The 57671-nt window shown below is 62.5% G+C and carries 54 protein-coding genes and 1 pseudogene (2 of these 55 cut by a window edge); 27 read left to right on the plus strand and 28 right to left on the minus strand.

All coding sequences use genetic code 11. From position 1 onward, the window contains the following. Positions 1-2208 carry the 5' portion of a hypothetical protein gene (locus tag SB659_RS04030; RefSeq protein WP_410549568.1) on the minus strand. The gene continues 270 nt to the left of window position 1, outside the view, so the window shows 2208 of its 2478 coding nt (coding positions 1-2208); the start codon lies at positions 2206-2208; the stop codon falls past the left edge of the window. 1211 nt (positions 2209-3419) lie between these two features. Between SB659_RS04030 and SB659_RS04035 the strand changes: the two genes are divergently transcribed. From SB659_RS04035 to SB659_RS04065, 7 genes are all read left to right on the plus strand, one after another. Then, entirely contained in the window at positions 3420-3752 is a 333-nt protein-coding gene (locus SB659_RS04035; RefSeq protein ID WP_410549569.1) for an ArsR/SmtB family transcription factor, read from the plus strand. Then, entirely contained in the window at positions 3745-4152 is a 408-nt protein-coding gene (locus SB659_RS04040) for an SRPBCC family protein (protein WP_410549570.1), read from the plus strand. The genes SB659_RS04035 and SB659_RS04040 overlap by 8 nt, the downstream gene beginning before the upstream one ends. A gap of 284 nt (positions 4153-4436) precedes the next feature. After that, complete coding sequence (locus SB659_RS04045) at positions 4437-4823, plus strand: peptidase inhibitor family I36 protein (protein ID WP_410549571.1); 387 nt, start codon at positions 4437-4439, stop codon at positions 4821-4823. Between the two features lie 10 nt (positions 4824-4833). After that, positions 4834-5655 (plus strand): hypothetical protein, encoded by an 822-nt coding sequence (locus SB659_RS04050; RefSeq protein WP_410549572.1) that lies wholly within the window; start codon positions 4834-4836, stop codon positions 5653-5655. Positions 5656-5662: 7 nt separating this feature from the next. After that, a complete protein-coding gene (locus SB659_RS04055) occupies positions 5663-6856 on the plus strand; it encodes a peptidoglycan-binding domain-containing protein (RefSeq protein WP_410549573.1) in 1194 nt (397 codons plus the stop codon). Then, positions 6853-8790 carry an ATP-binding cassette domain-containing protein gene (locus SB659_RS04060; RefSeq protein ID WP_410549574.1) on the plus strand — a complete coding sequence of 646 codons (1938 nt, stop codon included), beginning with the start codon at positions 6853-6855 and terminating at the stop codon, positions 8788-8790. The genes SB659_RS04055 and SB659_RS04060 overlap by 4 nt, the downstream gene beginning before the upstream one ends. Before the next feature lie 104 nt (positions 8791-8894). After that, positions 8895-10082 carry a TerC/Alx family metal homeostasis membrane protein gene (locus SB659_RS04065; RefSeq protein WP_410549575.1) on the plus strand — a complete coding sequence of 396 codons (1188 nt, stop codon included), beginning with the start codon at positions 8895-8897 and terminating at the stop codon, positions 10080-10082. 468 nt (positions 10083-10550) lie between these two features. Here SB659_RS04065 and SB659_RS04070 read toward each other — a convergent pair whose 3' ends face one another. The 5 genes and pseudogenes from SB659_RS04070 to SB659_RS04090 all read right to left on the minus strand — a co-directional run bounded on the left by SB659_RS04070 (position 10551) and on the right by SB659_RS04090 (position 15532). Beyond that, complete coding sequence (locus tag SB659_RS04070) at positions 10551-11150, minus strand: TetR/AcrR family transcriptional regulator (RefSeq protein ID WP_284974258.1); 600 nt, start codon at positions 11148-11150, stop codon at positions 10551-10553. A gap of 54 nt (positions 11151-11204) precedes the next feature. Continuing rightward, positions 11205-12040 (minus strand): annotated as a pseudogene (locus tag SB659_RS04075) (alpha/beta fold hydrolase). A gap of 23 nt (positions 12041-12063) precedes the next feature. Continuing rightward, positions 12064-13059, minus strand: a complete 996-nt coding sequence (locus SB659_RS04080) for an NADP-dependent oxidoreductase (RefSeq protein WP_410549576.1) — start codon at positions 13057-13059, stop codon at positions 12064-12066. 171 nt (positions 13060-13230) lie between these two features. Then, positions 13231-14595 (minus strand): MFS transporter, encoded by a 1365-nt coding sequence (locus SB659_RS04085; RefSeq protein ID WP_410549577.1) that lies wholly within the window; start codon positions 14593-14595, stop codon positions 13231-13233. 199 nt (positions 14596-14794) lie between these two features. Beyond that, complete coding sequence (locus SB659_RS04090) at positions 14795-15532, minus strand: GAF and ANTAR domain-containing protein (protein WP_284977582.1); 738 nt, start codon at positions 15530-15532, stop codon at positions 14795-14797. A 262-nt stretch (positions 15533-15794) separates the two neighbouring features. Between SB659_RS04090 and SB659_RS04095 the strand changes: the two genes are divergently transcribed. After that, on the plus strand, positions 15795-16202 hold the full coding sequence (locus SB659_RS04095) for a hypothetical protein (RefSeq protein WP_410549578.1): 408 nt from the start codon (positions 15795-15797) through the stop codon (positions 16200-16202). Positions 16203-16244: 42 nt separating this feature from the next. Here SB659_RS04095 and SB659_RS04100 read toward each other — a convergent pair whose 3' ends face one another. Then, on the minus strand, positions 16245-16898 hold the full coding sequence (locus SB659_RS04100; RefSeq protein ID WP_410549579.1) for a hypothetical protein: 654 nt from the start codon (positions 16896-16898) through the stop codon (positions 16245-16247). Positions 16899-16976: 78 nt separating this feature from the next. Here SB659_RS04100 and SB659_RS04105 point away from each other — a divergent pair, with 78 nt between their 5' ends. Next, positions 16977-17477, plus strand: coding sequence for a DinB family protein (locus SB659_RS04105; RefSeq protein ID WP_410549580.1), 501 nt, complete (start codon positions 16977-16979; stop codon positions 17475-17477). Between the two features lie 86 nt (positions 17478-17563). Then, entirely contained in the window at positions 17564-18316 is a 753-nt protein-coding gene (locus SB659_RS04110; protein ID WP_410549581.1) for an ArsR/SmtB family transcription factor, read from the plus strand. On the opposite strand, the gene SB659_RS04115 is transcribed toward SB659_RS04110, so the two are convergent. Next, positions 18303-19280 (minus strand): nucleoside hydrolase, encoded by a 978-nt coding sequence (locus SB659_RS04115; RefSeq protein ID WP_284974249.1) that lies wholly within the window; start codon positions 19278-19280, stop codon positions 18303-18305. The two genes, SB659_RS04110 and SB659_RS04115, sit on opposite strands and share 14 nt — an antisense overlap. A gap of 68 nt (positions 19281-19348) precedes the next feature. Next, on the minus strand, positions 19349-20788 hold the full coding sequence (locus SB659_RS04120) for an MFS transporter (RefSeq protein WP_410549582.1): 1440 nt from the start codon (positions 20786-20788) through the stop codon (positions 19349-19351). A 135-nt stretch (positions 20789-20923) separates the two neighbouring features. Between SB659_RS04120 and SB659_RS04125 the strand changes: the two genes are divergently transcribed. The 4 genes from SB659_RS04125 to SB659_RS04140 are packed head-to-tail and all read left to right on the plus strand — an operon-like array spanning position 20924 to position 23347. Continuing rightward, positions 20924-21697, plus strand: a complete 774-nt coding sequence (locus tag SB659_RS04125) for a GntR family transcriptional regulator (RefSeq protein ID WP_410549583.1) — start codon at positions 20924-20926, stop codon at positions 21695-21697. Between the two features lie 35 nt (positions 21698-21732). Continuing rightward, positions 21733-22635: a ribokinase gene (locus tag SB659_RS04130; protein ID WP_410549584.1), complete on the plus strand. Its 903-nt coding sequence runs from the start codon at positions 21733-21735 to the stop codon at positions 22633-22635. 56 nt (positions 22636-22691) lie between these two features. After that, a complete protein-coding gene (locus SB659_RS04135) occupies positions 22692-22958 on the plus strand; it encodes a type II toxin-antitoxin system Phd/YefM family antitoxin (protein ID WP_410549585.1) in 267 nt (88 codons plus the stop codon). After that, entirely contained in the window at positions 22955-23347 is a 393-nt protein-coding gene (locus SB659_RS04140) for a type II toxin-antitoxin system VapC family toxin (RefSeq protein ID WP_410549586.1), read from the plus strand. Before SB659_RS04135 ends, SB659_RS04140 begins: the two co-directional genes overlap by 4 nt. 9 nt (positions 23348-23356) lie before the next feature. Here SB659_RS04140 and SB659_RS04145 read toward each other — a convergent pair whose 3' ends face one another. From SB659_RS04145 to SB659_RS04155, 3 genes are all read right to left on the minus strand, one after another. Beyond that, entirely contained in the window at positions 23357-23641 is a 285-nt protein-coding gene (locus SB659_RS04145) for an acylphosphatase (RefSeq protein ID WP_410549587.1), read from the minus strand. Positions 23642-23733: 92 nt separating this feature from the next. Continuing rightward, positions 23734-24630, minus strand: a complete 897-nt coding sequence (locus tag SB659_RS04150; RefSeq protein ID WP_410549588.1) for a glycosidase — start codon at positions 24628-24630, stop codon at positions 23734-23736. A 131-nt stretch (positions 24631-24761) separates the two neighbouring features. After that, positions 24762-25784: an adenosine deaminase gene (locus tag SB659_RS04155; RefSeq protein WP_410549589.1), complete on the minus strand. Its 1023-nt coding sequence runs from the start codon at positions 25782-25784 to the stop codon at positions 24762-24764. Positions 25785-25866: 82 nt separating this feature from the next. Here SB659_RS04155 and SB659_RS04160 point away from each other — a divergent pair, with 82 nt between their 5' ends. Further along, positions 25867-26778 carry an MSMEG_6728 family protein gene (locus tag SB659_RS04160; protein ID WP_410549590.1) on the plus strand — a complete coding sequence of 304 codons (912 nt, stop codon included), beginning with the start codon at positions 25867-25869 and terminating at the stop codon, positions 26776-26778. 27 nt (positions 26779-26805) lie between these two features. Here the strand turns inward: SB659_RS04160 and SB659_RS04165 are convergent, their stop codons facing one another. After that, entirely contained in the window at positions 26806-28266 is a 1461-nt protein-coding gene (locus SB659_RS04165; RefSeq protein WP_410549591.1) for a PucR family transcriptional regulator, read from the minus strand. Positions 28267-28387: 121 nt separating this feature from the next. On the opposite strand from SB659_RS04165, the gene pxpA reads away from it, so the two are divergent. From pxpA to SB659_RS04200, 7 genes are all read left to right on the plus strand, one after another. Continuing rightward, positions 28388-29152, plus strand: coding sequence for a 5-oxoprolinase subunit PxpA (gene pxpA / locus SB659_RS04170; RefSeq protein ID WP_410549592.1), 765 nt, complete (start codon positions 28388-28390; stop codon positions 29150-29152). Between the two features lie 55 nt (positions 29153-29207). Further along, the gene (locus SB659_RS04175; protein ID WP_090820234.1) at positions 29208-29447 is read left to right on the plus strand and encodes an acetyl-CoA carboxylase; all 240 of its coding nucleotides are present in this window, start codon (positions 29208-29210) and stop codon (positions 29445-29447) included. A gap of 6 nt (positions 29448-29453) precedes the next feature. Beyond that, on the plus strand, positions 29454-30809 hold the full coding sequence (locus SB659_RS04180) for an acetyl/propionyl/methylcrotonyl-CoA carboxylase subunit alpha (RefSeq protein ID WP_410549593.1): 1356 nt from the start codon (positions 29454-29456) through the stop codon (positions 30807-30809). Continuing rightward, entirely contained in the window at positions 30806-31729 is a 924-nt protein-coding gene (locus SB659_RS04185) for a 5-oxoprolinase subunit B family protein (RefSeq protein ID WP_410549594.1), read from the plus strand. Before SB659_RS04180 ends, SB659_RS04185 begins: the two co-directional genes overlap by 4 nt. Further along, on the plus strand, positions 31719-32699 hold the full coding sequence (locus SB659_RS04190; protein ID WP_410549595.1) for a biotin-dependent carboxyltransferase family protein: 981 nt from the start codon (positions 31719-31721) through the stop codon (positions 32697-32699). Before SB659_RS04185 ends, SB659_RS04190 begins: the two co-directional genes overlap by 11 nt. A gap of 181 nt (positions 32700-32880) precedes the next feature. Continuing rightward, a complete protein-coding gene (locus SB659_RS04195) occupies positions 32881-33282 on the plus strand; it encodes a DUF1622 domain-containing protein (protein WP_284977565.1) in 402 nt (133 codons plus the stop codon). 21 nt (positions 33283-33303) lie between these two features. Further along, a complete protein-coding gene (locus tag SB659_RS04200; protein WP_284977564.1) occupies positions 33304-34350 on the plus strand; it encodes an alpha/beta hydrolase in 1047 nt (348 codons plus the stop codon). 50 nt (positions 34351-34400) lie between these two features. Here SB659_RS04200 and SB659_RS04205 read toward each other — a convergent pair whose 3' ends face one another. Continuing rightward, the gene (locus SB659_RS04205) at positions 34401-36872 is read right to left on the minus strand and encodes a Tex family protein (RefSeq protein WP_410549596.1); all 2472 of its coding nucleotides are present in this window, start codon (positions 36870-36872) and stop codon (positions 34401-34403) included. Between the two features lie 388 nt (positions 36873-37260). On the opposite strand from SB659_RS04205, the gene SB659_RS04210 reads away from it, so the two are divergent. Further along, complete coding sequence (locus tag SB659_RS04210; protein ID WP_410549597.1) at positions 37261-40887, plus strand: TM0106 family RecB-like putative nuclease; 3627 nt, start codon at positions 37261-37263, stop codon at positions 40885-40887. Here the strand turns inward: SB659_RS04210 and SB659_RS04215 are convergent. The 12 genes from SB659_RS04215 to SB659_RS04270 all read right to left on the minus strand — a co-directional run bounded on the left by SB659_RS04215 (position 40884) and on the right by SB659_RS04270 (position 51763). Then, positions 40884-41660 carry a triose-phosphate isomerase family protein gene (locus SB659_RS04215; RefSeq protein WP_410549678.1) on the minus strand — a complete coding sequence of 259 codons (777 nt, stop codon included), beginning with the start codon at positions 41658-41660 and terminating at the stop codon, positions 40884-40886. The genes SB659_RS04210 and SB659_RS04215 overlap by 4 nt on opposite strands. A 21-nt stretch (positions 41661-41681) precedes the next feature. Then, entirely contained in the window at positions 41682-43031 is a 1350-nt protein-coding gene (locus SB659_RS04220) for an MFS transporter (protein ID WP_410549598.1), read from the minus strand. Between the two features lie 33 nt (positions 43032-43064). Further along, entirely contained in the window at positions 43065-43829 is a 765-nt protein-coding gene (locus SB659_RS04225) for an SDR family NAD(P)-dependent oxidoreductase (RefSeq protein WP_284974229.1), read from the minus strand. 19 nt (positions 43830-43848) lie between these two features. Beyond that, positions 43849-44838 (minus strand): 3-hydroxyacyl-CoA dehydrogenase family protein, encoded by a 990-nt coding sequence (locus SB659_RS04230; protein ID WP_410549599.1) that lies wholly within the window; start codon positions 44836-44838, stop codon positions 43849-43851. A gap of 2 nt (positions 44839-44840) precedes the next feature. Continuing rightward, complete coding sequence (locus tag SB659_RS04235) at positions 44841-45323, minus strand: ribose-5-phosphate isomerase (RefSeq protein WP_284974227.1); 483 nt, start codon at positions 45321-45323, stop codon at positions 44841-44843. Between the two features lie 2 nt (positions 45324-45325). After that, positions 45326-47098: a dihydroxyacetone kinase subunit DhaL gene (dhaL, locus tag SB659_RS04240; protein WP_410549600.1), complete on the minus strand. Its 1773-nt coding sequence runs from the start codon at positions 47096-47098 to the stop codon at positions 45326-45328. A 4-nt stretch (positions 47099-47102) separates the two neighbouring features. Further along, positions 47103-48104 (minus strand): sugar phosphate isomerase/epimerase family protein, encoded by a 1002-nt coding sequence (locus SB659_RS04245; protein ID WP_410549601.1) that lies wholly within the window; start codon positions 48102-48104, stop codon positions 47103-47105. Positions 48105-48266: 162 nt separating this feature from the next. Then, positions 48267-48959, minus strand: a complete 693-nt coding sequence (locus tag SB659_RS04250) for a GntR family transcriptional regulator (protein ID WP_284977555.1) — start codon at positions 48957-48959, stop codon at positions 48267-48269. A 62-nt stretch (positions 48960-49021) separates the two neighbouring features. Beyond that, complete coding sequence (locus tag SB659_RS04255; protein WP_410549602.1) at positions 49022-50092, minus strand: alkene reductase; 1071 nt, start codon at positions 50090-50092, stop codon at positions 49022-49024. Between the two features lie 90 nt (positions 50093-50182). Continuing rightward, positions 50183-50794 carry an SIS domain-containing protein gene (locus SB659_RS04260; protein WP_410549603.1) on the minus strand — a complete coding sequence of 204 codons (612 nt, stop codon included), beginning with the start codon at positions 50792-50794 and terminating at the stop codon, positions 50183-50185. Positions 50795-50824: 30 nt separating this feature from the next. After that, a complete protein-coding gene (locus tag SB659_RS04265) occupies positions 50825-51301 on the minus strand; it encodes a hypothetical protein (protein ID WP_410549604.1) in 477 nt (158 codons plus the stop codon). Positions 51302-51436: 135 nt separating this feature from the next. Beyond that, positions 51437-51763, minus strand: coding sequence for a hypothetical protein (locus tag SB659_RS04270; protein WP_284977551.1), 327 nt, complete (start codon positions 51761-51763; stop codon positions 51437-51439). Positions 51764-52048: 285 nt separating this feature from the next. Between SB659_RS04270 and SB659_RS04275 the strand changes: the two genes are divergently transcribed. The 3 genes from SB659_RS04275 to SB659_RS04285 all read left to right on the plus strand — a co-directional run bounded on the left by SB659_RS04275 (position 52049) and on the right by SB659_RS04285 (position 54428). Then, a complete protein-coding gene (locus SB659_RS04275) occupies positions 52049-53224 on the plus strand; it encodes a zinc-dependent alcohol dehydrogenase (protein WP_410549605.1) in 1176 nt (391 codons plus the stop codon). A gap of 5 nt (positions 53225-53229) precedes the next feature. Beyond that, on the plus strand, positions 53230-53709 hold the full coding sequence (locus SB659_RS04280; protein WP_410549606.1) for a very short patch repair endonuclease: 480 nt from the start codon (positions 53230-53232) through the stop codon (positions 53707-53709). A 338-nt stretch (positions 53710-54047) separates the two neighbouring features. Next, entirely contained in the window at positions 54048-54428 is a 381-nt protein-coding gene (locus SB659_RS04285; RefSeq protein WP_284977548.1) for an Hpt domain-containing protein, read from the plus strand. Between the two features lie 60 nt (positions 54429-54488). Here SB659_RS04285 and SB659_RS04290 read toward each other — a convergent pair whose 3' ends face one another. Further along, positions 54489-55235: a response regulator transcription factor gene (locus tag SB659_RS04290; RefSeq protein ID WP_284977547.1), complete on the minus strand. Its 747-nt coding sequence runs from the start codon at positions 55233-55235 to the stop codon at positions 54489-54491. Positions 55236-55334: 99 nt separating this feature from the next. Here SB659_RS04290 and SB659_RS04295 point away from each other — a divergent pair, with 99 nt between their 5' ends. Beyond that, entirely contained in the window at positions 55335-57005 is a 1671-nt protein-coding gene (locus SB659_RS04295; protein ID WP_410549607.1) for a sensor histidine kinase, read from the plus strand. Here the strand turns inward: SB659_RS04295 and SB659_RS04300 are convergent. Next, on the minus strand, positions 57002-57671 hold the 3' portion of the coding sequence (locus SB659_RS04300; protein WP_410549679.1) for a 5-methylcytosine restriction system specificity protein McrC. 542 nt of this gene lie beyond the right edge of the window; only the last 670 of its 1212 coding nucleotides appear in the window; its start codon lies beyond the right edge, outside the window — the gene reads right to left on this strand; its stop codon occupies positions 57002-57004. The two genes, SB659_RS04295 and SB659_RS04300, sit on opposite strands and share 4 nt — an antisense overlap.

Consider the following 57671-nt stretch of genomic DNA (forward strand, 5'->3'; position numbering starts at 1 on the left):
GTCCGTGGTGAGTTCTGGTTCTTTCACGCGGACAGCAAGCTTTGGCGTATTTACTCTGCCGGTGATTGGCTCGGTTCGGCTGTCAAAAAGAGGGAGAAGTGAAGACCCCGATTGTAGAGGATTTCTTTTTGGCCGGAGCAGGGTCCTCAAGGGTGACTTTAGATCATCGGGTAAATAAGGGGATTGACCCCAAGTCCTTATGAGCATGTCGATCTCACGTCGGAATGCACTAATACCATGGGACACTGCATAAAGTCGCGTGAGATAAACTCCATACCAACCGGTTACCTCGAGGCGCTTATCATCCTTCAGTTGCGGCTGTTGCACGAGCTTGCAGTATGCTGCATCTAAACGTCTGTCGAATTCTGTAACAATATGACGCAGAGAAATATCATTCGGCAATAAGTCCATGAGGCTCTGAAGGGGGGTTCCATCTGATACATGCACGCTAAAGGCATCAGAGACCGGCGTCGCCCAACCTTCATCTGTACTATCGGGATTCGAACCCGGAACCGCATCATTCACGGGATCGGCCCTAACAAGCAGCTTCAGCACTGGGTCGCGGACTGCCGCCTCGGAGGCGGAGGTTCGCTCTCCGGCACCAAATATGCTTTGGTTGAATCGCAGGCTGGACAACCGTCGCATCAGCTGGAAATCAAGCTCGGCGTCGTGTCCCGTTGGCTGATTAGCCACGATGAACTGACGAAGGGCCGTCCTATTCATGCTTGACGGTGCATCTCCAACAAGCGCCCTCGTCAAGAATCCCCAGAGCTCTCGATAGGTCATACGCGTTGCGGACATCAGTTCGGCACTCCGAGCAAGCGTCAACAAGCCAGATCTAATTATCGGCGAGCCAAGAGACTCCAGATTCGCGGCTACAGGATCCACGGCACCTACAAGGTCCGAGTTCTCGTCGGCGGCGCCATTCCCTGCGGCATGGAGAACCGCCAAAACATTCGTGAGCAAGTCCGCTGCGGGCGACAGCGAATCCCTGATGTCACCGCGGCTGGCCAAGGGAACGATTCGATAGTCCCCTGCGGACACTTTTGAGTCGGCACCAATACTCAAAGCCGGGCGCTCTTCAAAAAGGGAACACTCGTCAACGAACACTGCGATTACGTTGGCGACGTGCTGGCCCAGATGGCTGAGTTGGGCCGATTTTACGAAATCCCGTCCCCCTGGATTTGAAAGGCGCCAGCCTGACTCGTTGGGTTCTCCTCCCTGCGAGTCATATAGCCAGCGAACCAATACGTCGCCCGCTGTCCAATCAAGAGATCCGCGAAGTCTGGATTCTGCCATTTCCTCCACGAGAACGCCCCTGTTCACACAAGCCATCAAGTGAAGGGGCCGCGACGCCTCAAAAGATCGCCCCTGGGATACCGCCCCATTGATGTCGGAGATTAGGGGCGCAGTTTTTGAAGCTTCCAAACTAATAGTGGCGTCATTGACGACAATCAAGTCGGCGGCCGGTCCCCTATAGTCGTAGATCCTATGAGCAAGTCCGTCGTCGAGCTCGTTCGCCAAACGCAGTCCCTCCACGACATGTGCCGTTGCATGCGACTTCCCGGCTCCCGGGCCGCCAACTAGGAACAAAAACCGAGGCGGCAAGCCGCGGACGATACCATCTTTCAGCCAGCTGCCTGCTTCCTCGACTCCGGCTGGACGGAGCGCAGATGGCCAAACCGCATCGACTGGATGGTCGGGTCGCGCCGCAACGTCGGTTCCGCCCGTCGCGCGGTCCCACAGGTCTGAAAGGCGGCTCCATACGGATTCGTTTTGCTCGTCACGGGCAATCGGGGCAGACAACGGTCCTCTTTCCTTAAGGGCTGCAACCGGGTCTGCAGCATTACCTGGGGCCTTGGTCGACGACATTACTGAGGAGCTAGAAGAGGTATCTTTGAGCCGGTCCGTGGTTGGCTTCGCTCTGGCACTTAACTCGCGCTCGACTGCCAATCGCAGCGCTTCTTGCACATGGCTCCTCGGCTTGTAACCGATAATGAATGGATGGTCGAGCTCTGCTAAGACGTGGCTGACGTTGCAAAATTTGAACTCAATGGACCCCTTGCTGCGACCAGTGCCTTCCTGGACTCGGCGGTTATGGTCAACCTTTGAATAGGCTGATCCACGCATCTCACTGTCCAGCATGTCGAAATATGCCTTCAAGAGCACTGTCGTCTCGGCTTCAGTCCAAGGTATCGATTCCCCCACATTGCCAAGATACCTGACATAACCGCTTCTCACCTGTAAGACCCGGGGCTGCACCCCCGTGCTATCACAGTTGCGGAAAGCCGATGCTTCCTCTCAGAGGAATGGCTACCGGTACGAGCCCTACCAAGGGAAGTCGCGCCGTGACAGATGTTTCCGAAAAACCATGATGCAGCCACTAGCTTGAGCCGATGCCTGCGGGAAGTGGCGAAATATTGTGTTTGTCCAAACTGGACTACAGTATTGTGTTCGGTTTCTTCGTTACAAGAAGCCACAGCTGAATCAGCTTGCCACATTGGCCTTCCAGACTCCGCTTCCGCTGTTGCAGTTCCGTTGGAGAGGATCTTTTGCACCGCTCGGAGGGCAATTAAGAGCCCGTCCGCGACATTGAATCGTCCTCGCCGATACAGCTGCCTATGCGGCCGACCACTCGTATCGGCTTGCTCCCACCTATACCCCAGGACTCAGTACGGGCGAAAGCGCACTGCGTCGGCATCTGTTGGCACTTGGGGCCAGCAGCACCCAGCGGAAGTATTGAGTCATTAACCACCGCTCACCTATGAAGGCTTCGACCCGGATTCCGGTCTAAATAGAAGGAAAGCCACACCAATTGAACCAAAGATCTTGGAATTAGTAGCCCACTGGCAGCAACCCTGTATTAATGCCGTTGGGCAAAAGAACGTCAGTTGAATACCCTTGGGAATTCGCTGCGTCCCGCCGCCACGACTGGTTTGGAACTCGGGCCGGCATGGACGGTGGGCCGTCCCTGACTCCGTGCCAACCGCAATCGAATGGGATCCCACGCAGCTCACGGTTCCCCGCTGGCGTCCTGCCTCCTCTTACGTCACAACAAGTCCAGCCCATAAACCGCACTGGCCCTACTGACGGCGGAGCCTAGTCACGCAACCGGAATGGGGGGCTGCCGGGTCGTGAAATGACGGTGATACCGAAGAAGCAGCCAACCTGCAGACGGGATGGAAACTCTTTGATGTCGCTCCGACCAAAACGATTTGTCCTGCCCTCCGTCGTTTACCTCCGTCTAACCACCACCTAGTCCCGAGTTGGCGCCAATAGGTAAAGACTTCGACGCGAGTCCGCGTGGATGCAACAGAAAATGAGTGCTGCACTGCTGCAACTAGGGACCAAAGGGTTTACGAAGAGGCCATGCCACCCCAAACTTGTCATTTCGGCAATTCCCGACATATCATCAACACATGCCTCCCGACGTCTTCGGCGCCCTCGCGAACCCTTCGCGGCGCACCATCCTCGACAGCCTCCTCCAAGGGCCGCTGAGCGCTGGGGACCTCACGGGACGCCTCGAACTCAGCCGCTCCTCCGCCTCGGAGCACCTGACAGTCCTGAAAGAAGCTGGCCTGATCCGCGAGGAGCGGCAGGGGCGGCACAGGATCTACCACCTCCAGCCCGCGGGCCTGAAAGAGATAAGCGGCTGGCTCAAGCACTACGAGCAGTACTGGAACCAGCGCCTCGACGCCCTGGCCGATCTACTAGGCACCGACCCACAGAACAAGGAAAACCCCCATGACTGAAAACGCCATCCGCCTCGAACGCACTTTCCCGCACCCCAAAGAGTCAGTATGGGCGGCCCTGACGACGCCGGAACTCCTCGCCCGCTGGTGGACACCCGGAGACATCGCACCCGTCGTCGGGCACCGCTTCACCCTGGACATGGGCGGCTGGGGCGTTCAGCAATGCGAAGTCCTCACCGTGGAGCCCGGCACGTCCATCAGCTTCCTCTTCGCCGAAGGCGTCCTGGACACCAGCATCACGTGGACGCTTGAAACGGTCGACGGCGGCACCACACTTCACTTCGAACACGCCGGCTTCCGCTTGGATACCCCCATGGGACAGCAGGCCCTCCATGGCATGGGCAACGGCTGGCCCGGACTCATCGCCCGTATAGACCAAGTTCTGGTCAACGTCGGCTAACTCATCGACACCAGGGTGATCGTGGACACCGGGTTCCCCCACCACCTACGTGACCACTTTCGGCGTCGTGATTTCCGTTTCTTCCACCTAAATTTGGCTGAAACCGCCACCTAGATGAGTCATTTCACCACCTAAGCGCTGTTGCGCGCGGCAGCATAGGTGTCGGCACACCGCCTGGGCCGCCGATTTTTGTGGCAGCGCCTTGTTGGGCAGAGCTCTCGGGGTGTTTCGACAAGTGAACATTGTCTGGGCAGCTCGGAGCGGCCCTAATGAGGGGGAACTAAATGAACAAGAAATCCAGCATTCGCGGCGCCGCGGCCACTACAGCGACGTTGCTCTTGGCAGCTTCGGGTATCGCATTGACCAGCGCGCCCGCACACGCCGCCTACGACTGCCAATACGCACTATGCCTGTGGCAGGACACGAATTACAACGGCTTCAAGGTGAGCTATAGCGGTTCTGTTAATTACGTCGGTTCTGCCATGAATGATCAGGCGAGTTCCGTGGACAGCCGGTCGTCCAGGGTCTCCACTCTCTACGCCGACGCGAACTGGGCCGGCACCTGGCTGCAGCTGGCACCGGGCGAGGACGTCGGGTACCTCACCGACTACGGCGTGCCCGGCCACTGGCCCTACACCTACTCGGACATTATCTCGAGCTTGTCCATCTAGCTCAGAGAACATGCAGCGTCGCCACTTTCTCGCCGTAGCCGCCCTCGTGGCAACCTTGCTCACGGGGTGCGGCCTCGGTTCGGCCCAACCCGATGCCGCCATCACACCAACCAAGGCCAGCGCCCTTTTGCGGTCGGACATCGAATCCATCGAGTACCCGCTCGACAAATACTCAGTCTCCACGCAGGAGTTGAACTTGATCGAGCGGGCCGGAAGCATCAGGATCCAACAGTGCATGTCCCAGAACGGGCAGCCGGTCGATCTCATGGCCACTTTCAAGGACAGGACCTCAGCGGCTGAGCGCCCCTACGGAATCTGGCTGATGGCAAGTGCCGAGCAATTCGGGTACGGCCGCGCGGAAGAGAACCTTGGCGTCCCGGAGCTCGAAACCAAAACACCCGAGTTCAACCACCAGTGGGACTCCTGCCTGAGCAAAGCGTTTCCCTCAACAAGCTACGGAGCCGACCGCAACGCACTCACCGTCCAGCTCGCCGGGAAAGCGAAGGTCGCCGCGGGGAAGGATCCTCAGACCAAGGGGCTCATTGAGCAGTGGAAATCGTGCGTACAGGCACACGGTGGAACGTTCGACGGGAGCGATCCTTGGAGTCCGGTTGAGGCACACGGTGACAAGGAAACAGCCATTCGGGTGGCGGTCGCGGACGTGCAATGCAAAGTGGACTTGAACTTCGTCCAACAGATGGCTGACATCGAGGCCTCCTACCAAGAGACGCTGATCAAGGAAAACGAAGCCGGTTTGTTGGCCGAGCGGCAGAAAGTTGACCAAACGCTCAGCGAAGCCACCCAAACCGTCACTGCCTTCGACGGCGGTTAGGACCGCTTTGTCGACGCACTCCACAGATGCCCCGAGCCATGAAACCACAGAACTCCCCCTGCGAGCGCGGCGCATCCTGCATCCGCTGAGAATTTGGGCCTTCCTTCTCACTGGTTTGGTGCTCCTAGGGGCGGCTTTTTGGGCGGGAACACTCGTCAAAGCTCCCAATGACGTGGCCCTGGACAACGCCCAAAAGTCCGTCCCCGTCACTTTCCCGCTGTCGATGAAAGTCGTCGACAGGCAGCTGGCACTCAAGGGAACTGTTGTTCGCGGACAGACCACAGCTATCAGCCCACCGGTTACGCCCGGCGCTGCCAGGCAGGTGGTCACCAAGCCCGGTCCGGCGCCTGGAACGGAGGTCGCACCGGGGTCCTTCCTCGGCTCCGTTGGGGGACGACCTGTTTTCCTCCTCCCGGACGATGTCCCCGTCTACCGGGATCTCGACGTCGGTGATTCCGGGGATGACGTGGTCCAACTCCAAAAAGCTTTGCAGGGTATGGGCTTTAGCGCCGTCACGGTGACGGGGAAGTTTGACGCCGCTTCCCGCGACGCCGTCAAACGGATCTACAGCGGGGACGGCCTCACCGCTCCTGACAAGCCAATATTTCGCGCGCAGGAGTTTGCCCAGATCCCCGGAAATCGGGGCGTTGTGGCCAGTTCAGCCGGTCTTGCAACCTTGGTCACCGGCACAGTTCCGCTGTTAGTTATACAAACGACGCCGGATGTGGTGACAGCACGTGCCACCGTGGTTGACGCCGATAGCCTCACGGCAGGGGGCACAGTCCGGCTGTCAGTGGGCGATCAGTCGATAGAGAGCACCGTGTTGTCTGTCGGAGCTTTCACGGACAAGGCCGGAGCGTCAGGGGAAGGACCCGGAAAGGACGTCACTATCTCCGTTCCACCCGAGGGATCGGCCTGGCTGGTACCCGACAAATTGGTCAACGTGCAGGGCACCACAGACCCCCAGCCGAGGCTTGCAGTTCCGTTGATTGCGATCCAACACGATGGCGCGGGATCCTTCATCGACGTCGAACAGCCGGCATCGAGCACCGGCACCCGCTCTACATCAAGCCCCAGCACCCCCTCGCAGGCGCCAAGCTTCCAGCGGGTAGACGTCACAGTCACCACGCAGTCCTCCGGCTGGGCTGCTGTTGAATCGAGTATCCCGCTGTCGGTTGGGCAGCAGGTCCGCGTACCGTGACAGCGGTGGAGGCCGCCGTCGTCATGAGGGCCGAACGCTTGCAGCGCGTCTTCGGTGGCGCGGTTCCCACCGTGGCCCTGAAGGAGGCCAGCTTCACGGTGCGTGCCGGGGAGTTCATCGCCATTGTGGGACCCTCCGGTTCAGGTAAAAGCACTCTTCTCAACGTCTTGGGACTCTTGGACAAAGCCACGAGCGGCACTTTCGAGATAGCGGGCCGGTCAGTCGGGAGCTTGACCGAACGTGAAAGGAACGAGTTACGGTCAGGGACCATCGGCTTCGTTTTCCAGAACTCCTACGTGCTGCCGCATGAGCCTGCCGGGATGAACGCCGCCCTCGGACTACGGATCCAAGGCGTTCCTTTGGAGCAGCGATCTGCCACGGTGGATTCCGTGTTGAGGCAGTTTGGCCTTTCCGGCCGGGCGCATGTCCAAGCGAGCCTTCTCTCTGGTGGTGAACGTCAGAGGCTGGCTATTGCCCGGGCCATGGCACCCGGGCCCCGGATTTTGCTCGCCGACGAGCCCACCGGCAACCTGGATTCAATAAACACGTCGCTCGTCATCAATGACCTCCGCCAGATGGCCGCCCGCGGGGTCGCCGTCGTTGTCATCACCCATGACGACAAGGTCGCTGCTGCCGCCGACCGTCGTCTTACGCTGGCGGACGGGATACTCCGCGAAGAAGCCTCGCCGACGCCGGCAGCCGACTTACCGCCGCAAACCGACCCAGGCGTAAGGCCGGGTAAGCACGGGTCGGGCTTTTTGCGGACAGTTGAATCGATGGCTGATGGCCTCAATTCACTCTCTTCCCGACCGCTGCGGACTGCGTTGCTGTTGATGGCTTTTCTTCTGGGCGTGGGTGGGCTGGTGGCGGCGACCGGCCTCACCCAAACCACATCCAGCCAGGTAGCAGAACGCCTCGATCTCGCGGCGCTGGATGAGTTGAGGTTCACGGACAACCGGCTTCCGACCGGCAGAGTGCCTACCGATGCCGAGCAGGAAGCGACGTACAAGGCCGTGGGTGCACTGGCCGGCGTCGAGCGTGTTGGGCTGACCTCCATCATTGCGCCGGCCGATGCCCCCATAACCCGCGCATTTCCTTCCACGGCGTACTTCAACGGGCCCATCGAGCTTGCGGACGCGAACCGGCTGGCGATTCTCGACGGCGACATGACCCCTCACACGGCACTGAACAGTTTGGCGGCGTTCCCGGAGATGCCAGCCGCTGTGATCGGGGCGAAGGCAGCCGCAACGATTGGCATCCAGCGGGCTGCTCCGGGCGTGGTTATCTGGGTAGCAGGGAACCCTGTACCCGTCGTCGCCGTCGTCGAGAACAGCCCGCGGGACGCCTCCGCAGAGGACAAGATCTTCCTGAACTCACCGGCCGCGTCTGGTATCAAGAACCTGCAGCCCACCTATGTGGCAAGGACGAAGCCTGGCTTTCCAGCGCCCCTGAGTGAAGCCATTCCGCTTGCCCTGAGTCCGGACAACCCCGGTGCCGTCAACGTTCAGACTGTCGCGGACCTGAGGAACCTCAAGACAGGCATCGGGACTGAGCTCGGGGTGATGGTTGGCCTCGTGTCAGGTGTTCTCCTCATCCTGGCCTCGCTGACGGCGGCCACCGCCATGTACCTGTCAGTTCAGGCGAGATCCGGTGAGGTAGCGCTGAGACGAGCGCTCGGCGCCAGCAGATGGTCCATTGCACGAATGTTTCTTTTCGAAGGAATCATCATCGGCTCGGCAGGCGGCCTTGCGGGCAGCGTCCTTGGCACCAGCGCGGTGGTAGCCATAGCGGCCGCCAACGGATGGACCCCTGTGATCACCCCCACCATGCCCGCCCTCGGAATTGCGGTGGGTGTGCTGACTGGCGCGATCTCCGCCGTGTACCCGGCAATCGTAGCGGCCCGTGCTGACCCTGCGATGATTCTCAGAACCTAGCCCGGGTGCCCGGTTACCGCCCGCAAGGCCCGTCCCGGTAGTTTGGAGTGAGGACCGCTGACCCTCGGTAGGCACCACGCCGCGCCTCACGAAAGCAGGATCACATGACCGTCTCTCCCCTGGCTTGGGGCGTCACCATCGTCATCATCGTGGCGCTGCTCGCGTTCGACTACTTCTTCCACGTCCGCAAGGCTCACGTCCCCACGTTGAAGGAAGCGGCCCTCTGGTCCTCCATCTACGTGGGCATCGCAGTGCTGTTCGGCGTCGGGGTCCTGGTTTTCGGCGGGGCGCAGATGGGCTCGGAGTATTTCGCCGGGTACATCACCGAGAAGGCCCTCTCGGTGGACAACCTGTTCGTCTTCCTCATCATCATGTCCAGCTTCCGGGTCCCTCGCGAAGACCAGCAGAAAGTCCTGCTGTTCGGCATCGTCTTCTCGCTGCTCGCCCGGACCGGTTTCATCTTCCTCGGCGCCGCGCTGATCAACTCGTTCGCCTGGGTGTTCTACCTCTTCGGACTGATCCTGCTGATCACCGCCGGCAACCTCCTCAAGCCCGATGATCACGGGGACAACCAGGCGGATAACTTCATCATCCGCGTGGCGAGGAAGTTCTTCCACACCGCAGATAAGTACGACGGCGACAAACTCTTCACCACGCTCAACGGCAAGCGTGCGCTCACACCCATGCTGCTGGTGATGGTGGCAATCGGCGGCACGGACATCCTGTTCGCGCTCGACTCCATCCCCGCGATCTTCGGCCTCACGCAGAACGTGTTCGTCGTGTTCACTGCCACGGCCTTCTCCCTGATGGGCCTGCGCCAGCTCTTTTTCCTGATCGACGGCTTGCTGGACCGGCTCATCTACCTCTCCTACGGCCTGGCTGCCATCCTCGCGTTCATCGGCGTCAAGCTCGTGCTGCACGCCCTGCACGAGAACAACTTGCCGTTCATCAACGACGGCGAGCCGGTCCACGTCGTCGAGATCACCACCGGCCTCTCGCTGGGAGTGATCATTGGCGCGCTGGTGATCACGGTGATCCTCTCGTTGCTCAGCCCCGCGGGGAAGGCCCAGACCGCCATCAACAACGCGCGTCGCCACGCCGTCGATTACCTCGACCTCGACTACACCGCCGATGCCAACGAGCGCGAGCGCATCTACCGCGCGCTGACAGCGGAGGAAGCGCAGATCGTGCAGATGCCGCTCAAATACCGGAACAAGGCCAAGGACGTGGAAAAGATCCGCGAGCAGGTGGCCGAGGCACACCGGCAGCATGAGGCGTTCCTGAACCGCTAACCTTCAGCGCCCCAAGCGGGTGGCATCCGTGACGCACGAGGTGACCGCCGCCGTCGTGCCCCTTATTCGGTGACCGCTTCGGCGGCTGCTTTGAGGTCGGCGGCGAACTGTTCAAAGCTGGCGTCGAAGGATGGGATCTTGTTGGCGAACAGCGGGAAGACGGGGCGCCGATGCGCTCAGTCATGTCGAACAGGGTCTGCCCGCCATTGGTTTCGGTGAGGGTGTAGACGCGGGCGCCGAGTGCATCGCCCCACACGAGCCGGCGCGGAGGCTCGAACTCCTTGATCTTGAGCTTGAGTAGGCGCCATACGGTCGTGGGGGCAGCCTCGATGGTGGTGGCCACCTGGGTGCTGCGGCTGAACGTCTTGCTGACAGTGGTGGCGGTTCCCTCGGGACTGGTTGTCATCGAAATTCTGCTTTCTCGGAAGGTCACGGCGCTCCACCGTCTCCTTCAGATGCTACATTTCGCTAGCCAAGAAGCACGCTGATCTGGCCTCGTATTTCGTCGCCGACCTCGGCGTCCGTGAGGGCCAGGTTGGCCGCGGACGTCATGCTGATGAACATCACGGCGGACATGATGGCGGCGAGCTTCGCGGGTTCGCGTTCCGCCAGTTTAGGGTCCCGTTTCAGGACATCGACGACGGCGGCTTCCGTCTGTTGGGTCAGGGCGATCGCTTCTGCGTGGTGCGGCTCAGCCGGATCACCGAAGACAATTTCCTTCAGGTACGTCCGGCCGTTCTCGATCTGCACCCGGTTGCATTCAATGATGGGTCGGATGATGGCCATCACGGCGTCGATCGGGGTCTTCTCCTTGGCCGCAGCTGCAATGCCGGCGTCGAGGGCTTCGGCGTATTTGGCGTTGTGTACCAAGAGAAGCAGCTCGGCCTTTGTTTTTGCGTACAGGAACAAGGTGCCGGACGCGACGTCGGCCTTTTCCGCCACCTGCTGGGTGGTGACTTCGTCCACGCCGTGCTGGGTGAAGAGTTCCCGGGCAGCGGCGGTTATCCGCTGGAGCTTTTCCTGCTTGTTCCGTTCACGTCGTCCAAGGGTCTGGGGCGCTGGCTGCATCTAGCTACCGTATCAGCGGCCCGCAACCAGCGGGTGGCACTGAGTGCCCGCTGCTTAGCGGCTCAGGAATTCAAGCGCGACGGGAACGAACCTCTCGTGGAACTGGAAGATCCCTCCATGCCCGGAATCCGGGTAGATGACCAACTCGCTGCCCGGGATCTGGTGGTGCATGGTGTTGGAAAGCATGGACGGGACCATCCGGTCGTTGTCACCGTTGGCGATCAAGGTTGGCTGCGTGATGGCGGCGAGATTTTTCGGCTGCGAGCGCCCCCAGTTCCTGATGGCCGTGAGCTGCGTCTGGAGGGCCTTGATGGTGACCGGCGCTTCCCGGTGGTCGGTACGCTCCTTGAGCCGCTCGATGAACGCCTTCGCGGCCGGTTTGCCGGTGGCATTGCGGTTGAAGAAAAGGAACTCCTTGGGATCCTGCCTGGTCAACGCGCCACGGAGGATGTCGTAATACGTGGTGGCAACCACCTTACTGATGCCCTTCCCGCCGGCAGGGCCTGTACCGGCGAGGATCAGCTTCCGGACCAGTGTTGGATGCTTCAGCACCAAGGCTTGGGCGATCATCGCCCCCATGGAGAACCCGAAGATATCCACCTTCTCGTAACCAAGTGCGTTGATGAAGGCCACGGCGTCGTCGGCCATGCTTTCAATGGATAGCGGGACGGTTCCCGTGGACGAGCCCACTCCCCTGTTGCTGAAGGTGATCACGTGGTGCTTCCCGGCGATGGGTCAATGACGCGAGGGTCCCAGTTGTCCATGTTCCCGGCCAGGTGGACCAGGAATATCACGGGCACCCCTCCCCTTGGCCCGAGCTCGCGGTAGGCGTAGGTGACGCCGCCGGAGGTGATGGTGTTGGTGGGTGCGTCCTTGTATGCAGTGTTCATAATGTTCTTCCTGAGGTTCGGTGTCAGTTGTGGGTGACGACGGTTTTGCCGCGGACGCCACCCTTTTCCAGGGCGGTGAGCAATTCTGGCGTCTCATCGAATGACGCCGCGCGGCCTACAACGGGCTTGATGTGGCCGGCGTCGATGAGCGCGGCAATCTGGCGGAGCTGGCCGCCGTCGGCGCGCATGAAGAGGAACTCGTACGTAACCGCCAGGGCGCGCGCTTTGCGGCGAATGCCGGAACTCAGCACCGACATCACGCCGCGCAGCACAGGGTTCGCGCCCAGTTCACGGGCAAATCCCACGTCCGGCGGCCCCGAAATACCGATCGCTTTCCCGTCCGGCTTCAGGACCTTCAGGGAACGTTCCAGGTTCTCGCCGCCGAGGCTGTCGAGCACAAGATCGTAGTCGCGCAGGCTCTCGCTGAAGTCCTCCGCGCGGTAATCAATCACGACGTCGGCACCCAGGTCACGCACGAAGTCCCCGTTTGCGGCGCTCGCCGTGGTGGCAACCGTGGCCCCGAGATACCTGGCCAGCTGGATCGCAATAGATCCCACTCCCCCAGCGCCGGCGTGGATGAGCACCTTGGATCCCGGACCCACGTGGCCCCGTTCCACCAATGCCTGCCAGGCCGTCAAAGCAACCAACGGAAGGGCTCCTGCTTCTTCCATGCTGATGGATGCGGGCTTGATGGCCAGGTCCCCTTCTGCCACCGCGATCCGCTCAGCGAAAGTGCCGATCCTGCCCTTGTCAGGGCGGGCGAACACCTCGTCACCGGGCTGGAACAGTGTCACCTTGGAACCGACGCTGAGCACCACACCGGCCAGGTCGTTGCCCAGGACCAACGGCATCCGGTACGGCAGGATTTGCTTGAACTCACCCACCCGGATCTTCTCGTCCAACTGGTTCAGTCCCGCAGCGTGGACCTGCACAAGCACGTCATGATCACCCACCGCGGGCTCGGGGACGTCCACCTCCCGCAACGGTTCCTTGTACTTGGTGATGGCGAACGCTCGCATCGGTTCTCCTGAATAGAAATAACTGAGTTAACTCAATTATGAGCACGCTCAGTTATTTCGTCAAGGGAGCCGCTACTCACCCGCGCGTTGTGGGGCCCGCTCTACACGCCCAAATCCCACACTTCCCTGCAGAGCAGGCCCCTCAACGCCGGGGTGCCGCGGCTCAGCCCTCTAAACCGCGGGCTTCCGCCACATCAGGGCCAGCACCAGCACCAGTACGCTCAGCCCGAGCATCACCAGCACCATGAGGCCCCAGTTGGCCTGGTTGACGCCGGGGCCATACAGGACGCCAATGAGAACCGTGGCCGTGATCGCACCGAGGTAGCGGCACGTCTGGAAAATTCCGGCCGCCACTCCCCTCTCCTCAGGCCGCGCCGAAACGTACAGGCCTTGGTTGGAAGCTGTGCTCACCATGCCGTACGGGACCCCCATCACCGCGGTCAACAAAAACACCACGGGCACCCAGAGCGAGACCGTCAAAATACCCAGGGCTCCAGAGGCAACCGCAAGCACCACCACTCCGGCGATCAATACGGGACGCACGCCGTGCTTCTCAATCTTCCGCACTGTCACTGGGGTCACTACCACCGACAACGCAGCAAGGGGAAGCATGAGCAGGCCGACCACGCCGGCGTCGTAATGGCCTGCTTCCTGAAGCAACTGCGGAAGGCCGAAGAAGGCAAAGTAGTAAACACCGCTGAACACCACGAACAGCAAGTAGACCAACAGGAGCGGTCGATTTCGCCCGAGCAAGCGCAGGTCCAGGAATGGCGGCTTGAAGCGAAGCTCACGCCAGGCGAAAAGCGCAGCGATCACAACTGCTGCGCCCAACAGGTACCAGCGATAGCCCGGCGCAACGTTGAGCAGGGCCATCATCGCAAGCATCAAAGAGGCGATGAACGCGAGGATGCCAGGCACGTCCGAGTCGCGCACCAACCGCCCGATCCTGCCGCTCTCACAGCCCGAGTCGGCGGGTGCGGTCTGGCGCACCGCAAACAGAGCGATCAGCGCCAGAGGCACGTTGATCGCGAACAGGGCCTGCCATCCCACCAGGCTCACCAAAAGGCCACCCACCACCGGCCCGATGGCCGCAGCGGACGTGGTCGCCATCTGAATCCGGCCCAGCGGACGGGTAGGCGGCAAGTTGGCCAGGCGGCTCAGTTCGGTGACCATCACGACGGCGGATGGGTATGCCGTCGCCGTCCCCACCGCCATGAGCGCGCGGGCAACGCAGACCAGTGCGAAGTTGGGCAGGAACGGCGCGATCGCACACGTCACGGCCACCAACGCCATGCCGAAAATGAACAGTCGCCGAGGGCCGAAACGGTCCGCGAACCGGCCCATGAGCGGCTGGCCCGCAGCCGAAGCGAGGTAAAACGAGGTGATCACCCAGGTCACCGTGGCGACGTCGAGCGAGAAATGCTCCCGCAGGACAACCAAAGCCACCGCGATCATGGACGAGTTGAGGGGGTTCAGTGCCGTCCCCAGGCTCAGCGCCGCGATTGCGAGGCCGGGGCGGGATTTGTTGTTCGTCACGTTCTCAGTCTGGTACATGGTTGCCTTGGGTTACGAAACGGGGGGCTAGCAAGGTTTTGCTGGATCATCGCTCGAGGCATTGCACCGCCGCCGCGTCATCCCGCGGACGCTGGGCATGCGTGAATCGATGATCCAGCAAAAACGCACAGCGGATATCCAATATGTCGGATACGTGATTATGGGCCCGAAAAAGGAGGCCCTACTCCTCGAAGTGGGTGCTGACTTTGCCCGAGGAGACTGCCGCGATGATCGAATGGGCCAGGTGGCGCAGTTTGATGTTGCGGTTGCTGGATGCCGTCCGCAAGATGGTGAAGGCCTCGTCCTGGCTGCAGTGGTTTTGGGCCATGATCGCGCCGATAGCCAAGTCAATTACCGTGCGGGACTGCATTGCCGCCGCCAGGTCATTGCGCGCGTCGCTGAGCTGCGCGATTTTCAGGGCAAGCCGGAGCGATTTGGCGGCATGGGAGGCAAAGACTTCGGCGCGTTCCACGTCGCTCTGGTCAAAAGCATTGGGTCGCTCGGAGTAGAGATTAAGCGCGGCGCGGGTCTCTTCCTCCACAAGGAGAGGCACGCTGAGGATCGAGCGTAGCCCTTGCTCTGCGGCTGCCTGGACGTAGTCGGGCCAGCGAAGTTCATTCTGGAGATCAGGAACCAGGACGGCGGACAGCTTGTCCATAGCCGTGAGGCAGGGGCCTTCGAAGGTGCTTTGCAGCTCGTCCATCACGCGGGCGCGCTCGTCACTGCTGGCCGCGGTGGCCGATTTCTTGCGGCGCAACACTGTGATGCCGCAGAAGACCGGAGCCGAAGGTTCGGACAGGCTCTCTGCGGAGAAAGCGGCGAGGTCGCTGAGGAAAGCCTCGACATCTTCACTGCCCAAGACGAGGTCCAGGAAGTATCCGTTCTGGATTGCTTCCTGCTCGGGACGGGGGTTAACCATTTGACACGTTCCTACTGACTGAAATGCGTCCCCAGCAGACACCAAAGGAGCGAATATTGCCGCCCTCTGCAAAACGGTCTGGCAATACCTTATCGCCCAACGATCAACGGTACAAAGTTCAGCCCACTGCTTGACGCGCACGGAGTTGAACTCCCGGGTCACCGCCTGGTGCTGCGGGGTGTCACATCCGGCAACAACTAAGTAGGCTTATGAATGTGAAGCGGATCCGACCGCCGGACCGTTTGGCGAAAGGAGTCACCTGATGGGCTTAGAAGACAGCATCCGGAACGCTGCAGAAAATGCGATGGAAGATCTGGCCGGAACGTCCAAACCCGTGAACGACGCCGAGGTGCCCGATCCCGGCGAGAAAGACGACGACATCCAGGTCCACTCCTCCATTAGCGAGGGTTCCAACGCCATGGACGAGGACCTCTCACCCAAGGACACTCCCCACACGGAGCACCACAAACCCCAAGGCCAAGCAGAAGCCAACGACGGCGGAACCCACCAGGATGAGTCGACCGACGACGACGTCCCGGTCGCCTCGGGCGACGTAGCCTCGGGCGACGTGGCCGGTCCGGCTGGCCTGCCAAGTGGTGATCCCGACAATCTGCGGGCCGATCCCTCGGAAGGCGGCGGAGACCCGTCCACGAGCATGGGCCGAGGCTAAGCACCAAGGCGCCAAGCACAGGCTCAGCGCGCTCACGAGGAATCAGGCCAACATCCCCGCAATCTTGCCTTCCAGCGCCGCCACAGTGGCCTCCGGCAGGACGATAAGGCCGTCAATCTCCTTGCGGGCGCGCTTATAGGCAGTTTGCCGCTCGGCCGGTGTTGCCGCTGAATCCTCGGCAATGCGCAGGAGTTTCCGGGCCGTGGCCAGACGTTGCCGCTCTGGCCCGGTGAACTTCCCGTCCTTGATGCGCCTGGCCTCGCGCTCGGCAACATCGAAGGCCACTTCAAATCCGTGGACTGCGGCCCGGTACTCGGCCAGCCTTGCCGGCGTCGTGATTTCTTCCGCGGCGGCCGGCCGCAACCCGTCTGCCTCTTTTTTGGCGCGAAGGAAGGCGACGGTGGGGGGTTCCCGGACGTCCGTCATCAGCGGGAAGTCGATGAGGTTTCCGACGTCGAGCTCGTAATCCAGCCACTTGCGGTTCACGGCATCGTGCGCCGCCATCAGGGCAACGACCTCGGCTTGGTTGGCTTCCTCATGCACAGCGAGCTGGTTTTTGAGCTTGTACAACTCCACTTTGCGGCGGTGCCGCTCTTCGGTAGCCCGTGACCATGACCGCGCCCACCCGCCGGCCATGCCGCCGATAGGAAAGACCAGCCACCAAAAACGCCCAAGGAAGTCGAAGAAGTCATGCACAAGTTCATCCTCCCACCGGCGCGGACAGGTGCTCAACAGGGCTGACCGGAGTGGTATTGGGTCATTAGCATGTCCCCTATGGACCAGCACAAGGCAATGACCCCCGATTCCTTCAATCAGGATGTCCGCACGCAAATGGACACCTTCTTGGACGACCACCGCCAGATGCTCAACGCGTCCCTGGATGGGCTGACGGAAGAGGAGGCTCGGCGATCCCTGGTTCCGTCGCGCACCACGTTGCTCGGCTTGGTGAAGCATGCCATTTTCGTCGAAAAGGTCTGGTTCGACGAAGCCATCAACTGCAGGACCCGTGCCGAGATCGGCATCCCCGCAACCCCTGACGAATCGTTCATCCTTGACGACGGCGACACCATTGCCGGCATCCGGCAAGCGCACCGCGAGGCGTGCGAGGCGTCCCGCCTGGCCGCGGCACCGCTGGGATTGGACGACTTAGTGATGGGCAATCGCCGCGGACCGCTACCCCTACGCTGGGTGTACCTGCACATGCTCCGCGAGTTGGCCCAGCATTGCGGCCATGCGGATATTTTGCGGGAACAAATTCTGTCCACGCGTGCCTAAACCCTGAGGCAACGCAGAGAAACCCAGGCGCCCACCCAGACCAAAATCCGTTGACACGTGACCAAATAGTCACCTATCCTGAAGCCATGGACACCGTGTTCAAGGCCTTGGCCGACCCAACCCGTCGAGAACTGCTCGATGAGCTGTTCCGCGAAGACGGACAATCCGCCTCGGCCCTCGGAGCCCGGTTCGAGATGACCCGCTTCGGAATCGCCAAGCACCTCAAGCTGCTCGAAGACGCCGGACTGGTGGTCACGCGCCGTCGGGGGCGTGAAAAGCTGCATTTCCTGAACCCGGTCCCCATCCGCCTCATCCACGATCGCTGGGTGAGCAAATATGCAGAACCATGGGCCGCTGCCCTCAGCGACCTCAAATCCAGATTGGAAAGTCCCATGGAAAGAATTTTCGAGATCTACATCAAGACCACCCCTGAGTTGCTGTGGGAGGCCATCACTACCAGTGAAATCCGCAGCAAGTACCAGTTCGGGAACACCCTCACCGCCGACTGGACCCCGGGCGGCCACTTCGAGATGCACAACGGCAAAGCCGACGCGCCCCTCGGCGAGGGCGAGAACGTCGAAGTGGACCCGCCGCGGAGGCTCGTCCAGACCATGCGAGCGCTGTGGGGCGAGGACGTGAAGGCCGAGGGAACCTCCCGGATCACCTGGGAGATCGAGCCGGTGGGAGATTCGTGCCATCTCACCGTCACGCACGATCAACTCCGCGAGGGCGCCAACGAGCAGCTCTACGGCGGTTGGCCTATGATCCTCTCCGGCTTGAAAACCTGGCTCGAGACAGGCGAAACGCTCACGACGCCGGGTTCCCTTATGTACGCGTAGCGGGTAGCCACGCGGCCTGCAGGGTTCCCAAAAGGTGCGGAGCGAAGTCCTCGCCGATGGCCAGCACCACACGGCATCGGGCGCCGCGCTGGGCAGGGAACCCTGCATACTGTCCGCGAAGGTCACATACCGTTTGGCCACGGCCCGGCCCATCCGTGGTGTCCACTTGAACACGAACGGTGGGCGCGAGTGCCAGGTCGACACCCTCGACGGCGATGGCTGCGGCGAGCGGATCATGCATCGCCGAGCAAGCCCTCCCGAAGATGTCCACATAGAAGCCGAAGTAGTAACCCAGCATTTCACCCAGTGCCCGCGGGACGGGGTGGTCGGCAGCGAGGAGCTCCTGCCTGTGATGCTCCTCCAGGACGTTGGTCATGGTGACGTCCAAGGGCACCATGGTGACGGTCCAGTCCGCCGCGAAAACTTCTGCCGCCGCTTCCGGGTCGTTGGCGATGTTGGCCTCAGCGACTGGAGTGATGTTGCCCGGTGCCAATGCGGCGCCGCCCATGATGGTGATCCCAGCAACGAGTTGGGGCAGCTTGGGTTCCAGACGCAGGGCCTGGGCGATGTTGGTCAGCGGGCCGATGGCCACCACCTGCAACTCCCCCGGGTACTGGTGAGCGAGTTGGACCAACAGCTCGGCCGCGGATGCCTCGATGGGTTCCCGGTCCGAGGCGGGAAGATCCACCCCGCCGATGCCATTCTCGCCATGGACGTGCGGTGCACCGCCGTGGAATGTGCCCACCTGGGGATCGTGGGCGCCGATTGCCACCGGAACGTCGGGGTGGCCGGCGAGGCTCAGCAAATCCAAGGTATTCCGGGCACCGCCAGCGGCTGAGACGTTGCCGCTGACGGTGCCGATGCCGACCAGGTCTGCTCGTGGTGAAGCCAAGAGATAGGCCAGGGCCAAGGCGTCGTCGATGCCGGTGTCGCAGTCGAGGTAGAAGGGAGCGGGCTGGGTCATGGGTCTCTCGTTTCAGGTGGAGCGGATGTGGTGAGGCAGGTACGGAAGCCGTGCGTCGGCGTCGAACGTTAGATCCTTTCGCCCTTTGGTGCTGCGATGAACAAGCTGACGACGAAAGCCAGGGCGGTGATGGCCACGGAGATCCAGAGTGCCGTCGAGTACCCGGCCGAGGTACCCAAGCCTGCGAACGGTGCCACCACTACGACGCCGAGGCTCGCCCCGATACCGAACGATGCGCCGTTGATGCTCGGCAAAGCGGCGGGCGCTTCCTTTGGCGACAGCAAAACGGACAGACCGTTGATGGCTGTGAGGAAGAGGCCGTTATAAAAGACTCCCAGCGCCGCGATGGCGATGAGGACGGCCACTTCGTTGTGGGCAAAGACCGCTGCAACGATGGCGCAGGCAAGGCTGGTTGCCGTGCCCACGCGAACAGTCTTGATCCAACCGCGACGGTCGGCAATCCACCCCGCGAGGGGTGCGGCAAAGACGCCAATCAGCGCTGCCGGGGTGAGGAACAGAAGCGCGGCAACGGACGCGGAGAGGCCGAAGCCGTTTGCCTTATCTTGGCTGAGCAGCACCACGGTGAAGTTGATGATGGCGAAAATTCCGGCGAGAGTCAGCACGGTGGTGGCGATGACCGGCCACACTTGGCGCGAGCGCAGGTGATGGACTGCAACGAGCGGTGTTGAGCGCTTCTTTTCGATCAGCCAGAAGCCGGCGAAGGATACGACACCTCCTGCGAGCAGGCCAAGGGCCGCCGGGGAGGTCCACCCGGCCGAAGATCCTGTGGATACGAAGTAGGTGATGAAAACCAGGAACACCGACAGGGACCCTGCGCCCCACCAGTCCATCCGGCCGGGTGCCACGGCGGACTTACCGCCGGGGACGACTTTGATGACGCAGACGACGGCGATCGCGGCCAGGGCAAGGATCGCGACAAAGATGGACTGGAAGCCGAGGGTTTCAGCCATGAGGCCGCCGAAGTAGCCATCCACGCCGCCGATGCCGCCGTTGATCGCTGCGATGATTCCGATGGATGTCCCGAAGAGGCGGGCCAGCAGGTACTCGTTAAGGATGATGTAGGAGAGGGCGAAGATGGCGCTGGAGACGCCCTGCATGAAGCGGCCTGCGACAAGGAGCGGAAGGCTTGGTGCGAAGATGCAGAGCACGGTTCCGGCGGCCATGATGCCCAGCACCAACAGGAGTGCGGTGCGGCGGCCGATGAAGTCGCTCCACCTTCCAATGACTGGCCCCGCAATGGCGCCGGCGAGGAAGAACATGGACTGCACCTGCGCCACGGCCTCGGGCGTTTCCCCGAAGAAGGAACCGATACGGGGCAACGCCGGGGTGATCATGCTCGCGTTGAGTTGGAATGCCAGGACGGCGAGCACCAAGGTGCTGATGAGCAAGGCAGCACGTCGACCCTCGACCTTGACCGGGCCCGGGTTCCCGCCGCCCAGGTATTGATCGCCAGTGGGCGGCGCTGTGGCGGTGTTGGGGATGTTCACATCAAACTCCTTTGTCCGAGGGCGCGGTGGGCGCCACAAGATGTGAGTTGTTATACAAGCATGTATTACGTGCTTGTGCAACCTGTCACATGCATCCGGTACAGTGTCGGTAACCCAAATACTTGTGAGGCACCCTTGACCGACAACGCCGTCCGCTTCTTGTCCCGGCCCATCGCCACCACCCCCGGTCAGCCCCTGCGCGTCGCGGCTTACTCCCGCATCGCCGAGGCCATCCGGACAAAGGTCCTGCCACCGGGCTCGCTGCTCCCTACGGAGACCGAACTGGGCACCATGATGGACGTCAGCCGCACCGTGATCCGGGAAGCCCTGATGTTGCTTGAGGAAGACGGCCTTACCCGGGCACGGCGGGGAGTGGGCCGGTTCGTGGCCGATTCCTTGCCCCGCATCGGGATAGAGCACATCCGCCCCTTCGATCAACTGCTCGGCGGCCCGGACCAGGACATCCAGGTCAAACGTGTCGCTGCCATCAAGCAGCCAGCCTCGGAATTCGTGGCGCCCGGCATCGGAGTTGAGCCCGGCGTCGACGTCTGGTTCTGGGAAAGCGTCCTCATCCGCAACGGCGAACCGGTAGCCCACCTCCAGGAAAACGTGTCGCAAGCAATCCCTGAAGCGGCGCCGTTATCCGAGGCCGCCGAAGCTCCCACCCTCCCGGCTTCCACACTGCTGGAAGTGCTGAGCGGTCTCGCTGGCGTGAACCTGGGCCCCGGCGAGTGCGAGATCAGCCTGAGCACGGCCGGGCCCAGCCGTGCAAAGTTGCTGGCGCTCCGCCCCTCGGATCCTGTGCTGGTCCTCACCCAGTATGTCCGGCGAAACAACGCCCCGTTCTACCTGGCCAAATGCTTGGTCGCTGCCCGGGCGGGCCACCTCTCCGTCATACAGTCCTCCTGATCCCCTGCCGCATTCCTCCCGAAAAGGATCTTTCCATGAGCACGCACCTTGAGTCCCTTGACCCTTCTGCGCCCATTTCGCCCTGCGCGCTGACCGTCGTCGGCAGCATCAACCTTGACATCACGGCCACTGCCAGCCGCCTCCCCTCGCCGGGAGAAACTGTCGGCGGGGCCGTCCTCCGGCAACAGCCCGGCGGCAAGGGCGCCAACCAGGCCGTGGCGGCTGCGCGGCTGAGCGGCAGTTCCCGGATGGTGGGGGCGGTGGGTCAGGACGACGCCGGGCGGAGCCTCGTTGCGGCGATGGCGAGCGCCGGCGTCGACACCAGCGACGTGCGCCGGGTGGACGCAGCCACCGGAACGGCCTTGGTCCTGGTGGACAGCGACGGCGAAAACCAGATCGTCGTCTGCCCCGGCGCCAATGCTTCCGTGCGCTTGGAAGGTGTCTCTTTCAGTGACGATGAAGCCGTCCTCTGCCAACTGGAGGTTGATCAGGAGGCAGTGCTCCAAGCCGCCCGCAAGTGCAAGGGGTTCTTCGCGTTGAACGCCGCCCCGGCAGCACCACTCATTCCAGGGCTCTTGGAAAGGTGCGACCTGGTGATCGTGAACGAGACGGAATATGAGCTGATCCCGGCCCTCAAACAGGCTCCCCTGGTCGCGGTGACCTACGGTGGCGACGGCTCAGCGATCTTCGTCGACGGCGAGCGGGTTGCCGAAGCTCCAGCGGTGAAGGTCACAGACGTTGCCAACACCATCGGAGCCGGAGATGCTTTCTGCGCTGCGCTGGTCCTGGCACTCCAGTCCGGGCTGGAATACGGGCACGCCCTGGCCGTCGCCAATGCCGTGGGCGCGGACGCCGTTCGTGATGCGTCATCCCAGCCGGCCTTGAAGCCGCTGACGCACTATATCGAGGCGACTCACCCCGCAGCGGAGCTCGGCTAAAGAGACTGAGAGGCCTTCCGGCACCAGGGTGCTACGATTGCTACGGAGGCGATAACATGACAACTATCCCGCACCGTGAACTACGCAACCAGAGCAGTAAAATCCTGGAACGTGTCAAGAACGGCGAAGTTATTGACGTCACCAACAACGGCGAGATAGCGGCCACGCTTATTCCGCCGTCGGCTTCACCCTTTGAGCGTTTACTCCAAGCAGGCAGCGTCCGCCCAGCCAGCGAGGCTCCGGTGGATTTCGCGATTCTTCCCCGCATCAAGAGCGAAATGTCCACAGCCGACATCCTGGCCGATCTGCGTGGCGATCGGTGATCCTCTATATTGACACGTCTGCCTTCCTGAAGCTGGTAGTCGAAGAGCGGGAATCGTCCGCCACCGCCGCATACCTTTCCGACGTAGCTGGATCGGGCGGACACCTCGTGGCTTCCATGCTCCTCTACACGGAAATGCATTGCGCGGCCCGTCGCAGGCACATCCCGTTCGACGTCGTAAATGCGGCGCTGGCCGGAATCAATTTGGTGGACGTGACCCGCTCAGATCTTATGTATGCCGCCGCCATGCCAAGACAACTTCGGAGTGCTGATGCCATTCATCTGGCAACAGCTATCCGGCTCCAGGCCGACAGTATGCTCGCTTACGACTCGGAGTTACTCCTTGCAGCCGTGGAAACTGGGATCACGACGACGTCCCCAGGCACGTAGCCCACTGGGCTACCCCACTATCCGGAAATCGTCGAACTCTCCTGTTGGGTCAGAGACCGTGAAGTCAACGTTTTCCACGCGCCCGGGCGCCCGGTCGGAGTGGAGCCAGGCCGTGAACTCACTAACCTCGCGCGCAGGCCCTTCGGCTACCAACTCCACTGAGCCGTCGGTGCGGTTGGAAACGCTTCCCCTGAGCCTGAGTTCCCCGGCTTTTCGTGCCGTCCAATAACGGAAGCCCACGCCTTGGACCACGCCTGTAACCCGGGCCGTAAGACGAACCTGGTCTGCTGCCATGAAGCCACCTTAACGAATCCCGCCCTTGTCCGTCACGCCTCCCGTACTACGGGCGCATGCGCGAACAAGGGCGGGAGCCAGCAGCGAAATACCTAGCTGATCACGATGTCCCGGGTCTCGTGGCTGTACGTGATGGTGACGGGACCGCCGTCGTGGTGCAGTTCGTGATTGGCACCGTCCCGGGCACCGAACGCACCGTAGTTCTCGTCCCACGAGCGGTTCAGCGCGATTTTGTACGTGTAGTGCCCGGCCGGCAAGTCAGCCGTCAGCGTCCACACCTGCGCGGTGGCATCGAACGTCATCTGGGCTTCGTCATGCTGCGGTGCCCAGTCCTCCGGCGCGCCCAGGACCGTGTTGAAGTCCCCCGCCACGGCGACGGCGTCCGGCTGCGGCAAGGTCTCGACGGCGGAAGCCGGTGCGGCCTTGGCGCTCGCCTTGCGAGGAGCCTTCTTAGCGGCAGCAGCTTTGGTAGCGGCGGCCTTGGGAGCGGAGATCCTGGCCGCGGCGACCTTGGGCTCGGCGACGTCGGTTGCCGCCTCGGCAGGGGGGGTAGCGGGGGCGGCAACCTTCTTGGCCGAGGCGCGCTTGGTGGCAGCCTTCTTCGCTTGGGCATTCACCGGCGGGGCGGTCGGAACAGGGGTGTCAGCAGGAACCGGTGTTCCGGCGTCGAGCGCTGCGGCAAAAGCCGCGGGATCGGCGAAGGCGACCGTGGCACGCAGTCCGTCCTCGGGAATGGTCCAGCCGGAGCGGCCCTTGACCAGCCAGCCGGCCTTGACCAACTTGGCCGAAGCCGACGTCAGGGTCTTGTGGCCCCGCGGGATGCCACCGCTGAGCAGCTCGGCTTCGTGGTCATTGAACGGGACCCGGGCCGTCGCTTCAGCCAGTACCTCCCCGGCGTTCAGCGTCGTTCCGGCCCACACGCTTTCAGCGAGGATGTCCAAAACGGCCTTCAGACGAAGGGTGGTGTTTTCGGCGGTGTTCGCGCCCATGCTTCTCCTTCAACGGTGGATACTCCACAGCAGTTTGCCAATGATTTGTTAATTCCCGCGCCTACGGAACGTAAACACCGTGTGTCGTGACCGAGTGTGACATCACAACGGGCCCAAGTGGTTCACGCCTCTCAGCTAGCGGCGAGGACCCACCGCGTCACCTCATCGAGCAGCTGGGTCTTTCGGGCGTCGCTGGCGAACGAGGACCTGATGGAGTTTGCCGCCAACGTTGCCTGTTCCGGCACGGAAAAGCCGAGGACTTCCCCCATCTGCTTGAAGTTATCATCCACGTAACCACCAAAATACGCGGGATCGTCCGAATTAACCGAAACGTTCAAGCCAACGGCAAGCATGGCGGGCAACGGATGGTCAGCGAGTTTGTCCACTGCACGGAGACGGACGTTGGAGAGCGGGCAGACCGTCAGCGGCACCTGCTCAGCCACGAGCCTCTGGACAACGGCCGTATCCTCCATGCACCTGATGCCGTGATCGATCCTTTCAACGTGCAAACGGTCCAGGGCCTCGGTGATGTACGACGCCGGCCCTTCCTCGCCAGCGTGGGCGATCCGGTGAAGCCCCGCTTCGCCGGCCCGCCGGTAAAGCCGCTCGAATTTCGACGGCGGATTGCCCACCTCCGCGGAGTCCAGGCCGATACCAGCGATCGGTGCGTGCATGGCCAGGAGTTGGTCCAGCACCTCTAGTGCCGAGTCCTCGGACATGTCGCGCAGGAAAGCGGCGATGAGGAGGGTCGAAACACCGAAGTCTTCCTCGGATGTCGCCAAGGCGTTGGCCACACCGTTGACGCACGTCTCCAATGCCACGCCGCGGGAGGTGTGGGCCTGTGGGTCCATCATGATTTCGGCGTGGCGCACTCCCCCGGCGGCTGCCCGCTTCAGGTAGGCCCGCGTCATGTCGGTGAAGTCCTGCTCAGTCCGCAGTACTGCCATGTTGGCGTAGTAGAGGTCCAGGAAGGACTGCAGGTCCGTGAATTCGTATTTTTCCCTGAGCTCGTCGATGTCCTCATAGGGCAAGTCGATGCTGTTACGTTCGGCCAGGGCAAAGATCAGCTCCGGCTGGAGAGTCCCTTCGATGTGCAGGTGCAGTTCGGCAACCGGGGGCGCCGTCGTCGTCGTTTTCTCGCCAAAAGTTTCCACCCGACAACTCTAGGCCCCATCCGCGGACGTGTCCCGGAGCACTCAACTTGGTTCTCAGGCGCAGCACCGTCAAACTGAAAGGATGCAGACCTTCCTCCCCTTTGCCGATTTCCGTCAGAGCGCCGCCGCGCTCGACACCTCAAGGCTCGGCAAGCAGCGCGTCGAAGCTCTGCAAGTTCTCCGCGCGCTCGTGATACCCGAGTACGGCTGGCAGTCCCACCCCGCTGTCCGCATGTGGATGGGGCACGTCCCTGCGTTGACCATGTACGGATTGGCAATGGCGGACGAATGGATGGAACGCGGCCACCCGGACAACACGCGGGACAACATCGCCGAATTCGCACCCCAGGCCGCGCACCCTGACTACGCCTCCAGGATCGTCATGCCGCCATGGTTGGGCAACGAGGACCTCCACCGCAGCCACCGCTCCAAGCTCATCGGCAAAGATCCCAAACACTACAGCGAACTCTTCGCAGGCACCGAAGAGAGGCTCGAGTACATTTGGCCGGAGCCCAAGCACGAGTTCCACCCGGAGGACCCTGAGGAAGACAGCCTCTGGATCCTGCGCGCCAACGTGGAGGATCTCCGCCCGGAGCAGCTCACCACGGTCAGCATGCCGCCGCACGGCAAGGCGAAGCCTGTTGCCGCTTCGGCTGAGGACGGTTACGAATTCGTGTACGCCGAGGAGAAGGCACGCCGGCAGGTAGGCGGGCCCAAGAAGCGTCCTGTAAAGCAGCAGGAGAAGAAGCCCACCCGGAAGCGCCAGGCCCAGGAGCGTGCGTTCAACACGCTGCCCGGCAAGTCCGAGCTCGCCGTTCCGTTCGACGGCGGCCGCATCTTCGCCGTCGGACTCGTTCAGGGCCGTCCCATCACGGTAGACGGACGATTCGCACGCAACTTCGAGGTCACCAACGTGGTCAAGCGTTCCGACTTCGACTACCCCGCGCTGCTGCAGGATCCGCGCGTGTTCTTCCCGGTTCCGGCACCGCAGTAGCCCCGAAGCCTCATCCGGGCACGTGCCTTAGGCGTGCGTGCCCTGGGGATGGGCCGCGACGATGCTGAGGGCCAGCAGACACGTCGCACGCACTTCACCGTTGGAAAGATCCAGGCCCAGGGCGGCCTCGATCTTCCGCAGCCTGTAGCTGAGGGTGTTCCTGTGAATGAAGAGCTCATCGCAGATTTCCCGTGAGCTGCCGCTGTGCCGCAAGTAGGAGGCGAGGGTCTCGCGCAGGGCGCTGCCGCCGTCGGACGTCAGCGGCGCCAGCAGCCGCTGGGACATGGCCACAAGCCCGGCACTGGGCAGCCCTTGGACGATTCCCGTCAGGTCGGCCAGCGGAGCTGTTCGGACCCCGGGCTTGCCAACGTGGCGGCGGGCCAGGTTGAGCGCCAACGGTAGCTCGCTCAATGTGCTGGCCTCCGTGACCACCACCGCGAGTTCGGGCGCGTCGTTGAAGAAGCCACGGACCATCCCCAAAAGTCCCAGGCTTCCCCTCTTCTGCTGCACGAGCAGCGTGGTCAGCCCCTTCTCCTCCATGAAACGGACGATGCCGAAGTTGGTTTCAAGCCCAACCCTGGCCCTCCATGCGATGGCCCGGAGTTTCAGGCGCGGGATGTCCTTTGACGCACCAATCAGCACGGACCCCCACGTCTCTTCCGGATCAAAGCCAGTATCGACAGCCAGGCGCTTCAGCTGCGCCGGCGTGGTTCCCCTGTCCTCGTAAAGCGCCTCCATGAACCGCGCGGCCTCACGGGAGTGCAAGGGCGAGCGCGATCCCAGTGTGTAGCTCAACTGCATGGCGATTACTGCTGCCACCGGACCAAGGATCGGCTGCAACACCACGGTGCTTTTGATGCCCTCGATCATGAGCCGGAAACGCTGCGACTCTCCGCTGGGAATGCGCAGGGTTGTCCGCGCAGTACCTCCCCCGGCGTCTCCTGCCCCGATAAGTTCGAACCCGACGTCGTCCACCACCGTCACCCGCGCTTGGACGAACGAGGCCACCCGTTCGAGGACCGTGGCCAGCGAGCGGCCGTCAGCTGCCAAGCGGGTACACTCGTCGGCCAGCTCCCACCCCGAACGCAATTCCTCATACCGTTCGGTGGCGATCACCTGCTCGACGTGCCGCATGACCAGGACGAAGGGGACCTCTGGCGGCAGTTCCAACAGCGGGAGGCCTTGTGCTTCACAGGCTTCCACCAAACCCGACGGGAGCTCGCGGTGGGCTGCCCCCAAACCGAACACGAGCCCCGCCACCGGAACCTCCATCAGGCGCTCGACGTAGGCTTCCCAGATCCGGTAGTCCTTGACATTCAGCCCCATCCCGTTGGTCAGTACCAGGGCATTGACGCTGAGGAAGGGGGTAGGGTCCATGTGTTCCGTCGGGGCACACCAGGTGATGGGCCTCGCCAAGCGGCCGGGCGTCCCTTGGACCCGAAGGGCAATCTTCAGGTCAGGGTCTTCCATCAAGTCCGAAACACGCATGTGAGCCTCCAACATTGGCGGCGCTTCGCCCGCCTAATAGTGCAGCCATCATAATCCACCCACGAATATTCAGCAGCTTGCACAATTACCCTGCAGGCCGCGTTTGGATAGCGTTGCCCCCATGCAAACGAATGTGACCTCTGGCACTCCTGCGTCCACCCCCGGTAGGGCTGTGCTCCTGAACTCGGACGTGGGCGAAGGCGTAGGCCTTCACGAATTCGGCAACGACGAGCAGCTGATGCGGATCATCGACGTCGCCAACGTGGCCTGTGGCTACCACGCGGGCGATCCGGACGTCATGAACAGGACCGTGGAACTCGCCGCCGAACACGGCGTGGCCGTCGGCTCCCACCCAGGCCTTCCCGATCCCGTTGGCTTTGGCCGGCGGCGGATGGTCCTCCGGCCGGAAGAGGCTGAGTCGATCATCCTCTACCAGACCGGCGCGTTGACCGCGTTCCTGGGCAAACACGGCCTGGCGCTGAACCACATCAAGCCCCACGGCGCCCTGTATGGAATGTTGGCCGGTGACGAGGAGCTCATGGCCGCTGCTGCCGGCGTTGCCAAACTGTTCAACGTCCCCTTCTTTGGCCTCGCAGGCACAGCGCACGAGTCCGTCTGCAAGGGCATGGGCGTGGATTTCATCCCCGAGCTGTACGTGGACCTCAACTACGGCCCCGCCGGCGAGCTCTTGATCCAGCGCAGGCCCGAGCCCACCAACCCCGATGCCGCGGCTGACCGCGTCAGGAAAGCGCTCGACGGCGGTCCCGTCCTGGCTGTCGACGGCACCGAACTGGACATCACTTTCGGCAGTATCTGCGTCCACTCGGACGCCCCGAATTCGGTGGCGGTGGCTTCGGCCGTCCGAGCTGTGCTCAACGCCCGCTGACCCCTCCCTGTCCTCACACTGATTTTCCAACAACCCTCTGAAAGCGAGAACACCCATGGGAACCATCGTCTCCCCGCTTCCCGGCATCTTCTACCGGAAGCCCGGTCCCGGCAAGCCTCCGTTCGCCAATGAAGGCGACACCATCGAAGTAGGCCAAACCCTGGGCATCGTTGAAATCATGAAGCAGTTCACCGAAATCCAGTCCGACGTTGCCGGCGTCCTCGAATCGTTCGAGGTGGCCGAAGGTGACATGGTCAACCCGGGCGACCCCATCGTCGTCGTACGTGAAGGTTAGGCAACCATGATGCAAAAGCTGCTGATCGCCAACCGCGGCGAGATCGCGGTCCGGATCCTCCGGACCGCCCGGGACATGGGTATCGGCACGGTGGTGGTCGTGAGCGAGGCCGACGTCAGCTCCCTCGCCGCCCGAACCGCCGACGAGTACGTGGTGGTTGGTCCCGCACCAGCGCCCGCCAGCTACCTTAATCAGGACGCGCTCATCGCCGCTGCCCTTGAAACAGGTTGCGACGCCGTCCACCCCGGCTACGGCTTCCTCTCCGAGAACGCTTCCTTTGCCCGCAAAGTGGCGGACGCGGGGTTGATTTGGGTAGGACCGGACGCCGATGCCATCGAGATGATGGGAAACAAGTCGCTTGCCCGGGAATCGGCCCACAAGGCCGGCGTCCCGGTGCTGCGCGGCTCCGACGGTCCCTTGGACCCGGCCGCCGACGCTGTGGCCATTGCAGCCGGGATCGGCTACCCCTTGGTAGTCAAAGCATCTGCCGGCGGCGGTGGGCGCGGCATCCGCTTCGTCAACAGCGAGGACGAACTGCTGCAGACTATCGAGATGGCCCGTGGCGAGGCAGCGTCGGTCTTCGGCGATCCCACGGTCTACCTGGAACGCTTCGTTGAGCATGCCCGTCACGTGGAGGTCCAGATCCTGGGCGACGGTACCAACTTCATCCACCTCGGCGACCGTGACTGCTCCATGCAACGGCGCTCCCAGAAAGTCATCGAAGAAGCACCGGCCCCTGATCTCCCGGAAGCCGTGCGGCACACCATCCGCGAGTCATCCGTGGAACTGGCCAGGCAGTGCGGATACCGGGGAGCCGGGACCGTTGAGTTCCTGTACGACCCCCGGAATCACGAGGCCGCGTTCATCGAGATGAACACCCGCATCCAAGTGGAACACCCCATCACCGAACAGATCACCGGCGTGGACCTGGTCCGTGAGCAGCTCCTCATCGCAGGCACCGGTTCCATGTCCCTCACCCAGGACGACATCCATTTCACCGGCCACGCCATCGAGTGCCGGATCAACGCCGAGGACCCCAGCAACAACTTCTTCCCCAGCCCCGGCGAGCTCGGCTCCGTTGAATGGCCTTCAGGTGAAGGCATCAGGGTTGACACCGGCGTGGACACCGGATCCGTCGTGAGCCCTTACTACGACTCCATGCTGGCAAAGCTGATCGTCCACGCAGCTGACCGCGACGCCGCCATCGCCGCCGCCCTTGAAGCCCTCGACAACGTGCACGTTGAGGGAGTCAAAACAACCGTTCCGGTGCATAAGATGCTGCTGGCGCGTCCCGAATTCGCCTCCGTCACCCACCATTCCAAGTTCATCGAGTCCGCTCCCGATCTTTTGGAGGCGAAATGACCACGCCCAGCACAGCGCTCTCGTCAAACTCCGTGCGGAGTGAAGCCCGCTACACCTGGGGCGGTGACGAGTTCCTGTTCGTTGAAGTGGACGAGTCCATGAGCCTCGCCGCGAACTTCAAGGTCATGTCGATCGCCAGGAAACTGGCCGACGCCGAGCTGTCCGGCGTCGTCGATATCTGCCCCGCCAACGCCTCGCTCCTGGTGCGGTTCAACCCGGACATCCTGCCGCCGTCGACCCTGGAATCAACGGTCCGGAAGATCGAACTGGAACTCCGGAACCACGACGAACAGTCGCTGGAAACCAGGATCATCGAGGTCCCTGTCTGGTACGACGACCCCTTCACGGCCGAGGTAGCCCAGCGGTTCCGCGAAGGGTTCCACCAAGAACCCGGCGGCACGGACCTTGACTACGCGGCGAAAGTCAACGGGCTGAAGGACGCTGCGGAGTTCATCCGCCGCCACCACGAACAACCCTGGCTTGTTTCCATGGTGGGCTTCGTGGCCGGGCTGCCGTTCCTCTTCCAGTTGGTGGAGCGCGACAAGCAGTTGCAGGTCCCCAAGTACCTCAGCCCTCGGACCGACACGCCCAAACTCACCGTGGGCCACGGCGGTTGCTTCGCGGCCATCTATTCAGTGCGCGGCGCCGGCGGCTACCAAATGTTTGGGGTGGCCGCGGCTCCGATTTACGATCCCGCGCAGTCGCTGGCCGACTTCAAAGACTTCATGGTCTTCTTCCGCCCGGGCGACATCGTCAAGTTCAAGCCGGTCACCGAGGACGAGTACAACGCCATCCAAGCCCAGGTTGAGGACGGCAGCTACCGGTACCGTCAAGTCCCTGTCACCTTCGACGCCGGCAAGGCGCTGTCCGATCCGCAGGCCTACAACCAGGAACTCATGGAGGCCCTCAATGGCATTTGAAATCAAGAACCCCGGCCTCGCCACCACGGTTCAGGACCAAGGCCGCACGGGCTACTACAACGTGGGCATCCCGCAGAGCGGGTCCATGGACCAGTATTCCGCGGAACTGGGAAACGGGTTGGTTGGCAACCGCCCCGGCGATGCTGTCCTGGAGTGCACGTATTTGGGCCCGGTCCTGGTGACCGACGCCGAGGCCGTCATAGCGATCACCGGCGCCCCCGTGGAGGTCAAAGTCAACGGAGAGGCCAAGCCCCAGTGGACGCGGCTTCACCTGGCTGCCGGCGACGAACTCAGCTTCGGAGTGATCCAGGGCGGCACCCGGTACTACATCGCCGTCCAGGGCGGGATCGACGTTCCTGAAGTCCTGGGTAGCCGCTCAACGTACACCTTGGGCGGTATCGGCGGGCTCAACGGCAGAAAACTCGAAGCCGGAGACCTTGTACCGGTTGGTTCGGCGCGCGGTGACCTTCCCTCCGTTGAGACGCTCCCTGAGTCCTTCCGTCCTTCCTTTGCCAAGGAACAGTCCGTCCGGATCGTCCTGGGCCTCTACGACCACCGGCTCACCGATGCAGGAAAGGACAACCTCCTGAACGGGGAATGGAAAGTCACTCCTGTAGCCGACCGCATGGGCCTGCGCTACTCCGGTCCAGGCGTGGAGTGGAAGGAACGCGAACAGCCCTTCGGCGCCGGATCAGATCCCTCCAACATCGTGGATGCGGGCTATGCGGTGGGTTCCATCCAGATTCCCGGAGGCACCCAGCCCATTATCCTGCACCGCGACGCTGTCTCCGGCGGAGGCTACGCTATGGTCGCAACCGTCATCAGTGCGGACATGGACCTCGTTGCCCGCGCGGCTCCCGGCACGGTGACCACATTCGTCGCGGTCAGCCAGGACGAGGCCATCGTCGCCCGCAAGGATCGCGCCGAGCAGAAGAGCAAGGCGTGGGAATCCCTAGGCGCTAAGCCCTGACCCGAAGTTGCATCAGCGAAGTGGCATCAGCAAGGTGCGGTGCGCCAGTGGCGCGCCGTGTCTTGCTGAAGCGCGCGCCGCGCCTTTCTGGAGCGGGCCGTATCTCGCTGGAGCGCGTGCCGCGCTGCGTGCGGAACCGGGTCTGTGAGACGGTGGAGGGACGCACGTACTCGGGAGAACCATGGATTTCCAGCACATCATTGAACAAGTCGGCAGCTACATGGACGCTGCCGGTGTGGCCATCATGGTGGTGGGCGCCGTGGTTTCGCTTCCGATGGCGCTCCGGGGCTACCAACCCGAGCGTGCCGAGGGCCTGGCCCCGTTCTCGCCGTACCGGGCTTACCGGCAACTACTGGGGCGATCGATCCTGCTGGGTCTTGAGCTCCTGGTGGCGGCCGACATCATCCGCACCGTTGCGGTCACCCCGACGTTTGAAAGTGTCGGAGTCCTGGCGATTATTGTTCTGATCCGGACGTTCTTGAGCTTCTCCCTCGAGTTGGAAATCACCGGACGCTGGCCATGGCAAAAGGAAAAGAACCCCGGAAGTGGTACCTCGGCGCCCAGCACCTCGGTTCCGTCCTAGGCCCGCAGCGACGATCCGACCATGACGCCGCCGTGGACTCCTGACATTCTGGGTGAGGGCTTTGAGCAACTAACGCTACAGCTCGACGCCGGTGCTGTCGCCACGTTGGTCAGGTACCTTGGCGCACGCCCCGACGGCGCCGAGCAGCCCTGGGCGGGAGAGACAGACCAAGTATCGACGCCGGGCATCGACGCAGACGTACTTTACGTGCACGGTTGGTCCGACTACTTTTTCCAGCGCCATGTGGCCGAGTTCTGGCACCGCGCCGGCGCACGTTTCTACGCCCTGGACCTGCGCAATTACGGCCGGAGCCTCCGTCCGGGACTGACTCCGGGTTTCGTGACGGACCTTGCCGACTACGACTCCGATATCGCAGCCGCATTGGAAGCCATGGGCCGGTCTGGTGCTGCGGCTGGAACGAAGCGGCCCCTGATCCTGCTGGGCCACTCCACCGGCGGACTTACCCTGAGCCTGTGGGCCCACCGCCATCCCGGCGCCGCGGATGCACTGATCCTCAACAGTCCGTGGCTGGAATTCCAAGCCACCGAGTTCGGGCGGCGTGCCATTGCGCCCCTAGTGGGGCTGCGCGCCCGCCTTCACCCCCTGGTGCCGTTGCCGCCCGTGGATCCCGGCATCTACACCCGAGCCGTATCAGCCACGCTCGACGGCGAATGGGACTACAACCTTCAATGGCGGCCGGATCGCGGGTTTCCCATCACCCCCGCATTCCTTGACGCCGTATTTCGAGGGCAGGCAACCGTGGCTGCAGGCCTTGGCATCGACATCCCGGTGCTCGTGTTGCTCTCGGACAAGAGCTACCTCCAGCCAAAGTGGTCCGCCAACGCGCTCACAGCGGACGTCGCACTCAACGTGGACGCCGTCGCCCACCGGGCGCTGTCCTTGGCGGACACTGTGACAATCAGCCGCCTGCCCAACGCTTTGCACGACATCTTCCTGTCGTCCGAACCTATCCGGCGGCTGGCCCTCGAACGCATCGGCCGCTGGCTTCCGGTGGCGCTACAGCAAGCTGACGCACTCGTGTGGAAGGCCAGGACGGCTGACTTGTGACGCGCCGGCGAATCCCACCGTGCAGCACGCTGGATCATGCCGACAGCAGGCTACTTGCCAAGCCCGGCGCGGCGGAGTGCCTCGGCCATGGCTGTGTTGCCGGGAGCTGCGGGGGCTTGCTGGGGCTTTCCTTGGGGCTTGCCTTGGCGAGAGTTCCCCTGCCGGCGCTCGCCCTGCCCCGGTTGCGAGCCGCCGCGCGGGCCCGGCTGGCCGCCTGCACGCTGCGCAGTTGCACGCTGCGCGCCGGCATCACGAGCACCTGCATCACGAGCACCGGAACCACGCCCACCAGCGGCGCGCCCGCCAGCGGTGCCCGGCTCGTCGTCGAGCCTTAACGTCAGCGAGATCCGCTTGCGTTCGGGGTCGGCCTCGAGAACCTTGACCCGGACCACCTGCCCTGACTTCACGATCTCCCGCGGATCCGAGACGAACCTGTTCGACAGTGCGGATACGTGCACCAAACCGTCTTGGTGGACTCCGACGTCGACGAAGGCACCGAACGCGGCCACGTTGGTCACCGTGCCTTCAAGGATCATGCCTGGTTTGAGGTCCGAGATCTTCTCGATCCCTTCGGAAAAGGCGGCAGCCTTGAACGCCGGCCGAGGGTCACGGCCGGGCTTCTCGAGTTCGGTCATGATGTCCCGAACCGTCGGAAGGCCAAAGGTGCCGTCAACGAAAGCCTGCGGATCCAGAACGCTTGTGGGTCCACCGCTGGCCGCCGCCAGGATCTTCCGAGCTACGGAGTACGCCTCGGGGTGGACGCTGGAGGCATCGAGTGGTTCCGCTCCACGGGTGATCCGGAGAAACCCCGCGCACTGTTCGAAGGCCTTGGCGCCGAGCCGCGGGACTTTCTTCAGGTCGCTTCGCTTGGCGAAAGGTCCATTCTCGTTGCGGTACGCCACGATGTTTTCGCTGAGGAGCGGTCCGACGCCGGCCACCCGGCTAAGTAGCGCCGGGGAGGCCGTATTGACGTCAACACCAACAGCGTTCACGCAGTCCTCCACTACGGCATCAAGGGATCTATCCAGCTTCGCGGCAGTGACATCGTGCTGATACTGGCCCACGCCAATGGACTTGGGTTCGATTTTGACCAATTCGGCCAACGGATCCTGCAACCGCCTGGCAATGGAGACCGCGCCGCGGAGTGAAACATCCATGCCGGGAAGTTCAGAGGCCGCCAAGGCGGAGGCCGAATACACCGATGCACCAGCCTCGGACACCACAAGCTTCTGGACGCCCTTGGAGCCAGCGGCTTCAAGGGACTTGATGAGCTCAGTGGCCAGCTTGTCAGTTTCTCGGGAGGCTGTCCCGTTGCCAATCGCCACGAGTTCCACGCTGTGTTGCTTGGCCAGCCGCACCAGTGTGGCCAATGCCTCGTCCCACTTCTTGGCAGGAGCGTGCGGGTAGATGGTGTCCGTGGTGACAACTTTGCCGGTGCCGTCCACCACCGCGACCTTCACACCCGTCCGGAGCCCTGGATCCAAGCCCAGTGTGGCCCTGTTCCCGGCGGGAGCGGCAAGGAGGACATCACGGAGGTTCGCAGCGAAGACCCGCACGGCTTCGTCCTCGGCGTCGGCAAACATCCGTCCGCGGAGATCCGTTGTGAGGCGATCCAAGATGCGGCCGCGCCACGCCAGTTGGGCGGTCTGCATCAGCCAGGCCTCAGCGGGCCGGCCATGGTTGGCGACGCCGAGGCGCCTGGCCACAGCGTTCTCATAGCGGCTGCGGGCGGCGGCCAGGGCGTCGTCGTCAGCCGGGTCCGCTTCGGCGAGATCCAACTCCAGGATCCCATCCTTCTCGCCGCGCAAAAGGGCGAGCACGCGGTGCGACGGCATGCCGGAGGGTACCTGCGTGAACTCGAAGTAGTCCTTGAACTTTTGGCCTTCGGCCTCCATGCCCTTCTTGACGCGGGACACCATGCGCCCCTGCTTCCACAGGCGTTCACGCAGATCCTCTGCCAGATCCGCATCTTGCCCCACCCGCTCCACCAAAATGGCGCGGGCACCTGCGAGCGCGGCAGCAGCGTCCCCTATTGCATGCTCGGCGTTGAGGTACTTCGCAGCTTCAGCCGCGGGGTCCAGCTGCGGGTTCGCCAGCAGGACATCGGCGAGCGGTTCCAGCCCCGCCTCCCGCGCGATCTGGGCTTTGGTGCGGCGCTTGGATTTGAACGGAAGGTAGATATCTTCCAGCCTGGCCTTGGTGTCCGCTCCGACGACGGCGGCCTCCAGCTCCGGGGTGAGTTTGCCTTGGGCAGCAATCGCCTCAAGGACGGACCGGCGGCGTTCCTCCAGTTCACGCAGGTAACGGAGCCGTTCTTCGAGGTCCCGCAATTGGGTGTCATCGAGCGTCCCGGTGACTTCCTTGCGATAGCGGGCGATGAAGGGGACGGTGGATCCGCCGTCGAGCAGTTCCACCGCTGCCTTAACCTGCCATGCCTTGACGCCGAGTTCAGAAGCGATCAAGGCATGGATGGCTGTATCTACGGAAGCTGCTGGCTGGCGCTGGAGATTTAAAGTCACCATGACAGTTTGCCTCACCCGGCCGACAGTTTCAGTTCGCTTTTCCACAAGGGCTATCCCGGGGGCCGGGTTAGTGCTGTAGTTGAATCAGGCTTGGACAAGCGGGCCGCGAGGCGTTCTGCCACGGATGCCTCGCGGCGGCTGGGGTTCTGGGTGTCCGTTTTCGGCGCCACGGACAAATTCTTTTTTCGGAAACGTTCCCAGCAAGATGCGCTCAATGCGATCCTGCAGCAGCAAGGTACCTCACGCTCGCGCCCGATCAGGCTCCCAAAAGACATGGACGCCCAGCTGATTGTCCGATTAGGAATGCCTTGCCCTCTATATTGTCGGTGCCCGCTGATAGCTTGGCTGGAAGGCATTCATTCCTGGCACGGAAGGTAGGTGGACCGCGGTGTTCTTTCTCGATCCTGAGACAGCGGGGGTACAGCCGGACCTGGTTTTTTCCGCCAGCGACCTCGTCATCGCCGCTACGTGTGAATACCAACTGCTGCGCAAACTTGACGAGAAACTTGGCCGCTCAGCAAGGCCTGACTTTCCCGCTGATGCCATGCTGGAGCGGACCTCACGGTTGGGGGACGTCCACGAACACCGCGTCCTTGACGAGTTCGTGGACACTTTCGGTGCTTGGAATCCGGTCACGGGAAGAGGCGTTTACGACGTCGTTCCCGCCGAGGCAATGGATCGTGCCACCCTTGCGGCCAAGCATGCGGAGTCCATTGAAGCCCTGCGGTCAGGGGCGGATGTGGTTTTCCAAGCCGCTTTCTTTGACGGTCGATTCCACGGCCGCTCGGACTTCCTGGTGAAGAGGCACGGAGGCCAGTACGCCGTCTACGACACCAAGCTGGCCAGGCACGCCAAAGTCACGGCCCTCTTGCAGCTGGCGGCGTATGGGGACCAACTCCTGCAGGCGGGCATCACTCCGGATCCCACCCTCACGTTGGTTCTTGGCAATAGGGTGAATAGCGATCATCCCCTTTCCCAGATCCTTCCCGTGTTCAAGGAACGCCGCGAGCGCTTCCTAGGCATGACGGCCATGCATATTTCCGGCAGCGGCCCGGTTGAGTGGGGTGACTCCAGCTTCTCTGCCTGCGGCAGGTGCGACTACTGCGCGGAACAGGTCACCTTGCATCGGGATCTCCTGATGGTTGCTGGTATGCGCATGAGCCGCAGGAAAAAGCTGATCATGGCCGGAATCACCACCATCGATCAGCTGGCGGCATCGCCCGCGGATACCAACGATTCCACGTTCATGCGCCTGCGCGGGCAAGCACGGCTTCAGACCGGAACCGGTCATCCCGAGGGGACCGTCAACTACACGGATAAAGCCGGACAAGCCAAAGCCATCAGCTACGAAGTGTTGCCTGAAAACACCTTGGGCCGCATTCCCGCACCCGATCCCGGTGATATCTTTTTCGACTTTGAAGGCGACCCCCTGTGGCAGGATCCTGCCACCGGAAAGTGGGGCCTTGAGTATCTCTTCGGCGTCATTGAGAACCCGCTGAGCCCCGGGGCTGACCCGGTCTTCCGGCCCTTCTGGGCTCACTCCCGGGCCGAGGAAGGCCAAGCATTCGTAGAGTTCCTCGACTACGTGGCAAAACGGCGCGCCAAGTATCCGAACATGCATATCTACCACTACGCCGCTTACGAGAAAACGGCGCTGAGGAATCTGTCCCTGACGCACATAGTGGGTGAGAACGCCGTCGACGACCTCCTGCGGGACGGTGTCTTGGTGGACCTCTATGACACCGTGCGGCACAGCATCCGCATCTCGGAAAACTCCTACAGCATCAAGAAACTTGAACCGCTGTACATGGGACAGCATCTGCGCTCGGGGGACGTCGTCGACGCCGGAGCTTCCGTGGTTGCCTACGCTGACTATTGCACGGCCCGGGACGTCGGACGGGCCGAAGATGCCGCCACCATTCTGGACAGCATCCGCGACTACAACGAGTACGACTGCCTGTCGACGTTGGAACTGCGGAACTGGCTGCTGAGGCTCGCGGCTGAACGTGACATTGAGCCGGCCGGCGCCGGCGTCGTGGAGGGGGACCCGCCCCGTGGCCCGGAAGAATCCACGCCCGGGTACGAGGCAGCCCCTGAGGAAACGGCCCTCTTGGATTACCTGGCCGGCCTCCCCGAGGAACAGCGGGCCTCGGCCGATTCACGGGCCATCGCTATCGTTGCTGCGGGCGTCGGCTATCACCGCCGCGAGGACAAACAGTACTGGTGGGGACACTTTGACCGTTTGGAGAAACCCGCCAGCCAATGGCCTGCCGAGCGGGACATTTTCGTCGTGGAACAGGCCCTGGTGCTCCAGGATTGGGCCAAACCAACACCTCGTAGTAACCCAGCCCGGATCGTTGAACTGATAGGCCGTTCAGGGGACGGCTCTGGCTTGGAGCCGGGGAAGACGTACTTCCGCATGTATGGTGCGCCCCTGCCCGGCGCCCTTGCCGAGAAGGCATCAGCGGCACTTGGTCGGGCGGGCTGGCCAGGGACCGAAGTTATCGGGATCGGGGAAAGAGGCGACGCGGAGACGGCGACTATCCGGGAAGGTCTCCGCAAAGACTCCGCCGAGTTCAGCCAGGTGCCCATGGCGCTGACTCCGGACACCCCCATTCCCACCAACGGCCAGAAGGCTGCACTGGCTGCCTTGGCTGCAAAGCTGGATGACTCATTGCCTGATTGGCCCCAAGACCCGGCATTGGACCTCGTTCGGCGGAAGCCCCCGAAGCTCCGCACGCTCGCAGCGCTTCCAGCCGTGAGGCCAGGGCCGGACGGCTACATCGATGCCATCACTGAGGCAGTTCGAGACCTTGAACACTCCTACCTCGCCGTCCAAGGTCCGCCGGGCAGTGGCAAGACCTACGTGGGCGCGCATGTCATCGCCGCGCTCGTGGCCAAAGGCTGGAAGGTGGGAGTAGTTGGGCAATCACATGCGGTGGTGGAGAACCTGCTGTGCGCGGCCGTGGAGAAAGCCGGAGTCGATCCCTACCGGGTAGCAAAAGAGGTCAAACACAACGACCCCGTGCCATGGAAGCAATGCGGTAAAGGCCATGTCCAGGAACTTCTTTCCAGCGCCGGCGGCGGCCTCATTGGCGGTACGGCGTGGACCATGGTGGGCAAGGACGTTCCAGCAGGGGTGTTGGATCTGCTGGTCATCGACGAGGCCGGGCAGTTCTCCCTCGCCAACACCATGGCCGTGAGCCGCGCGGCCAAACGGCTTTTGCTCTTGGGCGATCCCCAACAGCTGCCCCAAGTGACCCAAGGAAAGCATCCGGAGCCGGTGGATGAATCCGCGTTGGGCTGGCTATCGGACGGCCACAACACTCTGCCGCCAGAGCTGGGTTACTTCCTGGCATCGTCATGGCGGATGCACCCGGACCTTTGCAGCGCCGTCTCCGAGCTGTCCTATGACAATCGGCTGGAGTCCGCACCGGCAGCTGAGTTGCGCCGTCTGGAGGGAGTAAAGCCAGGCGTCGCCTGCGTGTACGTCCCACACAGCGGCAACTCGTCGTCGTCCCCCGAAGAAGCTGCGGAAGTAGTGCGTCAGGTCAAAGCGCACCTCGGCCTGCTCTGGCTCGATCCATTCCACTCCGAAGACAGCAGACCACTCGACCAACCCGACATCCTGGTGGTGGCCGCCTACAACGCCCAAGTCCAGCTCATCAAGCACGAACTCCGGGCCGCGGGTCTGGGCAAGGTGCGCGTAGGGACCGTGGACAAGTTCCAAGGCCAGGAAGCACCCGTTGTCATCGTCTCCATGGCCGCGTCCGCTGCTGGAGAGGTTCCGCGCGGCATGGAGTTCCTGCTCTCACGCAACCGGATCAACGTGGCGGTCTCGCGCGGTCAGTGGCGTGCCGTCGTCGTGCGTTCAGCTGAACTGACCAACTACCTCCCCACGCACCCCGAGGGCCTGGAGAACCTCGGTGGGTTCGTGGCCCTCTGCCAGCGCGGCCGCCCCACCACGCCGGGTCACCCAACTAACCAGCAGATGAAGACGATCGGTTCCCGCTAAACGGCCTGACGTGCGACCCGGTTCGAGAGGGTGAGGGCTTCGTCAAGGACCGCACCGAAGTTCGCGGCATCATGGGCGAAGCGGCCAAGGAAAAGCCCGGAAACCCCGGAGAGCCCGGGCAACAGCCCCGGCTTGGCCGAGCCGCCGTAAATCACGGGCAACCGCGAGAGGCCGTACTGGGAAAGGGCTGCGCGCAAGGCGGCAACTACCTGGGACACATAAGCGGACGACGCCGGTTCGGGTGCCCCTATTGCCCACACCGGTTCGTACGCGATGAGGAGTTTCGAGGCTGCGGACCAGTCGCCGGACACGGCTGCCTCGATCTGGCGGAAGACCGTACCTGCTGCTTCCGCCGGCTCGGCAGTCTCCGCCTCCCCCACGCAGAGCAAAGGTGTGATCCCAGCGCCCAACGCCGCGCGGACCTTCAGTGCCACCATAGGATCGTCCTCCGCGAAGAATTGACGTCGTTCCGCATGGCCGATCTCCACCAAGCCAGCACCCAGTTCCGCCAGCATCGACGGTGAAACCTCGCCCGTCCACGGTCCCTCAGCCCAACCGCAGTTCTGCGCACCGAGAAGCAAGGGGGTACCGGCCATCAAGCGTGCAGCCTCGGGCAGCACCGGGAAGGACGGGATGACGAACGGGACAACCCGCCCGGCCGCGAGGGCCGGACGGGCGTCCACTTCTGCGAGCAATTGCTCCAGCCACACCAGGCTCTGTGCGTAGCCCATGTACATCTTGCTGCTGACGCCAATGAACAGGGTGTCCTGCATGGAAGATGGGTGGCTCACGGCTTACTTGTCCAGCAGTTCATCGGCCTTGTTGCTGAATGCCCGGGTACCGAACATCATGAGCGCCGCCAGGAACGGCAGGACGCCGAGGGCGTAGACCCCCATGGTGCCGGTGTCGGATGCGGTGGCCTGATTGACGGTGGTGCGCAGGATCGGTGCGACGAAACCACCCAGGTTGCCCAGGGAGTTGATGAGGCCGATACCGGCAGCGGCGGCAGTTCCGGTGAGGAACGCCGTCGGATAGGACCAGCAGATGGGCCCGATGGCCAAGAAGCTGCACACAGCCAAGGTGATGCAGATGATGCCCAACGCAGGTAGGTGGTTTGCTCCAGCCCAGGCCGATCCGAAAATGCACACACCCGTTGAGAGGAACAGTACCGTGCCCCATCGCCGGCGCAGAGCCACGGTGTTGGCAGCCTTGCCCACGAAGTAGCAGGCGAAGATTCCGAAGAACCACGGGATGGCAGCCAAGAGCCCGACGGCGAACCCCACCTTCTGGCCGGTCAGCTGGGCCACCTGCTGCGGCAGGTAGAAGGTGACGCCGTAAACGGCGATCTGCAGGCAGAAGTAGATGACAGTGAAGTACCAGACACGGCCACTGCGCATGGACGCCAGGATGCCGCGAGGGCCGGTTTCTTCCTTGACGGTGTCCTCCAGCTCCATGACATCGGTCAGGGCAACCTTTTCTTCCTTGCTGAGGAACTTGGCATCCTGGGGGCTGTTGATGAGGAAGAAGAACGCGGCAATGCCCGCGACGACGGCCAGCGAACCTTCAACGAAGAACATGACTTGCCAACCAGCGACGCCGGGAATCTGGTCTCCGATGTTGATGAGCCATCCGGACAGCGGAGCACCAAGCATCTGTGACAACGGCTGGGCCAGGTAGAAGATCGCAAACATCTTTACCCGTACCTTGTTGGGGAACCAGGCGGCCAGGAACATAATGACACCTGGGAAAAGACCGGCTTCGGTAACGCCCAGGAGGAATCTCAGGATGATGAACGACGTCTCGCCTTGGACAAAGGCAAAACACGCCGAGACAATGCCCCAGGTAATGGAAATGCGGGCGAGCCAGATCTTGGCGCCGAACTTTGTCAGCAGCAGGTTGCTGGGGATCTCGAACAGTGCATAACCGATGAAGAAGATACCGGCACCCAGGGCGTACGCGCCTGCTCCGATTCCTTTGTCCACGCCGAGGGCGGCTTCAGCGAATCCAACGTTGGTGCGGTCCAGGAAGGACACGACGTAGAGGATGACGATCATGGGCATCAGCCGTAGCGACGCCTTGGAGATTGCCGACTTCAGGACGGGTGAAGCAAGCAACTCCCTTGTGGAAGTTGAAGCAGCAGACATGGAAACTCCTCTTTGAGCAATCTGTTGGGGGGTTTAGTGCATGTAAAGTCCGCCATCCACATTCAGCGTCTGCCCGGAGATGTATCCGGCGTCTTCACTGATGAGGAAGGCGATGGCGGCGGCAATGTCACGCGTGGAACCAACGCGGTTGACTACGAGGTCCTTGGTGAGTTCGTCCTTGCGCTCTTGGCTGAGCGTGCCGCCCATGATGTCGGTATCGATGGGGCCAGGCGAGATGGCGTTGACAGTGATGTCATAGCCGCCCAGTTCCCGCGCCGTGGCACGGGTCAAGCCAATTACTCCGGCTTTTGCCACCGAATAGGGGGTCTTGGAGAATGTGCCGCCTCCGCGCTGCGCTGAGACCGAGGAGATGTTGACGATCCGGCCGATGCGGTTTTTGACCATGGACTCAGCCACACGGCGGGTGGCGTAATGGACGCCGTTGAGGTTGATGTTCAGCACGCGGTCCCACTCTGCGGGCTCAAGTTCGAGGTAACCAATGGGTGAGCTGACGCCGGCCACGTTGGCCAGCGCAACGATCTGCGGCAACTCGGCTTCGAGCTCATCGATCGCCGCCCGGACCTCCGCTTCATTGGCCACGTTGGCACCAACACCGTGTGCTTTGACGCCATGTTCAGCTGCGATTTCCTTCGCTGCCGCTTTGCAGGCAGCGTCGTCGAGGTCGATGATGCCGATGTTCCAGCCTTGGGCGGCCAGGTAGTTGACGGTGGCGCGGCCGATGCCGCGCTCGGATACTGCGCCGGTGACAATCGCCGTGCGCGTTGCGGGGAAGTTCATAGTGATGCTCCTGGAAAGCTCAGTTGATGGGGGCCGGGCCAAGCTCTTCGATGAGTTTTTGCATGGCGACGTAGGCCTTGTTGCGGTACGCGATGAGTTCCGGTGTCCGATCAGCCGGGACGTTGAGGAACCCCGAGCCGGTCTTGGTGCCGAGCTTCCCTGCTTCCACCAGATCGGAAAGGATCTTGGGCGTAGCGAAGCGTTCCGGGAATTCGGTCTGCAGGGACTTGTAACAGAAGTTGTAGACGTCCAGGCCGGCCATATCGGCGATGGCGAACGGCCCGAAGAAGGGCAGGCGGAAGCCGAAGGTCGTACGGACCAGGGTGTCGACGTCGTCGGCCGTTGCGATGCCCTGTTCCACCAGCTGAGCGGCTTCGTGGAACAGTGCGTACTGCAGGCGGTTGAGGACAAATCCGGTGACGTCCTTGACGACGGCGGTCTGCTTGCCGGCCGCATGCACGAGATCGCACGCTGTGCCGACAGTGCTCGCGGCGGTGCCAGCGTGCGGGATCACCTCCACGCCGGGAATGAAGGGCGACGGGTTGGAGAAGTGCACCCCAAGGAAGCGCTCCGGCCCGGTCACCGCCTCGGCCAGAGCCGCGATGGAGATGGTGGACGTGTTGGAACCGATGACTGCATGCGGCTGTGCCGCGGCGCTGATCCGGGCGAGCGTCTGGTGCTTGATCTCAAGGACCTCAGGGACGCATTCCTCGATGAATTCGGCATCACCAACAGCTTCCTCGATGTCCTTGGCAGCCCACAGGTTTTGCTTGAGAATCTCCGTGGATCCTGCCGGGAAGAGGCCATCGGCGACGAACTGGTCCGATTCAACCAACAAGCGCTCGTAGTTCTTTTGTGCGATCTCCGCGGAAACGTCGGCCAACGCCACGCGAGCCCCGCCCAGTGCCAGAACCTGTGCAATGCCGCCGCCCATGTAGCCGGAACCAACGACGGCGATCTTCCGGGCCTCGGTGCCTTCGGATGCGGTTGGGGGATTTGTTGACGTCATGATCAGACTGCCTTCGTGTAGTTGGGCTCGTAAGAGCAGATAGCGTCCACCTTGGCGGCGGAGGAGGAGTTTTCATCAAAGCGGTACTGCAGCCACTCCCCTACGAGTTTCTTGGCCAGTTCCAGGCCGATGACCCGCTGGCCGAGCGTGAGGACTTGGGCATTGTTGCTCAGCACCGAGCGTTCCACTGAATAGCTGTCGTGCGCGGTGACTGCGCGGATGCCGGGAACTTTGTTGGCCGAGATGGCCACGCCCAGTCCAGTGCCGCAGATCAGGAGTGCGCGGTCCGCTTCGCCGTCGGCCACTTTGCGGGCTGCGTCAACGGCCACATGCGGGTACGCGGTGGAGTCGTGCGGACCCACCCCCACATCCGTCACGGACGCAACGCGCGGGTCCGCTTCCAACATTGCCAGAAGCGCCTGCTTGTATTCGACGCCGGCCTCGTCATTGCCGACGACGATGCGCCAGCCTTGGTTGTTGCTCATGCTCAAGCTCCGTTTCCGGCTGTTTCCGGCAGCTGTCCTGCTACCGCAACTGACGCCAGTTCTGAATCGATGAATTGTGAGATGCGCGCTGCGATCAAGCCAAAGGACACCGCACCGGGGTCCGGGTGGCCGAGGCTCTTCTCAGCCAAGGGGCGTGCCCTGCCCTTGAGGGGCCGGAGTTCAGCGGTCGCTGCGGCAGCGGACTGCGCAGCTGCCGCAGCTGCCGCCAGCGCCCGGTCAAGCGGGGTGCCGCCGTCGAGCTCTGCCAGGAAAGCGTCGCGGAAGGGAAGGAGGGCATCAACCATGGTCTTGTCGCCAGGATCGGCCTTGCCTAGTTCGGTGATGGCACGGACGAATGCCTTGACCGCCGCGGCTGCATCTGCAGAAGCGTACGTTTCGCGGTTTGCGAGCGATTGCCCGGCCGCGATGACAGCCGAACCCCACAGCGCACCGGAGGTTCCGCCTGCCTTTTCGCTCCAGGCTTCCCCGGCGGCTTCCAGAATGCGCTGCACCGAGGAGCCGGAGGCTGCTTTTCCGGCCGCGGCCGCTGCATCCACGCCGCGGCGCATACCAATGCCGTGATCGCCGTCGCCTGCGATGGCATCGAGCTTGCCTAGTTCGTCCTCATGCTCGACCACGACGTCCCGAACCTCGGCGAGAACAGCAACCGCCAGCCGTCCGAGCTCGGCGGCAGCGACTGTGGGCTGTTCGGTCACGGCCCCTGCCTGGGCCACGCCGGCTTGGGTGGCCCCGACATCGGCCCGCGCGGCGCGGGGAGACATGCTGCCTTTCCGGAACGCGGGCGTATCGGCGGGCGCGGCCCACAACTGTTCGAGTTCGTCGTCCAACCACAAGAGCGTCAACGACAGGCCGGACATGTCCAGGCTGGTCACCAATTCACCGCATTCCGGCTCCACGACGCTGAGCCCAGCCGCGGTCAGCAGCTTCTCGATTTTGCCGTAGAGCAGGAAAAGTTCGTCGTACTTCACCGTGCCCAGACCATTGACGATGGCGACCACTCGCTCGCCCGCATCCTCCGGTTTGTCCGCGAGGAGCTTGGACACCAGGAGTTCGGCGAGCTCGGACGCCGTGGGCATGGGATGCTCGGAAATCCCGGGCTCGCCGTGGATTCCCAGGCCAAGCGACATCTGACCGGCCGGTACATGGAACAGCGGATCGTTGGCACCGGGAAGCGTGCAACCATCAAAGGCAACACCCAATGACCGCGTCCGGTAGTTGGCCTTGATGGCCAAGCGTTCGACGTCGTCCAAGTCCAGGCCCGCTTCGGCGGCAGCGCCGGCGATCTTGAAAACGGTGAGGTCCCCCGCGATCCCGCGACGCTTCTCGGGTTGGTCTATCGGTGCGCTGGCGATGTCGTCCGTGACGGTGACAGTGCGGGTTTCGATGCCCTCCGCGTTGAGCCGGAGCTGGGCTTGTCCGAAATGCAAGACATCACCGGCGTAGTTGCCGTAGCTGAGCAGGACTCCGCCTCCGGCGTTGGCGGCCTTGGCCACCCGGTAGACCTGCCCGGCAGCTGGGGAGGCAAACATGTTGCCGCAGGCTGAACCCGCAGCCAGTCCCGGGCCTACCAGTCCGGCAAACGCAGGGTAGTGACCGGAGCCTCCGCCTACAACAAGGGCAACCTGACCGGCAGGGATCTCGGTTGAACGGACCACTCCCCCATCAACGCGGGCCACGTAGCCGCGGTTTGCGGCCACGAAACCGTCGAGGGCTTCATCGGCAAATTCTGCCGGATTGTCAAAGATTTGAGTCATTTCCCTAGACTCCTGCGAGCTCTGTTGCCGGTTCTTGGCGGCCCTGCGCTACCTGGCTCTTGCCAAGTGCGTAACCATCCGTCTTCGGCAGGACGTGCCTGCGGAGGTACTCCTGGTTGCTCGCCGTGACGCTCAGTCCGTCGCCGCCGTAGTGCTCGGTGCAGAGGATTCCTTGGAAGCCCACGGAGAGGGCAAATTTGAAGGCCTCGCGGTAGTTGATGAGGCCACTTTCCATGGGAGCAGGCATGGTGATGTAGCTGTCGCGGGCCACGTCTTCATCCCGGAGGTAGTTCTTCATGTGCCAGTAATTGGAGTACGGGAGGGTCTTGGCCACCATCTCCCGCCAATCCTCGATGGGCCGGTGCAGGCGGATCAGGTTGCCGATGTCGGGGTTGAGGCCTACGTTGTCCAACCCAATGTCCTGGACCAACTGGACCGAGGAGTCAGCGGTGCCGAGGAAGGTGTCCTCATACATCTCAAGGGACACCAGAATGCCGGCTTCAGCCGCGTGCTTGCCGAGCTCACGGGTGCGGGAGACGGCGTTGCCCCAGGCTTCTTTGTCTCCGACCGGGTCCTTGTAGCCCTCCACAGTCCAGAACCAGAGCTGTTTCTGCTGTTCGGGCGTGATGGCCTGGTGCAGTCCGAAGGAAACAACTTCACAGCCAAGCTCAGCTGCGGCGTCGATGGTGCGGTGGCTATAGGCAAGGTTCTCGGCCCAGTCCGTCTGGTGGATCACGCTGCGACGGATAGCGGAGATAACCGGCACGCCGATACCTACTTCTTCCGCGGTTTGCTTGAACTCGGCCAGACGCTCCCTGCGGAGGTCTCCCGGGCGGACCCAACTGTCCGTGAGGTCTGCGTTCTCAAAGCCGGCTTCCTTGACTTCCTGGAGGACGGAAGCCCACGTGGAAGCGTCGGCGTCGTTGATGTCCTGACCCGCGGCGTCGGTGCCGGGGAACTGCAGGAGGGCCGCTGTTATGGGCCAATCCTTGGCGGTGTACGCCATAGTGGTCACTCCTTCGTGGAATCCTGTTTCCTATAGGATTTACGAACGAGCGGAACCTGTCAAGACTTTTTATGCATTTTCCTAGATCCTATAGCTCAGGTGCTGGCACCCAGAAAGGACCTCAGAAAGACGATAACCCGACGGCGACAAGCCTTTCGCCCGTCATTCCGCGGGCGCGTCCGCCATAGCCCGGCCACGCACCTTCTGCACGTGCTCGGTCATCATGGCGGCGGCCGTCTCAGGGTCGCCGCTGGCCAATGCATCGAGGACCGCTTGGTGTTCAGCAATTGCCTGCTCAGCGTCGGTGATCCCTACTCCCCCGAACAGGCGGAACCGCTGGATCTGACCACCTAGGGTGTTGTAGGCAGTGAGCAGGAATTGGTTCTTGGCTTGGGCTGCAATGATCTGGTGGAAGCGTTCATCGGCTTCGAGATAGCTTCGGTATTCGGCGAAACTGCCGCCACGAGGCGCATTCCGGAGGTCCTCCACGGCCTGCTTTAGTGACTCCAGCCCCTCCGCCGTCATCCGGGAACAGGCAAGTCGGGCATTCACTGGCTCGATGGAGAGCCGGGCTTCCATGAGCTCCGCGAAGTCCTCACGGGTGAATACCGGAGCAACTCGGTATCCCTTGAGCGCTACCCGGCGGACCATGCCCGTGTGCTCCAGCCTGGCGAGCGCCTCCCGCACCGGCGTGGGCGAAACATCAAGCTCCCGGGCCATGCCATCGATGCTTACCGCTGCCCCGGGTTCCAGCCGACCGTCCATGAGCCACTCGAGGAGTGCCTCATAGACATGGTCGGCCAGAACTTGGCGGCTTACGGGAAAGCCGGCACGGGCAGCGGATGCATCAGGCATGTCACAAATCCTATAGGAACCCGGTGCGTGGCCCCTACGGCTGTGTCACATGCCGTCCTGCTTTAGTTCGCGTAGAACGGGTAATCCGTGTAACCCGTGGCGCCATCCGCGTAGAAGGTGGAAGCGTCCGGCTCGTTGAGCGGCAAGCTTTCACGCCAGCGCCTGGCAAGATCCGGGTTGGCAATCGCCGGGCGGCCGACAACCACTGCGTCAGCGAGGCCCTCTTCCATGATGGCAAGGGCATCTTCCCGGGTGGTGATCTCGCTGAAGCCTGTATTCACCAGGAAAGTCCCATTGAAACGCTCACGCAGGTCCTGCACCAACGCACTCTTGGGATCGTGGTGCAGGATGCTCAGGTAAGCCAGGTTCAGGGGCGCAATGGTTTCCACCAAGACCTCGTACGTTGCGCGCACGTCAGCAGCATCCGTCTCCGCGATGCCCTGGACATTGTGTTCGGGCGAGATCCGGATGCCCACGCGGTTTGCCCCAAGGGCTTCCACTACTGCGTTGACCGTCTCGATCACGAACCGTGCCCGGTTCTGCGGGGAGCCGCCATAGCTGTCGGTACGGACGTTCGAGTTGGGGGCCAGGAATTCGTGGAGCAAGTAGCCGTTGGCGGAGTGGAGTTCCACGCCGTCGAATCCTGCCTCGATAGCGTTCTTGGACGCTGTGACGATTTCCTGGATGACACCCGGCAGTTCGTCCGTGCGAAGCTCGCGCGGCACCGGATAAGGCTGCTTGCCGTTTGGGGTGCGGACTTCAGCGTCAATCGCGACGGCGCTGGGGCCAACGATCTCTGCACCACCAGTGATATCGGCGTGCGAGACGCGCCCACCGTGCATGATCTGGGCGAACATCCGGCCATCCTCGGCGTGGACGCCGTCGGTGACCTTCTTCCAGCCCGCAATCTGCTCCTCAGTGACGAGGCCAGGCTGCCCGGGGTAGGACTGCCCTGCCCGGACCGGGTAGGTGCCTTCGCTGACGATCAGGCCGAGGGAAGCCCGCTGACGGTAGTGCTCGGCGATCAAAGGACCCGGCACGCCATCTTCTCCCGCACGGAGGCGGGTGAGGGGGGCCATCACCAGTCGGTTGGAGAGTTCGAGTTCGCCGAGGGCCAGGGGAGAAAACAGCATGCGCAGTTCCTTTCAGAGTGAAACACGTTCATTCTGCGTAACTGCACGGCGCTTGCAACTATTCCGGAGGAGGGGCAGATCACACTCCGTCTAACCGGTCTGGCCCTCTTTGAGCGCGTCGTCAAAGCACTCGCACAAAGCCAGTACAGCCACCAAGTGGGCTTCTTCAGCATGAGGAGGATCTGTGTTGATGCAAATGGATTCGTTGACCGAACGGTCAAGGTCCTTGGATTCACTGCCAGTCAGTGCCCAGACGCGGGCTCCCGCAGATTTCGCCGCAGCCGCGGCATCCCGGAGATCATCAGTGATTTCCCTGGCAGCCAGCAGGACGACGACGTCGCCCTCGCGCACCAAGTGCGGGACCTGCTCGGCGAGGCTTCCGGCGCCATCGGAGTCCTTGCTCAGGGATATTGCTTTGAAGCCCGAGCCTCCCGTGGGATCGTGGGCTGCCAGTTCAGACGTGAAGCGCTCGGCTTCGTGCGCAGAGGTGTCGCTTCCTGCGGCGAAAACACTGCCGCCCCGCCGCCGGACGCGAGCCAACTCCTCGCCCCATTCAGCAAGTCGCGAGGACTCCCTGCGGAGCGCAGCTACTGCCGGCCCAATCTCGCCCAAATGTCCAAGAACCACGTCCACTGCATGCCGGTTCGCTTTCGACTCGTTCGAGCGCACGTCCCGGCCTGTTCTCCTCACCACGATGCTCACTACCCGCCTCCCTTTTGCCTGATCGAAAAGCTAACGGTTCCCGTCGTCTTCGCGGGTCGCACCGCCGTCGTGCCCTGCACGGTTGCGGGTCACGTTTTCACCTTCGGCGGCATCAGAGCGGTCCGCGTCATGTGAGCGGGAACCACCAGAGGGCAAGCCGTTTGAACCGGAGTCCCTGCCGGCGTTGGGATCGAGCTTCTCGGCGTGGCGAAGATGTTCTTCCACCCGCCCGTGGGCCTCGTCAGCCTTTTGGGCGTGCTGCTCGGCATCGCGGCGAAGACGATTCGCTTCCACCTCGGCCTGCAGCGCAGCGGCTTCGGCTTGGGCGGATTCAGCTTTGGCCTGGTGGGCGCCTATGGCTTCTTGGTCCGCCTTCTCACGCAACTCAGCGGCTCGACGGCGGTTCACCTCCGCCTTCTTCCGGCGGCCGATGGTTGCGGCCACAACTATCGCCGCAATAACAATGACGACGATGACAATGATCAGTACCACTTGTCCAGTGTCCATGCCGGCTACCTCCCTGTTGTGCGGCCTTTCATCGGCGCCGCCCTTGACCTTCTACCCGAGCTGTACCCCTGCTCACATCGTCCTAAACGGTGGCGTAGCGCCGCAACCCCTATGAGCACCCCAATCTCAGGGAACTTAGGCGGGTAGCTCCATCCGGAATCCGCAGCGGCATTGCAGCACGCGGGTCTGCAGGTAGACATCGAGCAGGCCGTCGTCGACGTCTTCGGTGGACATGGGCGCGTAGAGGCTCCGCGCCGAGGAGTTAGCAAAGCTCATTGGTTCCCCGCAATGGAAGTATTCCCCGCCGAACTGCAGAAGGCCGGACACTGTTCCAGCGCGGTTAAGGACCTCGGCAACATCATGGAACGCCGCGGTATGGGAGTAGGACGCCTCGCACGTCATGCACTTATAGGAAACCAACACCAGGAGATCTCCGGGGTGCGGCTCTATGGATTCAATCATTTCCAAATTCAGGTGGTCTGCGGAATGGCAGGCCGAACAGATCAGGGCCTTCACCTCAGCATGAGATGCGGCCCCCCGGATATACGGTTTCTTTGTGGTGGACAATGTGGTCACTCCTCCGTCAGCTCTGCCCGGTTACTCCCCTTGCAGTAATGGTAAACCAATGATCAGGTTGCTTACTAGTTGTTCTTGTGAATGCCTTGTGCCCACCCATCTTCTCTGCTTCGCTGGAAAGGTCTCCTGCAGCGCGGGACAACCCAGCCACAACGCAGGGAGTACCACAACGTGAAAGCAGTTACTTGGCAAGGCAGGCGCTCCGTGAGCGTCATCGACGTACCCGATCCCGCTCTCCAGGAACCGACAGACGCTATCGTCCGCATCACGTCCTCTGCCATTTGTGGCTCTGATTTGCACCTCTATGAAGTCCTTGGCCCGTACATGCACAAAGGGGATGTGATCGGGCACGAACCCATGGGGATTGTGGAAGAGGTGGGCGCGGAGGTCCACCGGCTCAAAAAGGGCGACCGGGTTGTCATTCCGTTCAACATCTCCTGCGGGCACTGCTACATGTGCAACCAAGGCCTGCAGTCCCAGTGCGAAACCACGCAAGTCACGTCGAAAGGATCAGGGGCGGCGCTGTTTGGCTACTCGGAACTCTACGGCTCCGTTCCGGGCGGACAAGCACAGTACTTGCGCGTTCCCTTCGCGGACTATGGCCCTGTGAAAGTCGACTCCGATGCACCGGACGAGCGCTATCTTTTCCTCTCGGACATCCTTCCTACAGCTTGGCAAGCGGTGGAGTACGCCAACGTTCCGGAGGGAGGGACCTTGGCCGTGTTGGGGCTGGGACCCGTGGGGCAATTTGCCGCCCGGATCGGCGTCCACAAAGGCTTCCGGGTGATTGGCGTGGATCCCGTCCCCGAGCGCCGGGCCATGGCTGAGGCCCACGGCGTGGAGACGATGGACTACAGCCCGGACGTATCCGGCAAAATCCGTGAGGAAACATTGGGACGAGGACCGGATTCGGTGGTGGATGCGGTGGGGATGGAAGCTCATGGTTCCCCGGTGGCGTCGTTCCTGCACAAGGCCGTCTCGCTGCTCCCGGACAAGCCTGCACAAGTGGCGATGGAAACCATGAGCGTCGATAGGCTGGCAGCCCTCCATACGGCAATCGACCTCGTGCGCCGCGGCGGAACCATCTCCCTGAGCGGCGTGTATGGCGGGCAAGCAGACCCGATGCCGCTGATGACGATGTTCGATAAGCAAATCCAGTTGAGGATGGGGCAATGCAACGTTCGAAGCTGGACTAACCAACTCCTCCCCTTGGTAGAGGACGACGCCGATCCGCTGGGAGTCATGCACCTGGTCACCCACACGGGCTCACTTGATGAGGCACCTGCGCTCTACGAAAAGTTCCAGAAGAAGCAGGACGGCTGCATCAAGGTGGTGCTCAAGCCATAGCAGTGGTGGACCAAGGGCGGGACCGCCTGACGCGGGAGCAGCGTAGCAGCAACATGTCCAAAATCCGGGGCAAGGACACCAAGCCGGAATTGCTGGTCCGTGCTCTGCTGCATGCCAAGGGTTACAGGTATCGACTGCACGGCCAGTACGGGCAGACCCGCCTCCCGGGCCGTCCCGACCTCGTCTTCGCCGGGAGGCACAAGGTCATCTTCGTCAACGGCTGCTTTTGGCACTTCCATGACTGCAAAGCGGGGCAGCACGCACCGGCCGCCAACGCAGAATTCTGGGCGACCAAAAGGACCCGCACCCGCGAACGGGATGCCCAAAAGCGCCACGAACTGGAGGCCGCCGGCTGGGAAGTGTTGACAGTGTGGGAATGCGAACTCAAAGACCGCTCGGCTCTCGAAGACCGGATGAGGGCGTTTCTCGACGCCGCTGCGGGAAAAAGCAGCCAGTTATCGTCCGGCGTGGGAGGACGTTCCTGACTGGGTCGAGCGGTCATGGACAGAGCCCTGGCCCCAGAGAGAGTACGCCGAGGAACCGCCGATGCCCAGCAAGACGACGAGGCAAATGCCCACGGCGGCCGCAATCCCCACTGGTGGGCGAGCCCTCTGGTTCACGGAATTTCCGGTGCTTTCATCCACGCCTGTGCTCCCCAATCAGTGACCATTCTTCGGTTCTTTTCCACTCTCTGAGAGGGGGATCAAGTCTGCCTCTGAGTCCGCTCAAGATTGGATCAATCTTTGCTTGGATGGCCCGCGGGCACTTCCACGAGTCCTACTGTTGAAGCGTGAATCTATTGTTTCGGGGCGGGAGGAGTCTGGTGTCCGAGTATGACGAGTGCACCGATTCCTTGGTGGACCATACCGTCCTGACAGAACTTCAAGCGGAGTTGGGAGGCGATCAGGGCATCATCCTTGCCTTTGTCCGCAATTACGTTGCGCTTCTGCCGTGGCGGGTATCGCGCCTTCATCGCGCCTTGGAAAACCTGGACATGGAAGATGCCATGGACGCCGTACTGAGCCTGAAGACATCCAGCGCCATGGTGGGCGCTATCTGCATGAACCGCTTGGCCACCGAGATGGAAATCAGGCTCCGATTGCTGCCCAGCGGCCAACACCTGAGCGAGCTCAAGCTGCAGGTCACCGAAATGGAGCACTTTGTCTTCGGCACGATTTACGAGCTCGAGACACCGCTATCCTAAGGCCGCGTATTTGTTGCTGACAGCCTAATTTTTGCTGGCCGCCTAGTTGTTGCTGGCCGCCTAGTTGTTGCTGGCAGACGGGGCCAGCCTGTAGCCGACACCTCGGACTGTTTCCAGCCAGTGGGGAGTCTGGATACTGTCCCCGAGCTTCTTCCGCAAATTCCCCATGTGCACCTCAACGGCACGCTCGTCGGCATCGCTGACGTAACTTCCGACGTCGTACTGTTCGTTCCGCAGGCGACGCGCCAGATCCGCCTTGGTCCGCACGATCCTGCCGGTTTCAAGCAATGCGAGGAGGAGGTCGAATTCGGTGCGGGTGAGCTTGAGCTCCCTGCCGTTCAGCACTGCAGTGCGCGAGCCGGCGGAAACGGCCAAGCCGTTGTGCGTTATCTCCGGATCCGGCAGTTCTTCCGTCACTGGCTTGGACTCCGACGACGCACGCGGCCTGCGCATCATGGCCTCCACGCGGGCGCGCAACTCGCGCGGGCGGAACGGCTTGGTGAGGTAGTCGTCGCCGCCTGCTTCCAGGCCCATCAAGGTGTCCAACTCCTCGGCGCGCGCGGTGAGCATGATGATGTACGCGTCGGAGGATTTGCGAATCTGGCGGGCGACTTCGAATCCATCGATGTCCGGCAGCCCGAGGTCCAAGGTGATAACGTCGGGGTTCAGCTCCCGGGCGGAGGTCACGCCGGCAGATCCGGTGGACGCAACGTGCACGTCAAACCCTGCCTGGGATAGGACGACGCGAACCAACTCGCGAATATCCTGGTCATCTTCAATAACCAGCCCCACACGTGCTTCACTCATCGCGCCCCTCAGCCCCATTCGATAACCTCAGCAGTATATCCATTATGGTTAGGCTAATCTCATGAATCGAACTTCTTCTGCAACCTTTGTGGTCCTGCCATGACCCACCCCTCACCGTGGGACATGAGCGAGAAGAAGAAACTCTTGGTGTTCGAGCGCTCATTCCACGAACATTCGCTCCGGATACGGGTGGTCCTCAGCCAATTGCCGTTGTCCGTTTGTGTGTGTATTTCCGCCATTTTGGTATGGCTGTATTTCCCCGCCACGCTGGATAATGAACTGTTCGTCATCTACCTGCTAAGTCAGACGATCCTCCTGGCCCTTTGCGTGCTGTTGCCATGGGATCGCCTGCCCTATGCGAGCTTCCTTTCGATCCCGATCCTGGACATGGTCTCCATAGGATTCGCCCGCGAAGGGTCGGTGGATTCCATTACCGGCCTCAGTGTCCTGGTGGTTCTGCCGGTTATTTGGCTGTGCGCGTCCGGTCTTTACCCCAGGCTCGCAATCTTCATGTCATTCCTCGGACCGCTGGGAATAGTTTGGGTGCCGCTATTCGTCCGCGGCGCCCTTACCGAGCAAGACATCACCAAACCCCTTCTGTTCCCGATCCTGATGCTTGGCATTGGCATTTCGGTCAGCGTGTTGACCCTGAGCGTGGTGCGCCAGCAACGTGCTTTGAAAGAAAAGGATGCAGCACTCAAGAAGGCCTTGGATGTCAGCACCACGCAGGAACGGCTCCTGAACACCGTCATGGAGGCACTCCCGTTGGGCGTCGTCGCCGTCGACAGTGACGGGCAGGACATCCTCATGAACCGCAGGCAACGCCAAACACATGCCTTGGCCGCGCCGCCAGGGAATCCGAACCCCGCCGAGGCGGAGCTGCTCATATTCGACAGGGACAGGACCTCACCCTTGGCGGCGGATCGCCGTCCGGTGCGGCGAGCGGTCCTCGGGGAACGCTTCACAGATCAGCTGATCTGGATTGGCACAGCCAAAGACCAGCGCGCCTTCACCGCGAGTGCCCGGCCCATGACGGACGACGGCGGCAAGTTCGCAGGTTCGGTGGTGGTCTTCAGCGACGTCACGGACCTGGTCAACGCACTGGCGGCGAAGGACGATTTTGTTGCCAACGTCTCCCATGAGTTCCGCACTCCCCTGACATCCATCCTGGGCTATGTTGAGCTCATCCTTGATGATCCCCATGGACTCGACGCTGCAGCCAAGGCCCAATTGAACATCGTCCGCCGCAACGCCGAACGCCTGTTGACCCTCGTCTCCGACCTGCTGTCAGTGCGCTCCGGCCACATCGTCATCCAGCCGCACGCCGTGGACGTGGCCGAACTGGTGCGGGGTAGCGTCACATCAGCCGAGCCACGCGCCGCGAAGGCCGGCATACGTCTCTCCATGGACGTCCCCGAGGCCCTGGAAGCACACGTGGACTCCTCACGGATGGCACAAGTGCTGGACAACCTGGTCTCCAATGCCATCAAGTACTCGCCCGACGGCGGCGACGTGGAGGTAGCGGCGTGGGAGGACTCGAACTTCGTCTTCTGCCGCGTCAGTGACACCGGGATGGGCATGACCGATGATGAACAGGCGGAGGCGTTCACCAAGTTTTTCCGGGCGGGCGGTGTGCGCAACAGCACCATCCCCGGCGTCGGCCTTGGCCTTCCCATCAGCAAGGCAATCGTCGAGGCCCATGGCGGTACCATCACCCTTGATAGCCAACCCGGCCGGGGAACCACGTTCACGGTGAAGGTGCCGGCCTAGCCGTCCTGCCCGGGGAGGTCTGCTACCGCTTGGCGGACTACCTCGCCCCACGACTGTTCGGCGAGATCCGCCACGGCTGCCAGGATCTCCGACGGCGGCCTGGACAGGTCCAGCGGGTACTCCACGATGTCGATGTCCGTGTTAAGGATGCGCCGTAATTTGATCTCCCCGGGCCCCGCGTAAACGAGCCACGCGGTGGGTACCCGGAGCGCTGTGCAGTACGCCAGCAATTGGTAGTGGTCGGCACTTACGGAGGCTCCGGCGTCGGAGGCTGCCTTGTACTTTGTGTCGTAGACCACCACGGGCCGGCCACCGAGGAAATGTACCGCATCCGGCCTTACCGTCAGGCGGTCCGAGTCACGCACAGCCTCATTCAGGATGGCCCCGTACTGCAGGCGCATCTCACCTGGGTAGGCGCTCATGGCACTGCGCAGGGCCGTCCCCACAAACTCTTCGAAGACCTGCCCCATGTCCACCACGAACGATGCAGTCTGCTGTTTGCCGACTCCGGCCTCCGCCGAAGCATTCCGCAGGATGACCTCGGCCAACCGCAACACGGCGTGGTATCGGGCGTTCATGCGGCTGGCACGCCACGGCGGCAGGGGTGCGCCGGACTGAAGGCGGGTGACGGCGTCGAGCTTTCCCTTGAGCTGGCGTAAACGGCTG

It is taken from the genome of Arthrobacter sp. SIMBA_036 (genome assembly GCF_046535135.1).
GTDB lineage: Bacteria > Actinomycetota > Actinomycetes > Actinomycetales > Micrococcaceae > Arthrobacter.

Coding starts and splice junctions, on each gene's coding strand:
- SB659_RS04145 (WP_410549587.1), bottom strand. CDS start 23,641: ATGGCAGCAGACCAGGTTCGTCTTACGGCCCGGGTTACAGGCGTGGTC.
- SB659_RS04295 (WP_410549607.1), top strand. CDS start 55,335: ATGACCCACCCCTCACCGTGGGACATGAGCGAGAAGAAGAAACTCTTG.
- SB659_RS04040 (WP_410549570.1), top strand. CDS start 3,745: ATGACTGAAAACGCCATCCGCCTCGAACGCACTTTCCCGCACCCCAAA.
- SB659_RS04160 (WP_410549590.1), top strand. CDS start 25,867: ATGCAGACCTTCCTCCCCTTTGCCGATTTCCGTCAGAGCGCCGCCGCG.
- SB659_RS04150 (WP_410549588.1), bottom strand. CDS start 24,630: ATGGGCGCGAACACCGCCGAAAACACCACCCTTCGTCTGAAGGCCGTT.
- dhaL (WP_410549600.1), bottom strand. CDS start 47,098: ATGACTCAAATCTTTGACAATCCGGCAGAATTTGCCGATGAAGCCCTC.
- SB659_RS04165 (WP_410549591.1), bottom strand. CDS start 28,266: ATGCGTGTTTCGGACTTGATGGAAGACCCTGACCTGAAGATTGCCCTT.
- SB659_RS04290 (WP_284977547.1), bottom strand. CDS start 55,235: ATGAGTGAAGCACGTGTGGGGCTGGTTATTGAAGATGACCAGGATATT.
- SB659_RS04090 (WP_284977582.1), bottom strand. CDS start 15,532: ATGGTTAACCCCCGTCCCGAGCAGGAAGCAATCCAGAACGGATACTTC.
- SB659_RS04080 (WP_410549576.1), bottom strand. CDS start 13,059: ATGCGAGCGTTCGCCATCACCAAGTACAAGGAACCGTTGCGGGAGGTG.
- SB659_RS04035 (WP_410549569.1), top strand. CDS start 3,420: ATGCCTCCCGACGTCTTCGGCGCCCTCGCGAACCCTTCGCGGCGCACC.
- SB659_RS04215 (WP_410549678.1), bottom strand. CDS start 41,660: ATGCAGGACACCCTGTTCATTGGCGTCAGCAGCAAGATGTACATGGGC.
- SB659_RS04180 (WP_410549593.1), top strand. CDS start 29,454: ATGATGCAAAAGCTGCTGATCGCCAACCGCGGCGAGATCGCGGTCCGG.
- SB659_RS04230 (WP_410549599.1), bottom strand. CDS start 44,838: ATGACGTCAACAAATCCCCCAACCGCATCCGAAGGCACCGAGGCCCGG.
- SB659_RS04205 (WP_410549596.1), bottom strand. CDS start 36,872: ATGGTGACTTTAAATCTCCAGCGCCAGCCAGCAGCTTCCGTAGATACA.
- SB659_RS04265 (WP_410549604.1), bottom strand. CDS start 51,301: ATGGACACTGGACAAGTGGTACTGATCATTGTCATCGTCGTCATTGTT.
- SB659_RS04190 (WP_410549595.1), top strand. CDS start 31,719: ATGGCATTTGAAATCAAGAACCCCGGCCTCGCCACCACGGTTCAGGAC.
- SB659_RS04065 (WP_410549575.1), top strand. CDS start 8,895: ATGACCGTCTCTCCCCTGGCTTGGGGCGTCACCATCGTCATCATCGTG.
- SB659_RS04220 (WP_410549598.1), bottom strand. CDS start 43,031: ATGTCTGCTGCTTCAACTTCCACAAGGGAGTTGCTTGCTTCACCCGTC.
- SB659_RS04095 (WP_410549578.1), top strand. CDS start 15,795: ATGGGCTTAGAAGACAGCATCCGGAACGCTGCAGAAAATGCGATGGAA.
- SB659_RS04130 (WP_410549584.1), top strand. CDS start 21,733: ATGAGCACGCACCTTGAGTCCCTTGACCCTTCTGCGCCCATTTCGCCC.
- SB659_RS04135 (WP_410549585.1), top strand. CDS start 22,692: ATGACAACTATCCCGCACCGTGAACTACGCAACCAGAGCAGTAAAATC.
- SB659_RS04270 (WP_284977551.1), bottom strand. CDS start 51,763: ATGATTGAATCCATAGAGCCGCACCCCGGAGATCTCCTGGTGTTGGTT.
- SB659_RS04050 (WP_410549572.1), top strand. CDS start 4,834: ATGCAGCGTCGCCACTTTCTCGCCGTAGCCGCCCTCGTGGCAACCTTG.
- SB659_RS04115 (WP_284974249.1), bottom strand. CDS start 19,280: ATGACCCAGCCCGCTCCCTTCTACCTCGACTGCGACACCGGCATCGAC.
- SB659_RS04255 (WP_410549602.1), bottom strand. CDS start 50,092: ATGCTGTTTTCTCCCCTGGCCCTCGGCGAACTCGAACTCTCCAACCGA.
- SB659_RS04070 (WP_284974258.1), bottom strand. CDS start 11,150: ATGCAGCCAGCGCCCCAGACCCTTGGACGACGTGAACGGAACAAGCAG.
- SB659_RS04235 (WP_284974227.1), bottom strand. CDS start 45,323: ATGAGCAACAACCAAGGCTGGCGCATCGTCGTCGGCAATGACGAGGCC.
- SB659_RS04195 (WP_284977565.1), top strand. CDS start 32,881: ATGGATTTCCAGCACATCATTGAACAAGTCGGCAGCTACATGGACGCT.
- SB659_RS04045 (WP_410549571.1), top strand. CDS start 4,437: ATGAACAAGAAATCCAGCATTCGCGGCGCCGCGGCCACTACAGCGACG.
- SB659_RS04225 (WP_284974229.1), bottom strand. CDS start 43,829: ATGAACTTCCCCGCAACGCGCACGGCGATTGTCACCGGCGCAGTATCC.
- pxpA (WP_410549592.1), top strand. CDS start 28,388: ATGCAAACGAATGTGACCTCTGGCACTCCTGCGTCCACCCCCGGTAGG.
- SB659_RS04105 (WP_410549580.1), top strand. CDS start 16,977: ATGGACCAGCACAAGGCAATGACCCCCGATTCCTTCAATCAGGATGTC.
- SB659_RS04185 (WP_410549594.1), top strand. CDS start 30,806: ATGACCACGCCCAGCACAGCGCTCTCGTCAAACTCCGTGCGGAGTGAA.
- SB659_RS04110 (WP_410549581.1), top strand. CDS start 17,564: ATGGACACCGTGTTCAAGGCCTTGGCCGACCCAACCCGTCGAGAACTG.
- SB659_RS04245 (WP_410549601.1), bottom strand. CDS start 48,104: ATGGCGTACACCGCCAAGGATTGGCCCATAACAGCGGCCCTCCTGCAG.
- SB659_RS04200 (WP_284977564.1), top strand. CDS start 33,304: ATGACGCCGCCGTGGACTCCTGACATTCTGGGTGAGGGCTTTGAGCAA.
- SB659_RS04175 (WP_090820234.1), top strand. CDS start 29,208: ATGGGAACCATCGTCTCCCCGCTTCCCGGCATCTTCTACCGGAAGCCC.
- SB659_RS04250 (WP_284977555.1), bottom strand. CDS start 48,959: ATGCCTGATGCATCCGCTGCCCGTGCCGGCTTTCCCGTAAGCCGCCAA.